The sequence below is a fragment of the Pseudooctadecabacter jejudonensis genome (assembly GCF_900172275.1).
Classification (GTDB): Bacteria; Pseudomonadota; Alphaproteobacteria; order Rhodobacterales; family Rhodobacteraceae; genus Octadecabacter; species Octadecabacter jejudonensis.
In genome coordinates this window covers 166,653-221,352 of the sequence record NZ_FWFT01000005.1, presented here as the reverse complement: position 1 = coordinate 221,352, position 54,700 = coordinate 166,653, and the positions used below count along the sequence as shown (strand labels likewise).

Sequence of the window (54,700 nt, the reverse complement as noted above, 5' to 3'; positions counted from 1 at the left end):
GGCGCAATCTTGATCGAACGGTCGAAGGACATCTTGTTAACCTCTTTGTGGTGTCATAGGCGCATTACCCCGTTGCACGCGGCTTGTCACACCAAAACCTGCGGCTTTTACGGTTCCGTGGCATCAAATGACCATGCTATGAACGGTCACATGGAGACAGTGCAGACCCTGACCGCCGCCCAAATCTTTGCCTCCGATGAGGCGTTCTTGCTGATCCGCGCGGATTTGGACACCCGCCGTCCCCGCGGGCTGCACACCCAGGACTTTCACGAAATGCTCTGGGTTCAAAACGGGACGGTGCGTCTGCATATGTCCGGGTTGAAAAGGGATTTGACCGAAGGTGATCTGGTGTTCATCGCGCCAGATCAGCCCCACGCCATTCAGGGCAAAGGGGATGCTGCAATCGTGGTGTCCCTTGCCATCCGTCCCGGCGTCATCCGGGCCATCGGCAACAGACATGAGGATTTGACGGGACTTGCCTTCTGGGCGGGCGGGGCGACGCCCGCCGTGACACACCGTGACATTCGGCAACTGGCGGACCTGAATACGGCAGCCCTGAAACTGGAACGCAGCCCCCGTGACAAGCTGTATCTTGAAGCGTTCTTACTTCCACTTTTGACGGCCCTTGATCGCGCGCCAGACGGCCTGCACCAAGGCGCGCCCGATTGGTTGATCCACGCGTTGTCCGCCGCCCGCGATCCGGCGGTCTTTCGTCAAGGGGCCGCCGGATTTGTGGCACTGTGCGGACGGGCCCACCCCCATGTGTCGCGCACCATGCGCCGTTACACGGGGCAGACACCTGTGGAATACATCAACGCGCAACGCATGGCCCATGCCGCGCGCTGTCTGACCGGAACCGCTGACAGCATCTCAGACATCGCAGACAGCTGCGGCCTGCCGAACCTGTCGCATTTTCACAAAACCTTTCTTGCGGCCTTCGGCGAAACGCCGCAAAAATATCGCACCGCGCGCCAGCGCGATCTGGTGCAACCCCGCGGCTGACCGCGGCGTCACCGCTTGCCAACCGTTTGGCCCCGTGACAGGTTGATGCCTTACCAAACCGGACGCCTATGATGCAGACGACAACCCCCACTCAAACCCACCTGCCGCAGGTCCAAGAACCGCGCAATGATGGCATGCCATTGGATCTGTCTTGGGTCCGGTCTGTGCAGGCCAACACTTCGGCCATTGAACGGCGCGCGGTGACCTTGCCCGGACGTCGGTCCGTCAAAAAAGACCACCAAGCCGCATGGCTGTGCAAGGCGATTAGCCTGATGGATCTGACAACGCTGAGCGGGGACGACACCGAGGGCCGCGTGCGCCGCCTGTGCGCCAAGGCGCGCCAACCGGTGCGCGCCGATTTGCTCCAAACCCTTGGGATGGAAGGCCTGACAACGGGGGCAATCTGCGTCTATCACGACATGGTGCCCACCGCTGTCGATGCGCTGCGCGGCACGTCCATCCCCGTCGCCGCTGTCTCCACCGGTTTTCCGGCGGGTCTGTCGCCCTTTCATTTGCGCATCGCAGAGATCGGCGAAAGTGTTGCCGCAGGCGCCGAAGAAATCGACATCGTCATCACGCGCCGCCACGTCCTGCAGGGCAACTGGCAGGCGCTGTATGACGAAATGGCCGAAATGCGCCGGACCTGTGGCACAGCCCACGTCAAGGCGATCCTCGCCACGGGGGAGCTTGGTTCGCTCCGGAATGTCGCCCGCGCATCGCTGGTGTGCATGATGGCAGGGGCGGACTTTATCAAAACCTCAACCGGCAAAGAAAGCGTCAACGCAACCTTGCCCGTGACCCTGACCATGATCAGGGCCATCCGCGACTATTACATGCGCACGGGCCTGCGCGTCGGCTATAAACCCGCAGGCGGCATCAGCAAAGCCAAGGACGCGCTGGTGTATCTAAGCATGATAAAGGATGAACTGGGCGACCGTTGGTTGCAGCCTGATCTGTTCCGGTTCGGCGCGTCTTCCCTGCTGGGCGATATCGAACGTCAGCTGGAACACCATGTCACCGGTGGCTATTCCGCCGGCTGGCGTCACGCGATTGGATAGCCTGTGGATTTGAGTTTTTTTGGTCAGATGAAGAAGGACCGCACCCCATGACCGTTAAGGACATTTTCGACACCATGGACTACGGCCCCGCCCCTGAGGATGCGTCGGATGCACGCGCGTGGATCGAGGCCCGCGGCGGCATCGCGGGCCATTTCATCGGTGGCACATGGGATGCGATGCGCGCGGATTTTGACACGACAAACCCTGCCACAGGCGAACGGCTGGCTGGTGTCACCAAAGGCACCGAAGCTGAGGTGGAAAAGGCCGTGACTGCTGCCCGCAAGGCCCAAACGAAATGGGCAAAGAACGGCAAAACGCGGGCCCGCGTTCTTTATGCCATCGCGCGTCTGATGCAAAAGAATGCGCGTCTTCTGGCGGTGATGGAAACCCTGGACACCGGAAAACCCATCCGCGAGGCGCGTGACATTGATGTGCCCTTGGCGATCCGTCACTTCTATCATCACGCGGGCTTTGCCCAACTGATGGACGACGAGATGCCCGACGTCGAACCCCTTGGCGTGTGTGGCCAGATCATTCCGTGGAACTTCCCCCTGCTGATGCTGGCATGGAAAATCGCGCCCGCCTTGGCCATGGGCAACACCGTCGTCCTGAAGCCCGCTGAATACACCCCCATGACCGCGATGATCTTTGCCGAGATCTGCACCCAAGCCGGCGTGCCCCCCGGTGTCGTCAACATCGTCACTGGCGACGGCGAAACCGGCGCCGCACTTGTGAACGCAAACGTGGACAAAATTGCCTTCACCGGATCCACTGCCGTGGGCCGCCTGATCCGCGAACAAACCGCAGGAACCGGCAAGGCCCTCAGCCTCGAATTGGGCGGAAAATCCCCCTACATCGTGTTTGAGGACGCGGACATCGATTCAGCCGTCGAAGGCCTTGTTGACGCCATCTGGTTCAACGGCGGCCAAGTGTGCTGTGCGGGATCACGTTTGTTGGTGCAAGAAGGCATCGCCGAGACGTTCTATGCAAAGCTCAAGGCGCACATGGACGCTCTGCGTATGGGCGACCCGCTGGACAAATGCATCGACGTGGGCGCCATCGTCGACCCGTCGCAACTGGACCGGATCAGCAGCATGGTCGCGCAGAACACCGCAGGCGACACCTATCAATGCGGCGCGCCTGACGGGTGCTTTTACCCGCCCACCCTCATTACCGGCCTCGCCCCGTCTGACACGTTGATGCAGGAGGAAATCTTCGGCCCCGTCTTGGTCGCCACTACCTTCCGTACCCCTGCAGAAGCAGTCGAGGTTGCCAACAACACCCGCTATGGCCTTGCCGCGTCCGTCTGGTCCGAAAACATCAATCTTGCATTGGACATCGCCCCGAAACTTGTCAGCGGAATTGTCTGGATCAACGGCACCAACATGATGGATGCCGCAGCGGGGTTCGGTGGCGTACGCGAAAGCGGCTTTGGCCGCGAAGGCGGCTGGGAAGGTCTGCAGGGCTACACCAAACCACGCGGCAAGCCGACGCCACTCAAGACACCCGTTACCTTCACCAGTGACGATGGCACGCCCGCCGATCCGCTTGATCGCACCGCAAAGCTTTATATCGGGGGCAAACAGGCCCGCCCAGATGGGGGCTACAGCCAGCCCGTTTTCAACAAATCCGGCCAATTGCTGGGCCATGCCAGCATCGCCAACCGCAAAGATCTGCGCAACGCCGCAGAGGCCATGGCCGCCGCAAAAGGCTGGTCCAAAACCAGCGGCCACCTGCGCGCCCAAATCCTCTACTACATCGGCGAAAACCTGAGCGCCCGCGCGGATGAATTCGCAACCCGCATCAACGCCCTCACCGGCGGCCGCAACGGCAAGGCAGAGGTTGAGACCGCAATCGACCACCTCTTCACCTGGGCCGCATGGGCCGACAAACACGACGGTGCCGCCAAAGGCGTGCCGATCCGTGGCGTGGCCTTGGCCATGAACGAACCCATCGGATCCATCGGCGTGCTGACCGATGACACACGCCCCCTCATGGGCCTGATTGAACCTTTGGCGCCAGCCTTGGCGATGGGCAACCGCCTCACTGCGGTCGCCTCTCACCCCTTTCCGTTGGCCGCCACTGACTTCTACCAAATTCTTGAAACGTCAGACGTTCCGCCAGGCGTCGTGAACATCCTCACCGGTGCCCACGGCGACCTCGCACCCCACATGGCGGCCCACGCCAATATCGACGCGGTGTGGTCGTTCTCCACCAGCGACGTCTCCAAGGTGATCGAGGCCAGGTCTGCCGTCACCCTCAAACGCACTTGGGTCAACAATGGCACACACCGAAGCTGGCCATCGGCCACCTGGAGGGCGCAGGCAACCGAAGTCAAAACAATCTGGATTCCCTACGGCGAGTAACGCGGCACACGCAAAGGATCAAACCACCCCCACCCGTTTCGCTGTTTCAAAAATATGCAAAAAAGGCGCCCCGCAGGGGCGCCCCTCCTGCCGTCCGCAGGACCCGATCGTCAGATCGTCACTTCGACTTCCACGTATCAAGCCAGCGACGAAAACGCCCGCGACGTTCCGCAAGATCGGCATTCACATGATCCAACCTATCCCCCGCACTGTCCGCAATCGGATCCAACGTGCGTTCCCGAAACTGCATCCACATCGCCCGGACAAAGACCAAACCAATGATCAGCACAACAAAGATGATCAGGTTCACCCAAGGAAACGGCCTGTAATCCAGGGGCGATTCCCCGTCCGCCACCAATATGGGCCGGATTGCCACGGCGTTGGGATAGATCGACGCCCAGCGAATGCGCCAGCCATAGTGGGTCACCACAACCCACTCTTGCGGCACCGCTGTTGAAATAGCAGCCGATGCCTCGGCCTGCAGATCGGAACTGTCGAATTTGAAATAGGGCGGATAAATCCAGCCGGTATCTTCGTTGCGATACACCATCGTCTCAGGCGACCCCCCGCGGATCAGACCGAACATATAGGTCGGCAACCTCTCGGTGTTGATCAGCCGTAAATCACGGGTGACATTGTCCACCTGCCCGCTGTCTGCTTGGGCGAAAAACAGACGTTGCCAGCCGCCAAAATCCGTCCGGATGATCTCGGTCGACGTCACGCGGGCCACATCCTGCTGCGGCATGACGTAATGCAAGAACAGCCCCACAATCAGCAACAAGGCAATGCGAATGAAACGTCTGATGTTGCGCATGGGTGGGACCTCTAGTTGATAAAATAAATGATCGTGCCGACCACAAGGGGCGGGATGACAAAGATCAGCCAGATCAGCTTGCGGCGCAAACCGACCTCATATTTCGCCATGCCTTCTGCGATATACGCCTCGCGGGTCATGCCGTCCACCGGCGCCTCATCCCACCAGTTCTCCAGCTTTTCGCGCCGCACCGATCGCGAATACAGCGACACACAGATATAGATCACCCCAAGGATGACAAAGCCGCCCAAAACCAATCTGACAAACTGCATCGCGTCCCCTCCTGCGTGTTCTACCGGCGTTTCACCGCGCCCCAAGGCCCGACGCGGTCAATGATATCACCCTGTGCGGGCGCTGCACCCCATGGGCTTTGCGCCGGACTTACGGGTTCTTCCATGGCGTCTTCATGCCCGAACAGAGCCTCCCGCGTGCCCGCCTTGTCGACCTGATATTCCTGCGCCAAAAACTCGGCGACGTAGGCCTGCTTGGCGGCAGGCCAACCCGCATAGGCTGCGTAAAACGCATCCTTATGACAGATAAACAACTGTCGGATGTCCAACGGTGTCAAATCCGCCAAAAGCATATTCACAAGGTCCGCATCGGCATGCCCCTTGGACCGCAACGTGTAGAAATAGGCGGGGTGTTCACTGTCGATGCGCGGCCACGGCCCGTCTTCTTCGGCCCAGCGCACAAGGGCCGCCAGCCCCTGCCACTCACGCGGCAACTGATCGTGATACCGCCGCCCCAAATTGCGCAGATCACGCCGTGTCGCGCGGGTCAAATCCTCGCCCAGCGAGGCCGCAACAGAGGCCACGATAAAATCCATTTTCTGCCGCAGGATCGCGGCACTGTCGATGCCGCGCGCATCCAAGATCGGCTCAACCAGATCATTGGCGTTCAGAAACTGCGCAATCTCCGAGCGCTGCGCACCGGTCATCACCGCCATGTCCAGCCCTTGCAAGCCTTCGTCAGCTGACATGGCAATGGCACCGGGCGCGTCCACTTCGCGGAACAGATAGACCCCGCCGAAATGCGCCGTCCAGAAATTGCGTTGCGCATAGGTTTGCGCGCTCAGGCTGACGGGGTTGCGGGTGATGTCGCCCGTGTCCTTGGCCAGCCCGATCATCTCGGCGATCAGCACATCATTATGCCATGCTCCGTCTTGGGACATGAATTGATCAATCATGTTGCCCAAACGGCCCGCCGCGGCCACGGCCCCTTCGGTGGTATCGGCCTCAACCGTGATGCTGCCCACATCCATCAAATGCGCGGGCGAGGCCAACGAATAGACGGAATTCACCAACTCACCCGCCACCGCATCGCGCGCCGTCAGGGCAAACAATTGCGCCTCATTGGCCTCAATAAACTGGCGCAAAATCCCGCGGCTGGTTGAAAATTTCGCATTCAGCAGCGGCGCCGTCTTCTGTTCCGTCGTCAGCAAAATGAACTGCCGGTTCACGCCTTGATGATTGAGGTAAAGATCATCCCCCAACTCATCCCCGATTTCAGGCGAATAGCCGGAGATGTCGATGTGAAAATCCGTCAGCTCAGTTTGCTTGCCGGTCAGGCGTTTGAGCGCCCGGTTATAACGCTCGACAAGCACAGGACTGACCACGGGGATCAGATTGCCAAACATCAGACCTTTTTGGATCAAAAGGTTCATGACAAGGTGCCCCTCCGTCGTTTCTGAAAGTGGGCCACGCAAATCCCCGCGCCATAACCCACTATGACAAAGCCAATGATCATCGCCAACAAGCCCCCTGCAAACAGCCCGACAAATGCGAATTCTATCAGGTCAACCATCACTTCAAACAGATCGTCCGCCCCACCCATTCCAGCGGTCAAAACAGACAACACCACGACCGTCACGAGACTGGCGAGCAGGGCAAGAATAAGTCCTGTCCAGATGGCCACCTTTGCCCCCTTGTACCAGGTGATCGCGTATCCCAGACCACCAAAGACCAAAACTTCAACCATCGCTCACCAAACTTCCTTCACCCAATTGCGTGGGATGTAGATGATCGACAGCACCATCAGCGGTGCCCACATCAGCGATGAAACCACGCTCAACCGTCCGAAATGCACGATCGTGCCGATGCCATTGGTGCGGTACAAATCCGCAAAGCTGTCGCCTTGCAGCATGTAAAGCAGCGCAAAAAAACCAGCGCCCAACAGGCCCATAATGACTGTTGCCACCAGCGCCAGCAGCAATAGCCATTTGACGCCCTCAGGCCAGAACAAGGCCAACACCCGCGGCACCGCAAAGCCCAAGCCTGCCAAACACATCGCAGGCACAAGCAGCGTCCAAAAGTTGCTGGCGTCAATCCCCATCAGTCGGCTTTGCCCCCCAGATACCGCTTCTTCGCCTCTTCCTGACGGCCAAAATCGCGGACCATGTTTTCAATCGCGACTTCGTCGGACTTGTCCGCATAGCGGAATTCGCTGTCGGCGTAGCGGTTGATTTCCTGGATCACCATATCCGTGGTTATGGGCTGGCGCATCTCCTCGATCATCGCCTTTTTGGTGTCGTAATCCTTGGCCAAGAACAACTCAGGGTTCTCCATCCACTCATCGGGCAGCTCAAAATCCATCGCCCGCACCTTAACGGCATCGGTGATGTTTTTAATCGCGCGGCCCGTGAAACGGTTATCCGCCTCCTGAATGCCCTTCAGGTAGGTTCCCAACTTGTTGATCGTGTCCAGCTCACCCACCTGGGACGACACACGGTCAAAGACATTCATCAATCCCGGCTCATGGGGGCGGCTGTGGCTCTCAAAACTGGCAGCGACGGCCTTCTTGATCTCTTGTGCGCTGAACACCTCATGATCACCCACAGGGATGTCATGGTTCTTACCCATCAACAGATAAAGGATATCGACATAATCTTCCCGCGTCTGCGGCCCGTCCACCAAAAACCGCGCCCCCGCCCGCTGGCGCAGCGCGTCGTCCACGTTCTCTGGGTAATTCGAGAACATCCCGAAGGTGCAGTTCCCACGCACCACCGTATTGGCGCCCGCGAAGCTTTCCATTAGCACCGCCGTAATCTCCAACTGACCGGCGGAAGACTGACGGTCTCCTCGTTTGCCCGCCAGCTGGTCGATATCGTCGATGGTGCCAAACCCGATCACGCCAGGGTCAATCACGTTGTTGATAAACGCCTTGGCGTTCTGGCCCGATTTGCCCTGATAGCTGTCGATGTTGTCCGTGCTCAGGTTCTGATACCGAAACGCGTAGCCCGCCACCTGACAGTAATCGTTGATCAATCCGGCCATCATCTGGATCAGCGTGGTCTTGCCAGTGCCCGGCGCACCGTCGCCCATGAACGTAAAAATAAATCCGCCCAATTCTGCAAACGGGTTCAACCGCCGGTCAAAATCATATGCCATCAGCATCTTGGCCAGCTTCATGGCCTGATATTTGGCGATATGGTTGCCCACGACCTCATTTGGCTTCTTGAACGTCATCGTCAGGGCGGAGGACTTGCCTTTGCGCGCGGGGCTGAACCCACGGATCGTCAGCCCGTCTTCCTCAACACCCCATGCGGCCGTCGTGAATGGCTCCAGCCGCCCAGCGGTGGACGCGCGGGCCTCAACCTTGCCCATCAACGCCTCGGCAAAGGCCAGAACGGTCGCAACCAGCTTGCCTTCCGTATCCGCAAACAGCCCGATATCCTGATCAAGCTCCCACAGCGCGCCATGCAAGGCCAGCGTGCCGTTGTCGGTCAGAACCTCCTCAACCTCACCCACCTCAACCGTGTCTTCCCCCGCATGGGGCGCGAGCAAAAACGCGGTCGCATTGCCGAAAACATACAGTGACACCAGCGCCTCAGCCGTCAGCAATTCGCTGAACTCAGCTTTCTTGCCACTGGGCAAAGTGCCCTCAAGATTGGACCGCTTCAACTCCGCCAGCCCCGTGCGATCCGCAAATTGCTCCGCCACCGCCAATGCAATCGCAATCGCCCGCCGCACCCCATGCAACACCGTGGCCTGCGCGGGTGAGATCAGCGCATCGCCCTCATCCGCGCCCTCAATCCGCGCCATCAACTGCACGCCCTCTGACCGCGCCGTGCGTCGCGTCACCAGCCCCGGTGTCGTCGACCGAAACCGCCTCCGCGTGCCGATCCCGCTCGACCGCTCCGGCGCAGCCGCTTCCTTGGCCTCAGCAATGCGCGGCATGTGATCAAACCCCTGCACCATGGCCGTCGCGGCCTCGTAATGCTTGACGATATCGTCTTCGCGCAACTCCATCGTGTCGCTTGTCTGACTCATAGTCTTAGCGCCTCCCCATCATCTTCATCTGACCAAAAAAACTCAAAACTCCGCCCTCACCGGTAACTCAACACGCGGCCCTTGGGTGACACGACGAATTTGCGCACATCCGAAAACCCGGGCGGTTTGCGTTCTTCAAGGGCCTGATAGGGCTGTTGCGGCAGGATGATCGACCGTTCCACCTTCGACGCCCCCGTCTCTGCCCCGCGCCCCTCAAACGGGTCGAGAGCAAAGACCTCCCGCTGCACAGACCCGAACCAGCCGGATTTTTGCTGCACCGTGTCCTCAGACCGCAGCTCTTCTTCCGTCCAGACCAACGCCCAGTCTTCACCGACGGGCGACCGCGCCAGCTCCAACACCTCCCGCAAGGGCCCCGACTGCCGGGTGAACGCGTGGGAATACATCGGGCCTACATGGAACCTGCGCAGGCGTTTGGGGTGCAGGTCGTCGAAATCCTCGTCAAAGCCCCGTGCAATCGTCAGCAGTTTCAGCCCCGCAACCGATTGCGCCATCAGATGGGCCTGCACCTCCGGCCAACGGCGGTCGTCTTTCGGCAGGCCCACGCGGCCTGTGTCCTCCAACTCCATCAAATAGATCGTGGGCAGGTTGATCTGGCTGTCATAAACTGCCCAATGGATCAGGAACCGACGCTGCATACGGGCAGGATTGCCCAGCCAAATCGCCTCCGGATCATTGCGCGCCCAGAACAATTCGCCCTTGGCCAATTCCTCATAATACAGCCGCTGGGACAGCGCGTATTGCAACTTTGTCGGCACCTGCTGTTCGCCCAAAATCACGCGAACCATATCCTGCTTGAGGTCCTCAACCGACCGCATCCCGCGCAAATGACGATCTGCTTGAGCCGCATCATTGGCCATGGTCAGTAACTCGGAATAAACCGGAAACCCGCTGTCCACACGGTCAAACGTCAGCTTGCCCGCATGGGCAAACCGCCCGCTGAAATGATATTTATGCGCCAGCGCACGGAAGGTGTAATTGAGGCCCACAATATAGCGGGTCATCACCTCAACATCCTGTTTCGACAGCCGGCTTTCAGCCTCCAACACACCCGCTACACGGGCCAGATGGCCGATAATCCGTTCAAACTTGCCAAAATACCGCCGCGTGACGCGGGTGTCTTCAAGTTGGAAATGGTCGTAGGCGGTGTCAGTCACTTCCGCCACCACAGCCTCCGCCATCAATTGGTCCGCCGGGCGCTCCGAACTCAGATCCTCCAGATGCTTTGCAGGCGATGTAAACCAACCCACCAACCCACAAACTGCCGCCAACCCAATACGGCCAAGTCAGCTCTGTCTGGGAAACGTAGCTACCATACATGACCAAACCACCAGAAATGAGGGCCACTACCGGCCACACAACAATCAACCCTGACTTAAGCGCTAGTAAGTATACTCGCATTTAATCGCCATACTGATTGCTGTCGTGCTTCTCCACGATCTTCTGGAACCGCCGTGCAAAGCGTTCATCCGCCTTGGCCTTTTGCTCCAAAACCTCACGGGCGAAGACCATGTGGTCCTCGTGGCTTTCCATCATCTCGGCCATGCGGGCGTTGGTGGCAGACCCGATTGCGGCCATCGCTGTCTGTGCCTCTTGGTCCGTTTTCACGCCGATCTCATTAATGCGATGGGCCACGTCCTGCTGCTGCGCCGTCTTCAAGGATTTCGTCAGCGCATCATAGAGAACAACACGCTGCTTGGTGTCTGTCTGCAGCTTGTTGATCAGCACCATCTGCGTCGCCGCCTGGTTCTGCAATGAATCGATCCAGGTTTTGCCCTTCTCGATGTAGCGTTCCAACGTCTGGGACTTCGCCAGCTTCACCTGTTCTTGCTGCACAGCTTCATTGTAGGCCGTGTTCATCGCGGCCAATTCGGTTTCCAACGCAGTGCGCGCAGCCGCGTCTTGCTCCACGGAGATTTTGTTTTCCAACGCGATAATCTTAGGGTCCATTGCGAGGATCTCATCGCGGACCGCTTCCAATTCACCGACCACAGCTTCGCGTTCTTCCAACGTGCCGCTCAGGTTGCCCTCAACCTTCACCTTCTGTTCTTCCAACGTGGCCAGCTGATCTTGCAGCAACTTGGTAATGACGTCGGATTTGGAAATCAGGTCTTGCAGCTTGTCATCGACAGTCGCTGTGCGGATCCGTTCCTGACGCATGCTGTCCGATTTGCCTTTGGAAAAGATGCCGACGAAACTTTCCCAACCCGTCTTGGACCGCATTTCATCAAAATCTTGCTGGAACCCAGCGGTGACATCGTCAAGCCCCATGATCAGTTCTGCAATGTTTGCGTTCATCAGCTCCGTATGGGCGTGAACATCTTCCAACGACGCGTTTTCGATATCGACAGCGATATCCGTCCCTTCGGCCATTTTCTGACGTGCGGTTTCAATCCGGCTGGTCAATTCGGAAATCTTGGATTGCGCGTCCTGCACCTGCGCTTGGCTCTCGCGGATTTGTGCATCAAAATCGGCCATGGGTGTCCCTCTCGTTACGTCTTGTTATTGTATACATATGTATGCCGTAGAGAATTTACATCCCCTACAGCTCTTATTCCGCACAACTTTGACCTGAAAAAGGCAGAAATTCCAGACCCGGCTAGGCGTCTGTGGCCTCTTCGGCCTCCGCCTCTGACGTCTCCTCCTCGTCAGTGCCGTAAATCAGATCGGGATCAACGATATTGGGCTCAAGATAGACGCCGCGATTGGCCAATTCTTCGCCCTCCAGATCTACCGACTGATCTTTCGTGCGCACTACAACGCGTGTTCCGTTTGGCACACGTTCGTACAGATCAATGATGTCGTGGTTGAACATCCGGATGCAGCCCGCAGACCCCGAATTGCCGATAGAGGCCAGATCATTCGTGCCATGAATCCGGAAATGCGTATCCCGCCCGTTTTGGAACAAATAAAGCGCCCGCGACCCAAGCGGATTTGCCAGACCGCCCTCAACGCCTGCAGCAAAGGGGCCGTACACTTCGGGCTCACGGCGCAACATGTTCTGGGTGGGGGTCCAAGCAGGCCATTCGCGTTTCAGCCGCACGACCGACGGACGCCGCATGCGCAGCCCTTGCGCGCCGACGGCAATCGCATACCGGCGGGCCATCCCGTCTTCTTCAACCAGATACAGCAGCTTGGCGTGTGGATCGACAACGATGGTTCCAGCACTTTCAGGCCCATTGTATTCAACAACCGTGCGTTGATTGATCTCGCTCAGATATTCAGACGGGATCGGCGGCAGGGTGTACTCCCCGTCTTCCAACACGCCGTAACCTTCGACAATCTGACTGACAGGCACCCCCCCGATCAGCTCCTCTTGGGTGGAACAGGCCGCCAGGACCAGAACGCAAACGGTGGCCGCAAAGCGTCGGAATGGAAGGGAGGGATACTGCATGTCAGGCCTTTCTGGTTCTTTTGGGGCAAAGTTTAACAATGGCGCCACCGCAAAAGCCAGTTCCAAAGTACTGCGGCCAAAAAATTGTAGAAATCTGGTGTCACCAGACCCATGGTAGACACATGAGACTTCAGGGAAAGACAGCCATCGTAACGGGCGCGGGCTCAGGCTTTGGGGCCGGCATTGCCGCCAAATTCGTGGCCGAAGGCGCGCAGGTTCTGGTGGCTGATATCAATGGCGATGCCGCGACGGCTGTGGCACTGGCCATCGGGGCGCGCCCTTGGGTCGTCGATGTGTCCGACAACACATCGGTGCGACGTATGGCGGGCAAAATGCCCCTGCCCGATATCATTGTGAACAACGCAGGCATCACCCACCTGCCGCAACCCATGGAAGACGTGGCTGAGGACGAATTTGACCGCGTCCTGAACGTCAACGCGAAATCGGTCTATCTTATGGCGCGCCATTTTGTGCCCAAAATGAAGGAGCGTGGCAGTGGCGCGATCCTGAATGTGGCGTCAACGGCAGGCGTCAGCCCGCGCCCCAACCTCAATTGGTATAACGCCTCTAAGGGCTGGATGATCACCGCGACCAAGGCCATGGCCGTCGAACTCGCCCCCCATGGCATTCGCGTCAACGCCCTCAACCCTGTGGCCGGTGAGACGCCTTTGCTCAAATCCTTCATGGGTGAAGACACGCCCGAGGTCCGCGCGAAATTCTTGTCCACCATCCCCCTGGGCCGTTTTTCCACGCCCGAGGATATGGGCAACGCGGCTGCATTCCTGTGCTCCGATGAGGCAAGCATGATCACCGGTGTCGCCCTGGAAGTGGACGGAGGACGCTGCATATGATCCGCAACCTGTTCAAGGTTCTGTTTTTTCCGCTGTTCGGACGGATCAAGTCGAAACCGGTGGCTCCGCCGCCTTTGGCCTCAAACCGGGTGCATGTGTTTTGCGGGGAATTTGCATCAGAGGCCGCCGCCACGGATTACGCCCTTGGCCTGACGGACCCCAATCTGGCCACTGACTTGGGGGGCGTCGGCATTGGCCCGGATGACGCTGAAATTATCTTCGGCCAAGACAGGATCATGGCCGCGCGGCCCATGTTTCATTTCACGGCACCCCAACCCGCCGCCATGGGCAACACCTACATCCTCCTGTCCGACCGAGGCTATAGGACGTCCGCCCTGACAGGGGACCGCGTGATTCATCTGGGGCTCTGCGATATCAGCTGAACAGCGCCGTCAGCAGGGGGGAGCGCGCATCCTCCAACCCTTCGATCACGTCGAAATGGTGCCTCTCGGGGTCGATGGTGATGTCGCACCCCCACGTCGCCGCAAGCCTCTGCGCCTGATCCAAAAACGCAGGCCGTTCGGCGCCGCCCACCCAAACATGAACGGGCACCTTGGGTGCGTCATGGCGAACGGGGCTTTCGGTCGTGACCTCATCTTCGTCAAGCTGCAAGTCCGCATTCATTGAGGTCTGCATCAAAGGCGCCAGATCCCCCAGCGGCGAAATCGGCATGATCCGCGCAACACGCCCGATCCAGTCTGCGCCAAACCGGTCCACCACATCCGCGCACCCCATGCGGGCCACCAAATGACCGCCCGCCGAATGCCCGACCAGATGGAGCGGGCCCGACGTGCGGGCCGCAATCGCCGTCAGACCCGCTGCAACCTCTTGCGTGATCGCCCCGATACGCGCGTCAGGGGCAAGGGAGTACCCCAACATCGCAACGCTATATCCCGCATCGACGGCCCCTTGCGCCACATGCGAAAACATCGCGGGTGATCCGGCCTTCCAATAGCCGCCATGCACAAAAACGACCGTGCCTTTCGCCAGACGGTCCGGGTGAAACACATCAAACGTCTGCCGCTTTTGCGCACCATACGGCACATCCAGTTCAGACAGCGGGTGGCGGACGCGAAAGGCGTCCGCCGCTGCCTCCCACCGCGCATAATAGCTCTCCCCATCGGGGATATGCGCGGAATTGGCATAGGCGTCGTCAAGCTGCATGATCTGTCCTCTCCCGTTGCACACTTTACCCTAGCGCCCACAGGATAAATGAACAGGCTTGTGCTGACGGGACCACTGGGGCAGAACGCAGCCCATGGCTTGGGTGAAAATCATACATATTTTGTGCGTGATGGGGTGGATGACCTCGATCTTCGCAGTGCCGCGTGCCTTGATCTACTGGAAACGCGAATATGCGGAAACGCAGAAATTCGGCCCCCTTGGAGATCTGACGCGCAGGCTCTATCGCTTCTCCGCGGGGCTGATGGTCATCGCGTTGATCACGGGGATCTGGCTCGGCACCCAATGGGCGTTTGACACTTGGGTCTGGGTGAAACTGGGCCTCGTGGGGCTGTTGGTGATCCACTACATGATGACCGGCGGCATGGTGGTGCGCGCCAAACGCGGTGAATTCCGCGAAAGCGACTTTTACTTGCGCGTGTTTAACGAAATCAGCGTCGTCGGTGTCATCGCGATCTTGTGGGTCGTTGTCGTCAAACCCTTCTAAAATTCCGGAATTTTAGACCCCCGCAAAACAAACTGAAGTCTTTTCCAAGGATTGACCCCGCGCGCCCGTCTAACGAACGTGATGCGGATGACAGTGACAGACGAAGACCTGGCCAAAGCGGCCCAAGGCGGCGATGCAGATGCCTTTGCCAGTCTTTTGGCGCGGCAATATGATCGGCTGTTTCGGCTGTGCTTTCGTCTGACCGGTACGCAGCATGACGCCGAAGACCTGACACAGGACATCTGCGCGGCCCTGCCCGCCAAATTACGCAGCTACGATGGCCGCGCCCGTGTCAGGACATGGCTCTACCGTGTGGCGGTGAACGCGGCCCACGACCGCCGCCGCAAACAGACCACCCATGCCCGCGCCGCAGACGGCTGGGGCACGTGGGAGGTCAACCGCCAGGCAGACCTGGCCGAGGATGCAAACCGCGCCGAATGGCTCATATCCGCAATGCGGGCCCTGCCCCCAGACCTGCGCGACACCCTTGCGTTGACATTGGATGATATGACCCACGCAGAGGCCGGCGCGATCCTTGGCGTCTCGGAAGGCACCATCAGCTGGCGTCTGTCCGAGGCCCGCAAATTCCTCAAATCCCTCAAGAAAACGGAGGGCGCGTAGCATGACCGACCACGATCAAGACCCATTGGATGATCTCTCCACCGCACTCATGGCCGCGACCCCGGCGCCCGATGCAGGCGCCAAAGCGCGTGCGTTGGCCCTCGCTGCGAAAAACTTCGAAACCCTCCAAGGATCGCAGCACCAGTCGCGTCCCATGTCCAAACCCACCCTTTGGACAAGGACCAAAACCATGCTGACCACTTTGACCTCCCGCGGGGGCCTGACGGCCACAACCGCCCTCATCGCCTGCGGCCTCATCATCACGACGCCCCTAGGCCAAAACCTGGTGCCGCGGCCGGGAATCGCGCCTGATATCGCCCAAACGGCGCCCCTTGAACCCGCCATGGCAGAGGACATCGCCCCCGTGCTGGCCGCCCCCACTTCAAACGGCGCCCACAGCCTGACGATTGCCGCAGATCGCGCGCCCGCGCCGCAGGCGGACGGGGACTCCCTGGCCCTGACACGCATCGCCCCCACCATGGACGAAGCTGTCACCCTGCAGCCCGAAAGATCGACCGAAACCTTCGCCAATGCGGATCCAAGCCCCGTGCACATCACCACGGAAACCCCCGTCTCGACATTCTCGATCGACACGGACACGGCCAGCTATGCCCTGCTCCGCCAATCGCTGACATCCGGCCGACTGCCGCCCGTCGATGCTGTGAGGGTTGAGGAAATGATCAACTACTTCCCCTATGACTATCCCGCCCCCGAGGGCCCGCACCCGTTTGCGCCCACAATTTCCGTGTTCGACACACCGTGGAACGCAGGCACGCAGATCGTCCATATCGGCATTCAAGGCGAACGCCCCGCCGTGCAGGATCGCCCGCCCCTCAATTTGGTGTTCCTGATCGATACCTCAGGCAGCATGGAGGCCGCGAACAAACTGCCGCTTCTGCGCCAGTCTTTCCGGCTCATGTTGTCTGAACTCCATGCTGACGATCAGGTGGCCATCGTCACCTATGCGGGATCAAGCACCGTGGCCCTGCCCCCCACCTCTGCAACCGATCGCACCACGATTAACGCAGCCCTTGGCGCGCTGACCGCAGGGGGGTCCACCAATGGCGCGGGCGGGCTGGAACAGGCCTATGCCTTGGCCGAACAGATGACCCAAGATGGGGAGGTCGCCCGCGTCATGCTGGCCACCGACGGGGACTTCAATGTGGGCCTTAGCGACCCGCGCGGGCTGGAACGGTTCATCGCCGACAAACGAGACACCGGCGTCTATCTGAGCGTTTTGGGCTTCGGACGCGGCAATCTGCAAGACGCCACGATGCAAACGTTGGCTCAAAACGGCAATGGCACCGCCGCCTATATCGACACCCTGTCCGAGGCTCAAAAAGCACTGGTTGATCAGCTCTCCGGTGCCCTTTTTCCCATCGCCAACGACGTCAAAATTCAGGTGGAATTCAACCCAGCAACCGTGGCCGAATATCGCCTGATCGGCTATGAAACCCGCGCCCTTGCCCGCGAAGATTTCAACAACGACGCGGTGGATGCAGGCGAACTGGGCGCGGGCCATACGGTCACGGCGATCTATGAAATTACGCCCGTCGGCTCTCCCTCACAGCTCAACGACGCGCTGCGCTATCAACCCTCTGAGCCGATCAACACCAGTGATGAACTGGGCTTTCTGCGTTTGCGCTACAAATCCCCCGGGGACACGGAAAGCCAGTTGATCGAACAGCCGTTCTCAACTGTTGGCACCGCAGGGACGGAAGCCGCCTTTGCCACAGCCATCGCAGGTTTTGGCCAGATAATGCGCGACCCAAGCTATCTTGGTAATTGGTCTTATGACGACGCCATTGCACTGGCCAACGCCAACCGCGGCGACGACCCCTACGGCTACCGTGCAGAGGCTGTGCGCCTGATGCGATTGGCCCAAACCCTGTCGAACTGACACCCCCGGCGGCGTGGCCCAATCGCCGCGCCGCCCAGCGGTTTTTTTAAGAACATCCCCTCCCATGGTCCCAAATCCCGGCCCCAAATTCCGGAATTTTGGCCTGCTCTAAAATTCCGGAATTTTAGAGCCCCCTCAATCGGCCTTGGGAAAGCCCAGCGCATAAAAATCGCGCAGGGTCTGGCCCTTCTCAGACTTGAACGGCCCGACCTCTTCCATGTCGCGGATCCGGTCAAGCCGAAACATCCGAAAATGCTGGCGCAATTCACACCACCCCACAACGGTCCAGGTTTGCCCCCAAAACCACAGCCCCAAAGGGCGAATGATGCGGGATGTCGCCTGACCTGTCTTGTCCGCGTACTCCAAATCAAGGCGGACCGACCGTTCAACCGCGGCCTCGATATCGTCAATCAGCTGCCGGACATCCGCCGACAAACCACCCGACTGAAAGGCATGGATCGGAACAGCGCCTGCGCGATCACGCGCCTCATCTGGCAAAACCGCCTCAATCTTCACTAGCGCTTCTTCCGCAGCGAGCGCCATTTGCGCCCCGCCCCATGCACGGATCATCCGTGCGCCCGCCACAAGGGCCACAATCTCATCTGAATTGAACATCAAAGGGGGAAGATCATACCCCGCCCGCATGACATAGCCGACACCGGCCTCCCCCTCGATCGGCACACCAGACCCGATCAAATCGGCCACATCGCGGTAAATGGTGCGTTTCGTGACCTCTAGCCGCTCCGCAAGTTGCGCGGCGGTGATCAAACGCCCGCCGCGCAAATATTGGACGATCTGAAACAGCCTGTCGGCCCGCCTCATGGAACGTGTCTCATGGGGAAGTGTTTCATACCGGCGTCCTTTCTAGTGAGGCCGCGTTTCGAACAGCGCGATGGAATTGCCATCAGGGTCGGTTGCATATTGAAACCGTCCTTGCGGAATGTCGATGACCGGCCCCATGACTTGGCCACCCGCCGCCACACACCGGCGTGCTGCGGCCTCTGCCGTATCGGGAACCGCGATGTGAATGGTCGACCCGGACGAGGCTGGCGTGCCTGGGTACAGATGCCCGCCCACGACCATCTCATCGTCATCCGTCACAGCATTGAACATCGCCACATCATTGGGGCCCATCTGGGTGATTTCCATGGTCCAGCCAAACACCGACCCATAAAAATCGCAGGACGATTTCAGATCGGTGACGGGGATTTCAGTCCAAACAACATAGGCTTGCATTTTCGTGTCTCCTTAAGGGATCAAAGTGTTGATGACCCTATGTGACACACCCCTGCTGACAGCATTATGTCAGCATCAAACACCAGCGCAAACAGACACGTTATTTTATCCAGTCCAGCCCGTCTTCGGTCCGCCCCTTGGGGCGATATTCCCCACTGACCCAGCCTTTGAATTTCCCTTTGTCCAAGGCCTGAAAGAACGCGGGATAGTCGAAATCGCCGCCAATCGGTTCATGTCGATCCGGCACACTGCCCACCTGCACATGGCGCACATGCCCCTTCACGGCCTCCCATGTCTGCATCACATCGAGCCCCATCCGCGCTGCGTGATAAACATCAAATTGCAGACCAAGGGTCTTGGCCCCAACGGCCTCCAAGACCTCCAGCGCAAGGGTGAAATCATTCAGGAAGTAACCCGGCATGTCGTGGCGGTTGATCGGTTCAATCGTCAACGACTGCTTGGGCGCAAACGCCGCCGCCCATGTCAGGTTCTGGATAAAGACGGCCTTCGCCGCATCCCCCTCGGCCACCCCCGCCATGATATGTATGTGCTCCGCGCCCAGCGCCCCCGCATAGCGCAGCGTCCGGCGAAAGGCCTGCTGAAACCGCTGTTCTTGCCCGGGCACAGCCGCAAAGCCCCGCGGGCCATCAGGGTCCGCGTAATTGGGCGGTGGGCAGTTGATCAAAGCCAGCGGCATCTTGGCCTTGGCCAATGCCGTGCCCAAATCAGCCGCGTTTTCATCATAAGGAAACAGAACCTCGACGCCCTCAAACCCTGCCCGTGCCGCAGCTGCAGGGCGCTCCAGCAACGGAACTTCCCCAAACAACATCGATAGATTGGCACAAAACCGCGGCATCAGAGGTCAAGCTCAAGCGCGGGGCAAATGCCGAAAAAAGCGCCCCCAGACCGCACCCCAAACCAGTCGTCGCCGTCCATCTTTTCGACCTCGCCCAACTCAACCAGCCGGTAGAACGATTTGCGATCAATCAGCGCCTCAAGATTGCGACGGATCAAAATATACGGCGACGGCTCCCCCGTTTGGGCGTCCCGCACTACGCGGATCGGATGATCAGGGCCCGCGACCACGGCATCGCCCACATTGGTCACAAACCGCAACCCGGCGCGGGCCGCATCAAAATCCACCGCCACAAACGGCGCATCATCCACCGTGATCCCGACCCTTTCGACCGGAGTGACAAGAAAATAATCATCCCCATCGCGGCGGATGATCGTCGAAAACAGCTTCACCAACTCAGGCCGCCCAATCGGCGTGCCCAGATAAAACCACGTCCCGTCCCGCGCGATCCGCATATCCAGATCACCACAAAACGGCGGGTTCCAGTCCTCAACCGGTGGCAACCCGCGGGTGCTGTGGGCCGCCCGCGCCGACGATGCGAGACTTTCCGCCGAGACGTTCAAGGTGCCATCACTTTGGTTTGTTTTTGCCATTGGGGTCCATCGCGATATCTGTTCAACTGTAGGCCGTACTATATGACCCTGAAGGAGACGTTGACCATGGCAACCGACGCAGAGCTTGTCACGCAAATCGAGACCCTCGGGGGCAAACTGGCTGAGGCCCGCGCCTCAATCGCGAAACGTTTTATTGGACAGGATCAGGTCGTTGACTTGACGTTGGCGTCGCTTTTGTGCGGCGGACATGCCTTGCTGATCGGCCTGCCGGGCTTGGGCAAAACCCGTTTGGTGGACACCCTGTCCACGGTCATGGGGCTGGACGGCAACCGCGTGCAGTTCACGCCTGACTTGATGCCTGCCGATATTCTGGGCTCCGAAGTCTTGGAAACAGCCGCCGACGGCACCCGTGATTTTCGGTTCATCGAAGGACCTATTTTCTGTCAGCTGCTGATGGCCGATGAAATCAACCGCGCTTCCCCACGCACGCAGTCGGCCCTGTTGCAGGCCATGCAGGAAAAAGAGGTCACGATCGCGGGCGAACATCGCCCCCTCGGACAGCCCTTCCACGTGCTGGCCACGCAAAACCCCATCGAACAAGAGGGGACATACCCCCTTCCCGAAGCCCAGCTTGACCGTTTCTTGGTTCAGATCGATGTGCCCTATCCCACCCGCGACACGGAACGCGACATCCTGCTGGCCACGACAGGCACCGCCGAAGACGCCGCCACGGCCGTCTTCACTGGCGCCGAACTGCTGGCGGCCCAGACATTGCTGCGCCGCATGCCTGTGGGCGACGCCATTGTGGAAATGATCCTCGATCTGGTGCGTGCCTGCCGTCCCGACGATGAAAGCGCGCCTGACATGGTGCGCAATTCCGTCAGTTGGGGCCCGGGCCCCCGTGCGGCACAGTCGCTGATGCTCACCGTGCGGGCCGAGGCCCTTTTGCGTGGCCGTCTTGTGCCCTCTGCCGAAGATGTGCGCGCCATGGCCGCCCCCGTGCTCACCCACCGCATGGCGCTCAGCTTTGCCGCGCGCGCCCGCGGCGAAAACTTGCATGCGCTCATTGATCAAGTGGCCTCCGACATCACCCGCGTGACCGCCGCGGCATGATCGACACACCCCTGTCCCTCAGAACGGCGTCCGAAGACCTCGCCGCGCCATTTCCGCCCCTTCTGGCCGAGGCGGAACATTTGGCCGCGACGGTTCTGGTGGGCGACCACGGGCGCAGACGTGCGGGTCTGGGTGACACCTTTTGGCAATACCGACCCGCGCAAAACCACGATGAAATGCGCAGCATCGACTGGCGCCGCTCCGCCCGCTCTGACGCGCAATTCGTGCAGGACAAGGAATGGCAAATCGCACAATCGGTCCTGATGTGGGTCGATCCAGGGGCCTCTATGGGTTTTACCACCCTCAAATCCGGCGTGACCAAAGCGCAGCGCGCCCGCAGCCTTGCCCTTGCCACCGCCATTCTGCTTCTGCGCGGGGGCGAACGTGTCGGGCTGACGGGCAATCAACTCCCCCCCAAGCGGGGTGAAGCGCAGATCGCCCAGATGGCGCACCTGCTCTGCGCGACTTCAGACGCCGACTTCGCGACCCCTGACACCCGTGGCATGTTGCGCCATTCGCGCGCATTGTTCGTCTCGGATTTCATGGGCGACATCACAGAGATTGAGGCCGCAATGACCAAAGCTGCCGATGCGGACGTGCGCGGCGCGCTGGTCCAGATCCTCGATCCCGCCGAGGAGGCCTTCCCCTTCGACGGCCGCACCATCTTCGAGAGCATGTCCGGAGAGATCACACACGAAACCCTCAAAGCCCGCGATCTGCGCGACCGGTACTTGGACAGACTGGCAGAGCGCAAAGACCGTCTGGCGGCCCTCGCCCGCACCTGCGGCTGGCAATTTCACACCCACCACACCGACCAAAGCGCTGCATCGGCGGTGTTGTGGGTCTATGCCGCATTGGAACGCCGGACATGATGCGCGACCGATCCCAAACAGCCTTCTGTCTTTGTTTTGAAAATATCCCGGGGGGCGGCCGCAGGCCGGGGGGCAGCGCCCCCACTGCACCGTCGCAACAGGCCCTCCAGCCAGCTGGGGGCACACCATGCTGACCCTCGGCTCTCTGGCCTTTACCGCGCCGTGGCTCTTGCTCGGCTTGATCATCTTGCCGATCCTCTGGGTGCTGCTGCGCGCCGTGCCGCCTGCTCCGATCCGCCGCCGCTTTCCCGGTGTGGCCCTGCTGTTGGGCCTTGCGGATGAAGACAGCCAATCGGACCGCACGCCATGGTGGCTGTTGCTGCTGCGCCTCGCCGCTGTCGCCGCCATCATCACGGCCTTCGCAGGCCCCGTGCTGAACCCGCAAGACCGCGCCCCCGGCAGCGGGCCGCTGCTGGTCCTTACCGACGGCAGCTGGGCGTCGGCACGTGATTGGCAACGGCGTCAAGACCGGATCGACGCCGCCCTGGATGAGGCCGCCCGCGATGGGCGCTCGGCCGCCCTGATCAGCCTCACTGACCTGCCCGCTGGCCCTCTGGTCTTTCGGGATGCACAAGCGGTGCAGCAAACGCTCCCCTCATTGCAACCGGCCCCCTTTGCCCCGACAGACAGCACGCTAGCCGACTGGATTGAGACGTTGGACGGCACATTTGATACGTTCTGGCTGTCCGACGGGCTGGCCCGCGACACACGCGACACGCTCCTGGCAGCCCTCGAAAACCGTGGCACTGTGACAGTCTTTGAAAGCCCCCGTGCGATCCTTGGGTTGCAACCCGCCACCATTGACGACACCACCGTGAACGTCACGCTTCAGCGCGCCACGCCCGGCACTGCGCGGGCCGTGCCCATTGCGGCGTTTGGCCTTGATCCTGCAGGCGTCGAACGTCGTCTTGCCACCGCCCCCGCAGACTTCACCGAGGATGCAACCGACGCGGTCGCAACCTTCGATCTGCCCCCAGAGCTGCGCAACCGCGTCACCCGATTTGAGGTGGAAGGCGTGCGGTCCGCCGGTGCAGTCACCCTCACCGATGACGCCCTCAAACGACGTGAGGTCGCCTTGCTGGCGGGCGCGTCTGACACCGAAACCCTCGATCTGTTGTCGCCGCTACATTACCTCGAACAGGCTCTGATCCCCACGGCAGACCTGATCGAAGGCACCCTTGAAGACGTGCTTTTGGCCAATCCCGATGTGATCATTCTGGCCGATGTCGCCAACCTGACCGCGATTGAGGCAGACGCGACCACCGAATGGGTGGAAAACGGCGGCCTTTTGGTGCGGTTCGCAGGCCCCCGCCTCGCGTCCTCCGACATTTCCCGCAGCGAAGAGGACCCTTTGATGCCGGTGCGTCTGCGCGCGGGCGGTCGCTCGATCGGGGGCGCCATGTCATGGGGTGAACCAAAGGCCCTGGCCCCCTTCCCCGAAGCGTCGCCTTTTTTCGGGCTAACCGTGCCTGACGATGTTGAGGTCACCGCACAGGTCATGGCGCAGCCCGACCCCACCTTATCTGACCGGGTGATCGCCGTGCTGGCCGATGGCACGCCCTTGGTCACCCGCAAATCTTTGGGCCAAGGCTCCGTCGTGCTGTTCCACGTCACCGCCAACGCCGAATGGTCCACATTGCCGCTGTCCGGCCTGTTCGTGCAGATGTTGGAACGCATGGCCATTTCAACGCGTCCCGCGGCCCCCACGGCAGAGGACCTCGCAGGTACGACATGGCTACCAGAAGACGTATTGAACGGATTCGGCGACCTTGAGCGCGCAGACACATTGCCCGGCGTCGCGGGCGAAGACCTCGCCACTGCGACACCCTCAGCCGATATGCTGCCCGGCCTTTATGCTGGGGACGACCGGCGGATCGCGGTGAATGTCATCGGTCCGGACACGCGCCTTGCGCCGACAGTATGGCCCGCTCGGATCACAGTGGAGGGCCTCGCCGTGGTGCGCGAAACGCTTTTGAAAGGCTGGCTGCTGGCTGCAGCCCTTGTGTTGCTCAGCTTTGATATTATCGCCTCACTCGCGCTGTCGGGCCGTCTGCGCGGCCCACGCGCCGCGGCCGCAGCGATGGTGGCGCTTGCCGTGGTCAGCGTGCCCGTGGATGTGCAGGCTCAGGACGACAGTTTTGCGATTGAGGCCACGTCGAACGTCCAGCTGGCCTATGTCATCACCGGTGAGCCGCGCGTGGATGAGATGTCGGATGCAGGGCTTTACGGGCTGTCCAACACGCTGTTCCAACGCACCTCGATTGAACCCACGTTGCCCGTTGGGATAGACATTGAGGTGGACGAGCTGGCGTTCTTTCCCTTCATCTACTGGCCCGTCACCGCCGATCAGCCCCTGCCCACGCGGGAGGCCTATGCCAAGCTGAACCGCTATCTGCGCAGTGGTGGCATGATCCTGTTTGACACCCGCGATGCCGATCTGGCGCGGTTTGGCTCCGCCAGCCCCGAGGGGCGTAAGCTGCAGGCGATTGCCCGGGGCCTCGATATTCCCGCACTTGAACCCATCCCGCAAGATCATGTCCTGACGCGGACCTTCTATTTGCTTCAAGACTTCCCCGGCCGCCACCCCAGCCGCGATGTCTGGGTTGAGGCCGCCCCCGCCAATGCGGCACAGGCCGATGGAATGCCGTTTCGCGATTTGAACGATGGCGTGACACCCGTGGTCGTGGGCGGCAATGACTGGGCCGCCGCCTGGGCGCAGGACCGATCTGGCAATGCGATGGTGCCCATCGGACGCGGCATGGCAGGAGAACGTCAACGGGAGATTGCGATGCGGTTCGGGGTCAACCTGATCATGCATGTGCTGACGGGCAATTATAAATCCGACCAAGTTCACGTGCCCGCCCTACTGGATAGGTTGGGACAATAATGGCTGCGTGGGATTTGCATATTTTTGAAACAGCGAAACGAGGGGACGGCCTATGACAGGCAGCGTTATTCTGGATCCGCTGGTCCCTTTGGTCGTTCTATATGTGCTGGCGGCGGTGGCTGTTTTGGGGTTGGGCGTTGCGGTTTGGCGCGGGCTGGTGGGCTGGATCTTGCGGGCCTTGGCCGCAGTTGTCCTGCTGGGGGCCATGGCCAACCCGTCGCTGCAAGAAGAGGACCGCGATAGCCTTTCCGATATTGTGATTGCGATCATCGACGAAAGCGCCAGTCAGAGGATCGCGGACCGGCCTGACCAAACCGCGGAAGCCTTGGCGCATCTGCAGGCCGAAATCGCCGACCGCCCCAACACCGAACTGCGCGTGTCCCGTTTGGGGGACGCGGAGGGCGATGGCGGCACCGAATTGATGATGGCCTTGTCAGAGGCCTTATCCGAAGAGCCGCAGGCCCGTGTGGCGGGCATGGTTTTGATCACGGACGGCCGGTTGCATGATCTGCCCGCCGCCCCGCCTGTTTTGCCCGCCCCTTTGCAGGTGTTGCTGACGGGCAAGGATGAGGATTGGGACCGCCGCCTGATCGTCCGCAACGCGCCCGCCTTTGCCATTTTGGGCGAACCCGTGACCCTGACCTTGCGTGTGGAAGACCAAGGTGCGGCCCCCCAGACCGAGGCCGTAGATCTGACCATCGCCATTGATGGCGGCGCGCCCTTGGCGTTTCAGATCCCCGTCAATGAAGACATCGAACTGCCGATTGATCTGCCCCATGGCGGCATGAACGTCATGCAGTTCGCCACCCCCGTGGCAGACGGCGAATTGACCGACCGCAACAACGAAGCGGTCGTGCAGATCAACGGGGTACGCGACCGCTTGCGCGTGCTTTTGGTCAGTGGGGAACCCCATGCAGGCGAACGCACGTGGCGCAACCTTCTGAAATCCGACAGCTCTGTCGATCTGGTGCATTTCACCATTCTGCGCCCCCCTGAAAAACAGGACGGCGTGCCCGTAAATGAGCTGAGCCTCATTGCTTTCCCAACGCGCGAATTGTTCCTGGAAAAGGTGGATGAATTCGATCTGATCATCTTTGACCGCTACAAGCGGCGGGGCATTTTGCCGTCCACGTACCTCGATAATATCGGGACATATGTGCAGAACGGCGGGGCTGTCCTGATCTCCGCCGGGCCGGATTATGCGACCGCTGACAGCATCTACCGCTCACCGCTTGGGGCTGTGCTGCCTGGTGCGCCAACGGCGCGGGTCTATGAGGAGGGCTTTACGCCTATGATCTCTGATCTGGGGGAGCGGCATCCCGTGACCGAAGGACTGGCCGAATTCGCCCCCGCCCCCACACAAGACGGCGTGCCCGGCTGGGGCCGCTGGTTCCGCCATGTTGAGGTCACGCCAAGCCCCACGGCGGATGTTGTGATGACAGGCATCAACGACCAACCGCTGCTGATGCTGGACCGTGTCGGCGAAGGGCGTGTGGCCCTGATGGCGTCAGATCATTCCTGGCTCTGGGATCGGGGGTATGAGGGCGGTGGCCCGCAGTTGGAACTTCTGCGCCGCTTGGCCCATTGGATGATGAAGGAACCGGAGTTGGAGGAGGAAGCCCTCTGGGTGGAACCGAACGGCCTGACCATGCGGATCATCCGGCGGTCCCTGGAAGAGGACACAGGCGACGTAACGATAGTTCATCCAGACGGCACCGAAACCATTGTCCAGCTTGAAGAGACCTCGCCCGGGCGGCGTGAACTGTTGTGGGACGCGCCGGAGGTGGGCCTTTACCGACTTACCGACAGTGCGACGGAAACGGTGATCGCCCTTGGCCCTGCTGCGCCGCGTGAATTCGAACAGACGATCGCGGGCGCCGATGTGATGGCCGATCTTGTCGCTGGAACGAATGGCGGTGTCAGCATCCTGGAAGACGGCCAACCGTCTGTCCGCGCCGTTCGCGCGGGTCGCCCTGCCATTGGCAATGGATGGATCGGGATCACCCCCCGTGATGCCTACCGGACCGCAGATATCAGCGTGTCACCGCTGTTGCCCGCATGGGCTGCGCTGGTGTTGGCCGCACTGTTGGTGATTGGTGCTTGGCTGCGCGAAGGGCGGCGCTAACCGCGCGCCCCGTCAGCGGATCGAAAACCGCTCTGTCCGGGTGGCCCAGCCGCCGACACTGTCTGAGGCCCGCACATAGACAACATCAACCCCAGCAGGCACCGCGATGTTGGACGACCGCGTGAAGGGCTGTTCGTCAACATGAGGGTGCGCCAGAGTGCGCGTGCCCAAAACTGTGCCATCTGCAAGTTCAACGCGCCAACCGTCGGCATAGTCATCCCACCCGGTATCGCCGTGGGACAAGGTGACGTTGAAGCGACCATTGGAATAGGTCACGTCCTCAATCACAGGGGCGTCGGCAAAGGCAGGTGTCGCCAAAAACAAGAGGGGCAATAAACGGTTCATTCCCTTTACATACGCCGAAACCTGCCAGTTCCAAGTCAGATCGCGTCATCCCCGATCACAATTTTGCGCGGTATGGATGCGAATTCGCGGCTCCAGACCAGCCAGGCCGTCAAACATGTGGCCACGGCCAATGCCCAAGGGCCGACCAGCCACGCCACAGCACCCAGTGCGAAATACATCGCCCGCAGGCCACGGTTGAAACTCATCGCGGCGCGGATGTTCAACTCAGCCGCCTTGGCCGCAAGGATGGGTGCGTTCGCATCCGAGGGGTCATTGGGCACCGCCCCCATCATCACCGAACAATACCCAAACACGCGGTTTGCCCAGACGAATTTCAAAAACGCATTCCCCAAAAGAAGAAACACCAACGCAAGTTTCAGCTGTAACACCACCGGAGGGCTGTCCGCTTGCCCAAGATCTGCCGCAAAGCCGCGGATCGGGTCTACGTTGCCAATCAACGCCAACAGCCCGCCCAAAGCCAAAAGGCATGTTGAGGCGAAAAAAGATGTGCCTTGGCGGAGGCTCATCATCACTTGCGCGTCGAAGATGCGCGGCTCACGCGTCAGCATCACCTGCATCCATTTGCGTCGGTACTCCGACATCAAAATCGTGACGGATGGACGTTTGGAGGACGGATGTTCGATCCACCAACTGAGGCCAAGCCACAGGATCAGGTGACCCGCCACGACAAGCAAATCGAGGGCGGTCAGACTTTCGAGGGCGCTGAGAATGTTCATATGCCGCACCCTAGGCCCAAAGGAGGGGATAGACACGGGGTCAAATTGGTTATATTTCCTTACCAATCAAAGGAGATGCCAATGGACATGCCAGCCCCCAGCCCCGCCGTTCTGGCCCGCAAGGCGCAGATTGTTGAACGTCTTCAAGGCGTTCTGCCCGCCACGGCCGTCATCCACAGCGAATCCGAAGTGCGCGCCTATGAATGTGACGCCTTGACCGCATACAAGTGCCCGCCTCTCTGTGCCGTGCTGCCCAGCACCACCGAAGAAGTCGCTGCAGCCCTGAAAATCTGCCACGACATGGGCGTGCCGGTGGTCCCGCGCGGATCCGGCACATCGCTGGCCGGGGGCGCGCTGCCCACCGCGGATTGCGTCATTCTGGGCACCGCCCGTTTGAATGCCGTGATCGAAACAAACTACGAGGACCGGTATATTCGCGTCGGCTCCGGCCGGACAAACCTGAGCGTCACAGGCGCTGTAGAGGCGATGGATTTCTTCTATGCCCCCGACCCATCCAGCCAGTTGGCCTGTGCCATTGCTGGCAACATCGCGATGAATTCCGGCGGCGCCCACTGCCTGAAATACGGTGTGACGACCAACAACCTGCTGGGCGTGAAGATGGTGTTGATGGACGGCACCGTCACCGAAATCGGCGGGGCGCATCTGGATGCGGCGGGCTTGGATCTTCTGGGTCTGATCTGCGGCTCCGAAGGGCAGCTGGGCGTCGTGACCGAAGCGACGTTGCGCATTTTGCGCAAGCCCGAAGGCGCGCGGCCTGTGTTGATGGCATTCAACGACAACGAAGTCGCAGGCGCCTGTGTGGCAGACATCATCAAAGCCGGTGTGCTGCCCGTGGCCATCGAATTCATGGACCGGCTGTGCATCGAAACAACCGAAAATTACGCGCAGGCGGGCTATCCTGACAGTGAGGCATTGCTGATTGTTGAGGTCGAAGGCTCAGACGCGGAGATTGACGAGCAGTTGGCCCTGATCTTGGACATCGCGCGCCGACATGATCCGGTTGAGTTGCGCGAGGCCAAGGACGCCGATGAGGCCGCCCGCATCTGGCTGGGCCGCAAATCCGCCTTTGGTGCAATCGGCCAGATCAGCGATTACATGTGTCTGGACGGAACGATCCCCGTGTCGTCTTTGCCCATGGTGCTGCGCCGGATCGGCGAGCTGTCCGAAGAGTATGGGCTGAAAGTCGGCAACGTCTTTCACGCAGGCGACGGCAATATGCACCCGTTGATTTGCTATGACGCCAACAAACCCGGTGATCTGGAATTGTGCGAAGCCATGGGCGCTGAGATCCTGAAATTATGCGTCGATGCGGGTGGGTGTTTGACCGGTGAACACGGTGTCGGCATCGAAAAGCGCGATTTGATGACCCATCAGTTCGCGCCCCAAGACCTGGAGGCGCAGATGGCCGTGAAGGATGTGTTTGATCCTTTGTGGCTGTTGAACCCCGCCAAGGTCTTCCCGCTTGATCACAGTGAACCGAGGCGCATTGCGGCCGAGTGAGGAACGATCTGACGATCGGCGCATGCTGCGGGCGGAGCAGGGGGACGCTGTCCCCCCGCCGCGCAAAGCGCGCCGTCCCCCTGAGGTATTTTTGACCCAAAGAAGCGACAAGATGACACTGACGACAGAACACGACGTGGCCGAGGCCGTGAAACACGCGACCGGCGCCTTACGGATCAAAGGGGGCGGTACGCGCGATATCGGGGCGCTTGTGACGGGCGAGACCTTGGATGTCTCCGGCTTGCGCGGGATCAGCCTTTATGAACCAGGGGCTTTGACCTTGGTGGCGCAAGCGGGCACCCCTGTGGCCGAGATTGAGGCCGCATTGGAGGCCGAAAACCAAAGGTTGGCGTTTGAGCCGATGGACCACAGGGTATTGCTGGGCACCGACGGCACGCCGACCATCGGGGGCGTGGTGGCTGCGAATGTCAGCGGGCCGCGCCGCATTGCTGTGGGCGCCTGTCGGGACCACATGTTGGGCGTGCGGTTTGTGGATGGTGCTGGCACGATCATCAAGAACGGCGGTCGCGTGATGAAGAACGTCACTGGCTATGATCTGGTGAAACTGCTGACAGGATCCTACGGCACGCTTGGTGTTTTGACCGAAGTGTCCTTGAAGGTGTTGCCCCGCCCTGAAACCGGCGCGACCTTGGTGGTGCATGGATTGGATGTGGCGGCAGCTGTGTCGGCTATGTCAGCGGCCTTAGGTTCCCCCTTTGAGGTGACGGGCGCGGCGCATGCGGATGCCACCTACATCCGTATCGAGGGGTTCGCGGCATCGGTGTCCTATCGCACCAAAGAGCTGTCGCAGCTTTTGACCAAGTTTGGAGAGGTCGAGGTGTTGGAAGGCGAGGCCGCAGGCACGCTATGGGACGATTTGAAAAACGTCACGGGCCTTGCCTCTTTGTCTGGGGACATCTGGCGGATTTCGGTGCAGCCCAGTGCAGCACCCGATATGATCGCGGCCTTGCCCGAAGGCGCTAACGTCCAACTGGATTGGGGCGGTGGGTTGATCTGGGCCTGCGTGCCTGAAGGATCAGACATCCGTCCACTGCCCGTTGCGGGCCACGCCACTTTGGTACGGGCCTCCGAACCCACACGACGCGCGGTACCGGTCTTTGAACCGCAAGATCAGGTTCTTACGACATTGACCCGTGGTCTGCGGGCGCGGTTCGATCCGCGTGGCATCCTGAACCCCGGGCTGATGGGATGATCAGCGGGATCGCTTTCACCTTCGTCGTCCTGCCCTGTCTGGGGGCCGTGGTTTTGGCAGCCATCGTGAGACACTGGGCGCTTGCGGCGGCTGCCATGTGCGGCGGTCTGGCATTTGCGTTTCTGGCGCCATCCTTGCCGGGGGCCGTGGGCTTGTTGGGCCTGCCGTTCTTCGTCGGTGTTGCCTTGGGCGGGTTGGCCATGGTGCTGGCCCTGCCGCGCCGCCCCGATATGGATCTGTGGGGGCGCATGTTGACCGCCCTTACGGTCGCCTTTGCGGCCACCTTTTTAAACCTGTTGCTGAACGCGAACGGACTATAATCATGCAAACCACTTTCACCGACGCGCAACTCAAAGATCGCGGCACGGCCCGCGCCAACCAGATCCTGCGGACCTGTGTGCACTGCGGCTTTTGCACCGCCACCTGCCCCACATATCAGGTCTTGGGCGATGAGTTGGACAGCCCGCGTGGGCGCATCTACCTGATCAAGGACATGCTTGAGAATGAGCGTGTCCCAGACGAGAAGACCGTCAAACACATTGATCGCTGCCTGTCCTGTCTGGCCTGCATGACGACCTGCCCGTCGGGTGTGCACTACATGCATCTGGTCGATCACGCCCGCGAATACATCGAAAAACACTACGACCGCCCATGGGCAGATCGCGCCCTGCGCTGGGTACTGGCCCGCATCCTGCCCTATCCCATGCGGTTTCGGGTGGCCTTGCTGGGGGCCAAGATCGGGCGGCCCTTTGCGCGACTGATGCCCGATGCGCGCCTGCGGGCCATGCTGGAAATGGCACCCAAAACCATCCCCCCCGTCAGCCGCAATGACGACCCGCAAACCTTCCCGGCCATACAAAAGAAGATGCGCGTGGCGCTGATGACAGGCTGCGCCCAGCGCGCGCTCAACACCGACATCAACGACGCCACGATCCGGCTGCTCACCCGTTTGGGGGCCGAGGTTGTGGTGGCCGAGGGCGCGGGCTGTTGCGGGGCCCTGACCCACCACATGGGCAAGACCTCCGAAAGCCACGGCACCGCCGCCAAAAACATCCGCGCCTGGATGGCTGAAATCGCCGGCGAGGGCCTGGATGCGATCGTCATCAACACGTCAGGTTGCGGCACCACGGTCAAGGATTACGGCCATATGTTTGCTGAAACCGATCTGGCTGAGGACGCCGCGACCATTGCAGGACTGGCCAAGGATGTCAGCGAAGTCCTGATTGATCTGCTGCCCGACGGCGCGCCGGAATTTTCGCCCAATATGGCCCAGATGAAGGTCGCAGGCACCGACGCGACCAGCCCCGATGCCACGGGCACAGGCCCCCTGACTGTCGCCTATCACGCCGCCTGTTCGCTGCAACACGGCCAGCAGATCAAGACCTATCCCAAGGACCTGTTGAAGCGCGCGGGCTTCCGCGTGGCCGAACCCGCCGACAGCCATCTGTGCTGTGGATCGGCAGGCACCTACAACCTGATGCAGCCAGAGATTTCCAAACAACTCAAGGCGCGTAAGGTCGACACGCTGGAGGCCGTGAACCCCGATATCATCGCCGCGGGCAACATCGGCTGTATGATGCAGATCGGCAGCGGAACAGATGTGCCCATCGTTCACACGGTAGAGCTGTTGGATTGGGCAACCGGCGGCCCGCAGCCCCCCGCCCTCACAGCCCCCGGAAAACGCGCGCCTGAGGTGCCGATCCTGCGTTAGCCTGCCACATTTGTGCCCAAGTTCGCGGCTACGACAGTGGAAACGAACGGGGCACCCATGCGCATCGCAGGCTTAACGTATATTCTGGCAGCAGCTTTGGCCGTGATCGGCGCGCCATCCAGCGCGCAGACGAACACTCAAACCACCAGCCTCCAAGAACTCACCACCGGCAACGATGCCCGCGGCTGGGAGGCCGTCGGCAGGCTCGATATCGACGGCAAAGGCTTTTGCACCGGCGCTTTGATTGCCCCTGATCTGGTCCTGACGGCCGCCCATTGCATGTTTGAAAAAACCGCGCCCGCGCCTGTTGATACAAACCGCGTCTCGTTTCTCGCCGGTCTGCGCGGTGGCCGGCCTGAGGCAACCCGCACCATCCGACGCGCCATCATCCATCCGTCCTACCGTCACACCGGCGAGGCAACCCATGATATCGTCCCCTTTGACGTCGCCCTCTTGCAGCTGAGCCAACCAATCCGAACCTCCCGCGTGACGCCGTTTGAAATTTCGACGCAAACCAGTCGCGGCACACAAATCGGCGTGGTGTCCTACGCCCAAGACCGGATCGAGGCCCCGTCCCTGCAAGAGATTTGCAATGTCCTTGGCCAACAAGACGGCGTCTTGATCATGGATTGCGATGTGGATTTCGGGGCCTCCGGCGCGCCCATTTTTCGCACGGAAAACGGCGTGCCCCGTCTGGTGTCTGTCGTGTCGGCCATGGCGGAACTGGACGGCGCCAAAGTGGCCCTTGGCATGGATCTGGCCGCCCCCATCGCCACGCTGCGCGCTGAACTGGACAGCGGTGGGACGGGCCTGAACTCCGCCCCGACCACCGCGCGCGTCCTCAATTCAGGCCAACGCAACGACACGGGTGCGCTGTTCGTCAGACCCTGAATCGCGCTGCTCAATCGCGGCCCGATAACTGTGCAACGCCCCTCTTGAAAGCGGCAACAGACCTCCCCACATCATGGTCACAAGGCGCCTAAACAGGGTCTTGTACAACCCCCGCCGTGCCCGATTGGGACGGCCTACATATCGCTACAATCGCTCAATGGAGGATACCCATGCGAACCTTTGATCTTGCTCCGCTGCACCGTGCCAGCGTTGGTTTTGACCAAGTTGCCCAAATGATGGACCGGATGCTCAGCACCGACCAAGGCAGCCAGAGCTACCCCCCCTACAACATCGAAAAAACCGCCGACGACAGCTGGCGCATTTCCATCGCCGTGGCCGGTTTTTCAGACGAAGACCTGCACGTTGAGGTGAAGGAAAACTCCCTTCACGTCACCGCGAAAAAGGCCGAGGAAACGACCGAACGGACGTATCTACATCGCGGCATCGCGACCCGTGCGTTCTCCCGCCGGTTCCATCTGGCGGACCATGTGCGCGTCACCGGTGCGTCCCACGAAAACGGCATGCTGCATGTCGATCTGACCCGCGAAGTGCCAGAAGCGCTGAAGCCCCGCCGGATTGAAATCACCAAAGCCACACCGGTTGAGCAGGACGTGATCGACGCCGAAAAGGTGAACTAATCCCTCCCCCGTGTTCTCCTCCCTGAACACGACAAAGGGGCGCCCGATGCGGCGCCCCTTTTTAGCATTCCTCATCTTGGTTAGAAGACGATCTTGCCCTTCCAGCCGTCGAGGTCCGGCTTGTCGTCCGTCACATTGGCCTTCGCCATCTCGTAAAAGAATTTCAGCGGATTGTCGTCCGTCAACGTCGCCTCTGCCGTCTTTGGGGTGAAGGACATCAAACGCACGTCCGGATCTTCCTTGCCGTCGTCAAACCAAGCGGCTGCAAAGGGGCTCCAAAATTCATCGATCAGGGCTTTGTCGTTCTCGACAGCCAGCTCTCCTTCGATATCGGCCCAAATGCCTTCGCCGCGGTCCGCGACCACAAACCGTGCAGGCTTGGGGCCTTCCGTTGCGGCCACATACAAAGAATTGCCGTCTGCGGTCAGAAAGTAAATCTTGCCGTCTTTGCCATCATCACGCACCTGTGGCGTCATGGGGATCAGCGGGCCGGTGGCCAAACCCAACATGCCGCCATCGACATCTTCCATTGCGTCCCAAAAACGGGCTGATTTATCGTGACTTACATCTTTCATGGCATCTCTCCTGTGATCAATTTCACAAAAGAAACGCGCCCCACGGCGTCACAGTTCCGCTAAGAAATATCCGGAAATTTCGCCGCATCGCTAAAATTCCGGAATTTTAGCCGCCCCTAATGCGCCTCGGCCCAAGTATCACCGATGCCCGCATCCACCACCAAAGGCACATCGAACTTCACCGCCGGATCCGCCGCGTTTTCCATCACATCCTTGGCCACGCCGATCAGATCATCGGCCGCGTTTTTGTCGACCTCGAACACCAATTCGTCATGGACCTGCAGCAGCATCTTGGCGGGCAGATGGGCAATCGCATCATCCATCCGCACCATCGCCCGCCGAATGACATCCGCCGCCGTCCCCTGAATAGGCGCGTTGATCGCTGCACGTTTGGCAAACCCCGCACCAGGGCCCTTGGCGCTGATCTCTGGCGTGTGGATCTGGCGGCCAAACAACGTCTCGACCCGTTTGTGTTCCTTCGCAAAGGCCACCGTGTCATCCATGTAAGTCCGAATGCCGGGGAAACGTTCGAAATAGCGGTCAATGAACCCCTGCGCCTCGGCCCTTGGGATACGCAGGTTGCGCGCCAGACCGAAACCGCTGATCCCGTAAATCACGCCAAAGTTAATCGCCTTGGCCTGTCGCCGGATCTCCGATGTCATCTCATCCAACGGCACATCAAACATCTCGGACGCGGTCATGGCGTGAATGTCGTGTCCTTCGGCAAAGGCCTGTTTCAGCGCGGGAATGTCGGCAATATGGGCCAAAATCCGCAGCTCAATCTGGCTGTAATCCAGCGCCACCAACACCTTGCCATCCTCCGCCACAAAGGCCTCACGGATACGGCGGCCTTCCTCGGTGCGGATCGGGATATTTTGCAAATTCGGGTCGGTCGAGGCCAATCGTCCCGTGTTCGCCCCCGTGATCGCATAAGACGTGTGCACACGCCCCGTCTCGGTGTTGATGTGGGTCTGTAGCGCGTCCGTATAGGTCGATTTCAGCTTGCTCAGCTGGCGCCAATCCAGCACGCGGGCAGGCAGTTCGTGCTCCGTCGCCAAATCCTCCAACACATCGGCACCCGTGGAATATTTCCCCGTCTTGCCCTTCTTGCCGCCCTCAAGCCCCATCTTGTCGAACAGGATGTCACCGACCTGCGCGGGCGAGCCGACGTTGAACTTCTCCCCCGCCAGCGCATAGAGCTCATCCTCCAGTGCGGCCATTTTCTGGCTGAACGCATTGGACATCCGGCTCAGCGTGTCGCGGTCCACCTTGATCCCCGACATCTCCATGCGCGCCAGCACCGGCACCAAGGGACGCTCCAACGTCTCATACACCGTCGTCACCCCCTTACGGTGCAACTGCGGCTTGAAAACCTGCCACAATCGCAAGGTAATATCCGCATCCTCCGCCGCGTATTTCACCGCATCCTCAACCGCCACACGGTCAAAGGTGATGGCCGATTTGCCCGTGCCCAACAGCGATTTGATCTCAATCGGGTTGTGCCCGAGATACCGTTCGCTCAGCCCGTCCATCCCGTGATTGTGCAGACCCGCATTCATCGCATAGGACATCAACATCGTGTCGTCGATGGGGGCTGCCATGATCCCGTTGCGGGCAAAAATCTTGGCATCGTATTTGGCGTTCTGAAAAATCTTCAGAATGCTGTCGTCTTCCAGCATCGGCTTCAAAATCGCCAGCGCCGCCTCAAAATCCATCTGCCCTTCGGCCAAGGCATCATCGCCAAACAGATCATCCGCCGCGCCCCCCTTGTGGGCCAGCGGCACGTAACAGGCCTCGCCAGCCTCAACACACAACGACACGCCCACCAGATCCGCGCGCATTTCATTCAACGCTGTGGTCTCCGTGTCCACCGCCACGTAGCCGCGGGCATAAATCTTGTCGATCCACGCCTTCAGCGCGTCCTCATCCTTCACCCACTCATAGCGCGCCTCGTCAAACGAAGGCTGCTCCGACGCATCCTCGCCCTCCTGAGACGCAGCAGGCGTGTCTTCAATGACCGGTGGCTCAACCTCCAGCTTTTCAGAAATCCGCCGCACGATGGTCCGGAATTCCATGCTTGCCAGAAACTCCAACAACACATCTGGGTCAGGATCACGGACCTCAAGATCATCCAGGCTAAACGCAAGCTCCATCTGGTCGTCCAACGTAACCAGCTTTTTGGACAGCTCAATCTGCTCACGCTTCTCAATCAACGTCTGCCGGCGTTTGGGCTGTTTGATCTCTTCGGCACGGTCCAGCAGGGTTTCCAGATCACCGTATTCGTTAATCAATAAAGCGGCGGTCTTGATCCCGATGCCGGGCGCGCCAGGCACGTTGTCCACACTGTCGCCCGCCAAGGCCTGCACATCCACAACCCGTTCGGGGCCAACGCCAAACTTTTCCTCAACCCCGTCGCGGTCAATCACCTTGTTGCCCTTCATGGCGTCCATCATCACCACGCCGTCGCCCACCAGCTGCATCAGATCCTTGTCTGAACTGATGATCGTGCAACGCCCACCGGCCTCACGCGCCTGACGGGCAAGGGTGGCGATAATATCATCGGCCTCGAACCCCTCCATCTCCTCACAGGCGATGTTGAAGGCGCGCGTGGCATCGCGGGTCAGCGGGATCTGCGGGCGCAAATCCTCGGGCATCGCGTCGCGGTTGGCCTTGTACTGGTCATACAGGTCATTGCGGAACGTGTGACTGCCCTTGTCGAAAATCACCGCCACATGGGTCACATCGCCCCCGGTGTTGCCCTCAACATAGCGTTGCAGCATGTTGCAAAACCCGCTTACGGCACCAACGGGCAACCCATCGGACTTGCGCGTCAGCGGTGGCAGGGCATGATAGGCGCGAAAAATGAACGCCGACCCGTCAATCAGATGAAGATGGTGACCCTTGCCAAATGCCATGATGGTATCCTCTCTTGAACGGACATGGTGTGCCATGTTCCGGGGTCTACTGCCAGCCGCCATTTTTCTGCTGGCCCCCGCCGCCGCCGCCCAAACGCTAGAGGTTCCGGGCCGGACAGACAGCCCACCATCGCCCTCCCGCTGCGAGAATGCCATCGGGTCAGAGGACAGCTGCGTGCGTGTTTTGGCCTGCGTGGGCAACGATGGCGTCTATTTCGACGGCGAAGCCATCGGATGGGACACAGGCACCCTGCGCGGCTTCATGTCAGACGGCCACGATTGCATCGGGACTTGGTCCAGCGGCGGCTTGGGTGGCACCGGATTTGCCCAATTGGCCTGTGACGACGGAACCACCGCAGACGTCATCTACTACAGTCAGGATCCCGACACAGGCACCGTCATCGGGCGCGGCCAAGACAGCGCAGGGCGCTTTATCAAGGCCTGGTCAGGCCTCAATGTGCTGGCCTATCTGACACAGGACAGCACGCCTGAACTGCCCTGCACCGCAGGCGCTATTCCGATCAGCTAACGGGCCGCCATCCGGCTGCCCAAAATCATCGCCGCACCCGCCACCAGAAAAACCGCCGCCAATCCAGCCACCCATCCGGCCACAGCGGCAGCCCCCAACTCAGGCACATTCAAGAAAAAATACGGATAGACGCCATCGGCGGCCCCACGGGCAATGGCATAAACGGAATACAGGATCGGATAGGCGCTCCACACCGCCAAATGCCGCCAACGCAGCCCCGTTTTCGGCAAGGCCCAAAGCCACAGCGCGATAAAGCCAAGCGGCACAACCGTGTGCACCATATGATCAATCACAAAATCCAACCCCGTCAGATTTCGCCCTGCTGCCAAAAGCGTGTGATAGACGGATCCCACCAACCCAATAGACACCGCAGCTCCCGCAGTCGCCCAATCAGGCAGGCGGCGCCCCATGGCAAACGCCGCCGTAACGCCGCCCACCAGCGTGTTGGTCCAGATCGTGAAAAACCGATAATCAATCCAGACAGCGCCCCAAAACGATGTCTCGTTCTGTTGTGCGGTCATGGTCAGCCGGACAGCCAAAGTCACCGCAACCGCCACTGCTATCGCACCAGCGGCCAGACGCGCCTTAGTCAACAGACGCGGCCTCGGCGTGCACATATTTCGCATCGCAATAGGGGCATTCGACAAAGCCCTGATCGCGCGGGATCTGCAGCCAGACACGCGGGTGGCCCAGCGCACCCTCGCCCCCATCACAGGCAATCCGCCACTCGTTGACAATCTTGGTTTCGGGGGCGGGTTGGGCCATTGGTTTGCCTCTGGGCTGCGGGCGCGCTAGGTGCCCTTGGAATAGGTTGGTCGCCGCGTATTCTAGCGATCCGCAGCGGGCCTACAAGACGGGAAAATCACGCCATGACCGACAATGCCATCGAAATTTCGGGCCTGAAGAAAACCTATGCCGCCACCAAACGCAGCCCCGCCAAGGACGCGCTGAAAGGCGTCGACCTGACAGTGCCGCGCGGCTCGATTTTCGGCCTGCTTGGCCCCAATGGCGCGGGCAAATCCACCCTAATCAATATCCTCGCAGGATTGGTGACCAAATCTGCAGGCAACGTCAGCATCTGGGGCTTTGACCAAGACAAAAACCCCCGCCAATCCCGTGCCGCCATCGGCATCATGCCGCAAGAACCCAACCTCGATCCGTTCTTTACCCCGCGCGGCTCCCTGGATGTGCAGGCAGGTCTCTACGGGGTGCCCAAATCTCAACGTCGCACGGAAGAGCTGCTTGAACTCACCGGCCTCACAGACAAAGCCGAAGCCTACGCGCGGTCGCTGTCGGGCGGCATGCGCCGCCGCCTCCTGCTGGGCAAAGCCCTCGTGCACAGCCCGCAAATCCTCGTCCTCGATGAACCCACCGCCGGCGTGGATATCGAACTGCGCAACCTGCTGTGGCAAAACGTGCGCAAACTCAACGACGATGGTATGACCATCATCCTGACGACCCACTACCTCGAAGAAGCCGAACAGATGTGCGACCAGATCGCCATCATCAACCACGGCACGGTCATCGCCAATGACACCACGGCCAATCTGCTCGGCCAACTCGACGCCAAAACGCTGGTCATTACACCCGACAGCGACACAGACCTTCCGTCCCTGCCCTCCGGGATCACGGCGACCAAGCGCGACAACGGCACCCTGGCCTTCACCTACAAAACAACCCGGACCCGCGCCGATGATGTCCTGGACTTGATCCGCACCGCGGGCATCGCGGTCAAAGACGTGCGCACCGAAGACCCCGACCTTGAAGACGTCTTTCTGGATCTCACACGCAACTAAACCCGCCGCCCCCCTTCATCTGACCCAACAAACTCGGGGGGTCTGGGGGCACAGCCCCCAGCCGGTCGGATTTGGCGCAGCCAAATTCGAAACTTAAGGCGCCAGCATCGGCCCCATGGGACGACCGGCCAAAAGATGCACATGCAGATGCGGCACTTCCTGCCCGCCCTGCGCGCGGGCATTCGCAATCGCGCGAAACCCGTCTTCCACGCCAATCATCTCACATGTCTTGGAAATCGCGCGCATGTATCCGGTAATCTCGGCGTCACTGGCGTCGCGGGTAAAATGATCCAGCGACATAAAGGGGCCCTTGGGGATCACCAAAACATGCACTGGCGCTTGCGGTGCAATGTCATGAAAGGCCAGCGCATAATCATCTTCGTAAACCGTCTTATTGGGGATCTCTCCGCGCAGGATCTTGGCAAAGATGTTTTGGTCGTCATAGGCAAAATCCATGCCAAATCTCCTCAGTCTGCAAACAAATAGGGGGTCTGCGCCAAATTACGGGCGACATCTTCCGGCACGCTCAGGAATTCCGCCAGAGGAGGCACATTCTCATCCGGGCTCGCCGCCTCGCGAATACGCAAATGATGTTCGAAACCCGCATCCCCGATCCGGTCGCTTTCGTAAACCACGTCATAGCGGATCGTGGGCAGCAACTGCTGCATCGTTTCATCCGCCGTCTGCTCGCCTGCAAGCCCCACACGTTTGGCGTGACCGATCAGGTACTCATCCGTGAATTCGCACTCAATCTCCAACAGCCGCGTGGTCGATCTGTCGGAAAAGAAATCCTGCATCAGATCAAGGCTCGCCGTGTCCAGACAAATGATCAAACGGTCCGTCTCATAATAATCAAACAGCATCCGCATCAACGCGCGTCTGTGACGTGTCCGTTTGCTCAGCGTGGTTTGAATGCCGCCCAAATCGGGCAGCGGCGTGTGGTCTTCGTTGAACAGATAATCAATGGTCGGAATGTTGGTATGATGCTGGATCGACCCCACCAACCGCTTGGCCACATGCCATTTCTTGCAGGCAATGATCAGCAATTCGCGTTCGCGGCCCAGCGACGCCTCCGTCTCCCAGAACCGTGGCGCAAACCTCCGCCCAATGCGCCCGCGTCCGGTCAGGAAGTGAAACAGCCGCGTGCCTTCGTTCGAAATCTTAAAGTCCGTCCGCCCCGACGCATAAAGCCGCCCCAGCCGTTCCTTTAGCGTCGTCGCCTCGGGTGAGATTTTTCGCGCGAACAGAAAATCCTGACTCAACAACAGGTCATAGTGATCGTCATAAAACGTCACCGGCATCCCATAGTCCGTGAACATCAAAAACGTCAGCGTCCGCGTGCGGATCTCTGGCTCCGGCACCAGATGGCGGACCAGCGTTTGAAAAAACGTCTCATCCGGGATCCACGTGGTGCGGAAAAAGCGCATCACATCGGGCCGGTTGCGCGTCATATCGAGGATCCATTCCACCGTACGGCGGCGCAGACACCACCATTGAGACCCGATCATGATCTGCAAATCGGCCGGAATTTCACGTTCCAACCTCAGCTTTCGCTGCGCCCACCACGAATTGTAAAACAACGTCTTGTGCGTGCGTTCATTGAAGAAATGGCGGTAGATCAGCCGCTCTTCCTTCATACCCGTCTTGATCCAGTCGGATTCGAAAAAGTCGAAACTTTCGATGTAGTCGCAATCGTCGCTGTCCAGCAGCGCCTTGGCATGGGTGGCCGATTTGATCGCCATGCAATCGCCCGACACCATGTAGAAATGCGTGGCCCGTGGAAAGGCATTCACCGCAGCCTCCACCGCATAGAGCGTCGCCTGCACCAGGCTCCACTCCCCCCAACCGCATTTGATGCGTTTGGTGGCATAGGTGACGTTGGGATTGTCCTTCAGCGCGCCTTGGATCATATCATAGGCCGCCTTCGGCGCACGGGCGTCAAAATGGATCGAGATATAGTCCCCCACCGCCGTCAACTGTTCCGCCTGACGCACGATCGCCTCAGGGTCTTTGTGGCACAGCAGGATGAAGGCAATTTTTGCCATATCGGAAACAATATTCCCCTTGGGTGATCAGTGTTTTAGATATGTAAACGTGAAGATCGATTGAATAAACACGATTTCTTTGCTTTTTTGCACAAAACCGCTGCGGGACAGAACCACGCGGACACAGTATGAGGACGAACAGATGGGTTTTCCCGGCACATGGATGACGGAAAGTGAAAGTGTGGTGTACCGCGTGGTGCCAAAATGCGCCTGTTCGACCATCGGACAGATCATGTATTATTCCGACCATGGTGAATTTTTTGATGGCGACATCCACGATGCCCAATCGGGCATGCACAAATGGGCCATGGACGACAGCCAACCGCTGATCACGGAAAACGTGCGCAACCACAAAAGTTTTGCCTTCACCTGCGTGCGCAACCCCTACACCCGCATCCTGTCGTCATTCTTTGACAAAATCTGCGGCATTCAACGCAACGGGCGGCGCTATCGCGGCAATTTGGTGCCGCTGTTGATCCAGAAATACGGGATCGAGGTTGGAAGCCCCGACGATGGGTTCGAATTTGACCAGATCAAAAGCTTTCGACGTTTTCTGCTGTTCGCCCGCGACACCATCCGCTGGCGCCGCCCCATGGACCCTGACATTCATTGGTCTGCCATGTCCGGCCATATCAGCACCTTCATCGTCAACGGCGGGCGCTACGATAAAATTTTCTGGACCGAGCAGTTCAACGACGGCATGCAACTGGTTCTGGACGGGATCGAGACGCCGAATCCCGTCGATCTGGCAGACATCCCGCGGTTCAACGAAAGCGAAGGCCACGGCCCCAAACGCGCCCATCCGGTCGAGGACTATTTCGACGACCTGTCGATGCATCTGGTCTATGAGATCTACAAACGGGATTTCAATCTGTTCAAATACGACTTTGAAAACCCCGCCAACAAGATGCCCGTCGCCGAGATTGACCTGGACGAGGTGCATGCAAAACTTGGGGAGTGATCTTCGATCAGCGCGTGCCGCGAGCGGGAGGCAAATTTTCTGACGAAAATTTGCGGTGCTTTTCCGGTGATATCGAATGGGCAATGGCCCGTGGATTTTGCATATTTTTGAAACAGCGAAACTAAGGCTGCGCGGGCGGTGTGTGGCCTCGCCCTTAAACGCGGGCGCGCTATCTTTGGGCGACGGTTGGCGCGGAGGGCGGTGATGAGGGTTTTGGTTTTGGGCAGTGGTCCGACGGTGACACAGGCGGCTGCTTGGGATCGCGGGCCTTTTGATGTGATCGTGGCCATCAACAATGCGTGGCGGGTGCGGCCTGATTGGGACTTTTTGATCCATCCGTCCGATTTTCCAGCCGATCGTCAGCCTGTCGATCTTGCGGCCTCACAAAAGATCATCACCTATGAAACCTATGTGCCTGCGCAGAATGCCTTGGGCGGGTTTGTTTATGCGGGCGGAACGATGGCGTTTACGGCTGGATACTGGGCCTTGCATGACCTGCAGCCCAGCGTGATGGCCTTTCTGGGCTGTGACATGACCTATGACGGGGCCCAGACCCATTTCTATGGCCAAGGAACTGCTGATCCCTTGCGGGCCGATGTGACCTTGCGTTCGCTTGAGGGGAAATCGGCCCGCTTGCAGGCCATGGCGGCTGCGCGCGGGTGCCGGACATTGAACCTCAGCCAAGAGGCCAGCCGTTTGGTGTTTCCCCGCGCCGCGCCCGATGATCTTTCCGCCATCCCAAAGATTGATCAGGCTGCCGTTGATCATGCTTTGGCGCTTGAGGCGCGGGCGGGTTACATGGTGCCCTCAGGCAAGTATTGGAAGGAAGAGGACAGGTTTGATCCGGCGGTCATTGACGCCATCGACGCGGCCTGGCTGAACACCTGCCGCGCCTAAAGGTCAAACGAGGCCAGCGGACCGGAACGCTGCCATCATGTTGGCCTCTGGCCGTGGGCCCATATGGCCGATGACCTCAGCCGCGCACATCACCCCCATGGCCGCGGCCACATCCAACGCCGCCCCCGTGCAGATACCATACAGGAAACCGGCCGCGAACTGATCGCCTGCGCCTGTCGCATCCACGGGTGTCACCGGTGTGACGTCTGCGGTGAAGCGTTCGAACCCGCGCTGCACCCACACGGCCTCCCCCGACCGGGTGCAAGCCACGATGTCGCAGACCTCGGCGGCTTGGCGCAGGGCTGCGTCCAGATCATCGGTTTCATACAGCGTCCTCCATTCCGCCGCATTGCCAATGGCCACATCCATGTCCTCGGCAATCAGGCGTTTGAAGTCGGCGCGGTGACGTTCGGCGCAAAACGGATCCGAGATCGTGATGGCAGACCTGCCGCCTGCGGCCTTCATCTTGCCTGCGGCCTCGGAAAAGGCGGTTTTGCCGTCGTCCTTGTCGAACAGATAGCCTTCGAGGAACAACAACCCCGTGCCAAAGACGTCCGGCACATCGGCGGATGAAATATCCGCGCCGGCACCAAGATATGTGTTCATCGACCGTTCGCCATCGGGCGACACAAAGATCATCGACCGCGACGTTGGCAACTCAACCTGCTGCGGCGCCAGCGGAAACGCCGTGCCTGCCTTATCCAGGGCATCCGCATAAAACCGGCCCAAGGCGTCGTCTTTGACCTTGCCGATAAAGGCCGTTTGCAGGCCCAATTCACCGATGCCCGCAATGGTGTTTGCGACGGACCCGCCCGGGGCCTCGACGCGCTCCGACATGGAGGCATAAAGCAACTCCGCGCGGTCCCGTTCAATCAGCTGCATGATGCCCTTGGTGATGCCCATCTGATCAAGGAACGTGTCAGGGGCGGGGGAAATCACATCGACCATTGCGTTGCCAATGCCAATCACATCAAAATTCATTCGGTTTTTTCCTTGTAAAGACACAGGTCGCTGATGTGACAGGCCTGACATTTGGGTTTTCGCGCGACGCAGATATACCGACCATGCAGGATCATCCAGTGGTGAGCGTGCAGTTGGAAATCGGCAGGGATATTATCCTCAATCGCGCGTTCCACGGCATCCACATCCTTGCCAGGTGCGATGCCGCTGCGATTGCCCAGCCGGAAGATATGGGTGTCGACAGCCTGCGCCGGTTGCTGCCACCACATGTTCAGCACCACATTGGCCGTTTTGCGCCCCACGCCGGGCAGCGATTGCAGGGCTGCGCGGCTGTTGGGGACGACGCCGCTATAGTCGTCGACCAGGATCCGGCTCAGCTTGATGACGTTCTTGGCCTTGTTGCGATAAAGCCCAATGGTCTTGATATGCTGGATCACGCCCTCTTCGCCCAAATCCAGCATCTTTTGCGGGGTATCGGCGATCTTGAACAACTCTGCCGTGGCTTTGTTCACGCCCTTGTCCGTGGCCTGCGCAGACAGGGCCACAGCGACAACCAACGTGTAGGCGTTCACATGGTCCAATTCCCCTTTGGGTTCGGGATCAGCCGCATGAAACCGTGTGAAAATCTCACGTATGGTTTGATAGTCGAGTTGTTTTTGAAGTCGGGCCATGGGGGTTTATGGCCCGCGTTCGGGCAAAGGTTCAAGCAAGGATGCCGCTTCGCGCAACATTCGGGTCGCGTGACGATGTTTCGCTGCATAGGGTGCACGCATGGAACACTCAGACCACTATCATTACCACGTCATTCGCCGTGCATTGGATCATATAGATGCCGCACGTGCCCCCCTCTCGCTTGAGGCCTTGGCCGATAAGATGGACATGTCCCCCGCCCATTTTCAGCGTGTCTTCAGCCGCTGGGCCGGTGTGTCCCCCAAACGCTATCAACAATATCTGGCTTTGGGGCATGCCAAGACACTTCTGGCTGAGAATTTCACAACCCTTGCCACGGCAGATGCGGTTGGCCTGTCGGGATCAGGGCGCCTGCATGACCTTTTCCTGACGTGGGAGGCCATGAGCCCGGGGGACTTCGCCAAAGGTGGCGCAGATCTGACGATCCATTGGGGCAAATTCGACAGCCCCTTCGGTCCGGTGATCGCCATGGGCACAGACCGCGGCATCTGCGGTTTGGGCTTCACGTCCGAAATGGGCGACGATTGGGCCTACGACGATCTGGCCCGCCGCTGGCCCAATGCCACGTTTTCGCATGACCCGCACACGATCGCACCATGGGTTGAGGCCGCGATGTCCCTGCGGGGCGACGCGAAACTGGTGATGATCGGCGCGCCATTTCAGCTCAAAGTGTGGGAGGCGCTGATGACAATCCCGTCCGGTCAGGTCACCACCTATTCCGAAATCGCCGGTGCCATTGACCACCCGCGCGCTGTCCGCGCTGTGGGCACAGCCGTCGGTCGCAATCCGATCAGCTGGCTGATCCCGTGCCACCGTGCCATGCGAAAATCCGGAGGTCTTGGGGGGTATCACTGGGGGCTTCCGGTCAAACGCGCCCTCCTCGCATGGGAAAGCGCGCGACAAGAAGCGGGCTAACAGCCCATAAAATATGTTGGTTTTCAGATATCATCGGCGGAACCCCGCCCGTCGCAACGGCGTTATTGGATAGCATCGGGGTTTGTCCGATATAAACCGCATCAAGCGCACCATGTCCGGTGCCCAAATAGGAACGATTAAAATGACCCTGTCCAAAACCTCCCTCGCAGTGGCCGTGTCCGGCCTTTTGGCCGTGACCGCCTGCGAACAGATTCAGGACCCGAACAACCCGAACCGCAACACCCAGCAAGGTGCCTTGGTCGGTGCAGCCGCAGGCGCGCTGATCGGTGCGGCGCGCGGCGATACCGTCGGTGAACGCAACCGTGGCATCGTCACCGGCGCGCTGATCGGTGCAGGTCTGGGTGCCGGCGCCGGCGCTTTGCTGGACCGTCAGGAGGCGCAGCTGCGCGCGGAGCTTGGGTCCAACGCCCGCATCGTTAACACTGGCGACCAACTCATCGTCACACTGCCACAGGACATTCTGTTCGCGACGAACAGTGACCAGCTGTCTGGCGCTTTGCGCACGGATCTAAATGCTCTGGCCCGGTCGATGAACGACTTCCCGAACACAACGGTGAATGTCATCGGCCATGCGGACAACACCGGCTCTGCCGCCTTTAACCAAAGCTTGTCCGAACGCCGTGCGCAATCAGTCGCCTCTGCTCTCATTTCCAGTGGCGTTGCGCCAAACCGCGTCCGCTCCATCGGCCGTGGCGAATCTTCCCCAATTGCGTCCAACCTGACGCCAGAAGGCCGCGCCCAGAACCGTCGCGTGGAAATCACGATCACCCCGAACTGATCACCCGCGATTGATCATGACCAGGGCCACTCCGTCACAGGGTGGCCCTTTTCGTTTGCGGCCCCCCGTGCGTTGGTCATATAAACTGACCAATTCGCATGAGGGCCCGAAATGCCATTTGAACCTGTCCAGCCTGAAAAGATCTCAAACGCAGTTGTCCGCCAAATCGAACAACTGATCCTGCGGGGCATCCTCAAACCCGGCGAGAGGCTCCCCTCGGAACGCGAACTCAGCGAACGCCTCAGCGTCTCGCGCCCCTCCCTGCGCGAAGCGCTGGCCGAGCTACAGGAAACCGGCCTGCTGACCAGCCGTGCCGGCGCGGGCGTGTTTGTCGGCGACGTTCTGGGCTCCGCGTTCTCGGACACACTGGTGCGGCTTTTCGCAAATCACGACGAAGCGGTGTTCGACTACATCGCCTTTCGGCGCGATATGGAAGGGCTGGCCGCCGAACGGGCCGCCACCAACGGCACCGACACCGACCTTGCTGTGATCGACACCATTTTCAAGAAAATGGAAACCGCCCACACCAAACGCAACCCGACGGAAGAGGCGGGCCTGGATGCCGATTTTCACCTTAGCATCATCGAGGCGAGCCATAATGTCATCATGTTGCACATGATGCGCTCCATGTATCAGCTGTTGCGCGAAGGCGTGTTCTATAACCGCCAGATCATGTTCAAACAGCGGACCACCCGCGACCAGTTGCTGGACCAACACCGCCGGATCAATGACGCCCTTCAGGCCCGCGATGCCACAGGCGCCCGCAAAGCGGTCGAGGGCCATCTGGGATTTGTCGAGGCCGCCTTGTTCGAACAAGACAAGACAGAACGCAACGATGCCATCGCCCGCAAACGGCTGGATCATGAACTGCGCCGATGACCCCACGACCTGAGGCTGCGCCTCAACCCGAGGGGGATTGCAGCACGACAAAAGCGGGTCGAGGCACAGCCTCGGGTCGCTTTGCGCACAAAAAAGCCCAGCACATTGGCTGGGCTTTTTAAATCATTTTGGTCGGATCAGTGCAGCTTCGCACCGACCTCCGCGATGGCGTCGTCAATCAACGCATTCGCATCCGCAGCGGTGGTCTGCTTGGCAATCACATCCCGTGCGGCGGCAACAGCGACGGTCACAGCCTGATTGCGCACTTCACGCACAGCCGCATCTTTGGCGCTGACCAACTGGTCCTCAGCGGCGGCCAAACGGCGGGCCACAGACGTCTTGATGTCGGCTTTGGCCTGCTCCGCCGCGCGCGACGCTTCGTCCTTTGCATTGGCGACAATACGGTCGGCCTGTTCCTGCACTTCGCGCTGTTTGCGCTCGTAGCTGGCCAGCAAGGTCTGTGCTTCTTCGCGCAACGCCTTGGCCTCATCGAGGTCAGATTTAATGCCTTCGGCGCGGCCATCCAGCATGCCGGAAATCATGCCCGGCACGTTGAACTTGATCAGCACACCAATGAAGATGATGAACGCGATCAGAACGATCAGGTCCGTGTTGCTCAGCGACCAGAAGTCCGGCGAAAACGGGTTCTTCGATGCGGCCAACGCGGGCGATGCAGCAAGGGCGAACAGAGCGGTCAATGTATATTTCATATCCTTACCCCTTCATCCGCGCGTTGATGGCCGCGGTGATCGTGCGGGCATCGGCCTTACCACCCATGGCGGCGACGATCTCTTTGGCGGCGTCCTTGGCGACTGTTTTCACAGCCTCGGTCGCACCGTCCTGAATTTCAGCAATCGCCTTCTCGCTTTCAGCTGTTTTCGCAGCAATCTCAGCGTCGGCTTTCTGCATCTCGACGTCCAACTCGGCCTGAATTTCAGCCTTGGTGTCCGCGACGATCTTGGCCGCCTCTGCACGGGCATCAATAAGCGCTTTGTCGTAGGCGGCCTCAGCCTCCTGCGCGCGCATCTTCAGCTCTTCGGCGGCGGCGATGTCGTTGGTGATCGTGCCCTGACGTTCCGCCAATACGGACGCGATCCGTGGCAGGGCCACGCGGGACAAGATCAGATAGATCACGACAAGCGTGACCAGAAGCCAGAAAATCTGGTTGGGGAATGTCGAAAAGTCCAGCTGCGGCATGCCTGCGCCGCTGGCCTCTGCCCCTGCTTCGACTGGTGTATCAGCCATTGTGTTCGCTTCCTTTAAGGTCTGGCCTTTAGGCGTGTCGTATGTAGCGTCAGGCGGGTGCCGCCTGTCGCCGATGTTGTTGCCTCACGTTCGGATGGATCACAGGTGCGACCCACCCGATGCGTAAGGATAAGCGGTCTTAAATCTTAGACAGCGAACATCAGCAGCAGAGCGACGAGGAACGAGAAGATCCCCAAAGCTTCAGCAAATGCGATGCCGATGAACAAGGTTGCTGTCTGACCGGCAGCAGCAGATGGGTTGCGCAGTGCGCCAGCCAAGAAGTTGCCAGCCACGTGACCAACACCGATCGCGGCAGCGCCGGAACCAATTGCAGCCAGACCAGCGCCGATGTGTGCGAGTTCGCCTTCCATAATGTATCTCCTTACGATTGGAAGTTAGTGCTTTTGCGGAGCTCTTCCGCTTTGCCTCATTTGCAGATTTCTCTGCGGTTGTTTCGGTTGGTGTTCATGTTGAACACCCGGATTGGAAGTTTAGCAGCCCGGGGATGCCCCCCGGGCGACATTCTTAGTGATGGGGGTGCAGCGCGTCTTTCAGGTAGACGCAGGTCAGGATGGTGAAGACGTAGGCCTGAATGGCAGACACCAGCACCTCCAGTGCATAGATTGCGACGACGCCCAGAATGGCGACAGGCGCGATGATCAGGCCCACTTGCGCAAAGCCCGCAAACACCTTGAGAACGGCGTGACCGGCCATCAGGTTACCAGCCAAACGAATGGAGTGGCTGACGGGGCGGACAAAGTAGGAAATCACTTCAATCACGGCCAGAATGGGGCGCAGGGCCAATGGCGCGCTGGACACCCAGAACAGGCTCAGGAAGCTGGCGCCATTCTTGACGAAGCCCAGAACCGTGACGGTGATAAAGACGGCAAAGGCCAGGATCGCGGTAACCGCGATGTGCGATGTCGTTGTGAACGACATGGGCAGCAGGCCAAGGAAGTTCGAGAACAGGATGAAGATGAACAGTGTGAAAATGTACGGGAAATACTTGATCCCGTCCTTGCCCGTCACGTCCTCAACCATTGTGTAGACAAAACCGTACAGCGTTTCGGCAATCGACTGCGTCCGGCCCGGAACCACAGCGCGTTTGCGCGTGCCCATCACCAACAGCAAAACGATCGACAGGACCGCAAGCGCCATCCACATGGTGACGTTGGTGATCGTGTACCACTCAATCGGACCTTCGCCAAACAGACGCTTGACCTCAAACTGATCAAGGGGTTTGAAGCTCAGCCCGCCGCCTTCAACTGGATCTGCCACGTTACTCTTCCTTATCCTGACCGGCCTGTTTGGCCAGTTGGTCTCTCTGTATTTCTTGGGCCGATCGCATCATGGTCTGAACACCAGCCGCGAGGCCGAAGAAGATAAAAATGATCATCAACCAAGGGGACGTGCCAAAAAATGCGTCCAACCCGTAGCCAATGCCGAACCCGATCCCAAGACCGGCCACCAGTTCGATCACCATCCGCCACGCCATCTGCGCCTGAGAGTAATGTTCGTCCTGATGAGGGCGCCGTTCTTCCGTTCCTTTCAATGCTGCGATCTTGCCCTCAAGCGCCTTCATGCGCGCTGCGTGATCGCCCGTATTGTTCGGATCGGACACCTGCTGTCCCCTTCGAATAGTTGCGCTGGGTGTAGGATTGGGAAGGGACGGAGTCAAGCGGGCTGATGTGACGGTTATGGATCTGTTTTTATTGCATATTTTTGAAACAGCGAAACCCAGGCGGTGCGGCAAAACGGCCAATCGGGGTGCATTCGATATTCAACCATTTGGTTGACGTTTCACGGCGGGTGCGTTTGATGGCCCTATGACGCCGAGCCTTGATATCGTCTTTGCCGCCCTTGCCGACCCCACCCGCCGCACGATCCTTGCGATGCTGCTGGAGGATGACATGGCCGTCACGGACGTGGCCCACCCGTTTGAGATGTCGTTGGCCGCCGTGTCCAAACACTTGGGCGTGCTGACGGCGGCGGGGCTGATCAGTCAGGAGAAACGCGGGCGGGTGAAGTGGTGCAAACTGGAACCGGACGCCCTGCGGGAGGCTTCTGTCTGGATGCAGGGATTTGGCCAGTTCGAACCTGTGAACCTCGATGCGTTCGAGAGGTTTCTGCAAAGCGAGATTGAGGGCGGCACAGAAAGGTCTTGATCTCAACCGCGGTTGAGGATGCACAGTGGCGGGTGAAAGGGCCCACCATGCATATCCTCACCGTTATTGATCACCCGAACCCTGCGTCGTTCAGCCATGCCATTGCCGCGCGGTTCATGGATGGCGGCAGGGCCGCGGGCCACACCGTTGAGGCCGCCGATCTGCATGCGGAAGGGTTCAACCCGTTGTGGACGCAGGCCGATATAGAGGCGGAGGGGGCCGCAGCCCTGCCCGCAGACATCCGCGCAGAGCAAGACAGGATCGCGCGGGCCGATGCCATCTCATTGGTGTTTCCCCTCTTCTGGTGGGGCATGCCATCGATGATGAAGGGCTGGGTGGACCGTGTTTGGTCCTGGGGGTGGGCCTATGACCAACTCAGCGATCCTGATGTGTCGTTGCAGCGGCCGCGGTCGGGGATCTTGCTGATCCCTGCCGGTACGCGGTCCGATGAGATGGAGGCCGAAGGCTATACCGACGCCCTCAGCACCCTTTGGATGAACGGCACGTTTGGCTACTTCGGCCTGGCCCCTCGTCGGATTGAACTGCTATGCGGATCGACCGGATCAGACAGCCGTCGCGCGACACTTTTGGATCGTGCCTATCACGCGGGCCTGACCCTTCCCCCTGCGAAAGCTATAACTCCCAGCCCGCCGCCTGTTCCTTGAGGAATTTCAAAAACGCCTGCACTTTCGTCGTGCGATGCAAATCCACATGGGTGACCAGCCACAACTGGGCTGACCATTCAGGCCGCGAGGGGATCACCTCGACCAGTTCAGGGTGGCGGTCCACCTCCCATTTTGACACGAATCCGATCCCCGCCCCCGCCAGCACCGCATCCACCATGGCGCGGTTGTCCGTGGTGCGAAACACGATGCGATTTGTGGGCACATGGGTGTTCAACCACTGAATGAACGGCGCTCGGCTTTCGGCGTCGTCATGTCCGATGAACCAGTGATTTTGCAGATCGCCCTCCCCCTCGGGCAGGCCGTAGGCGTCAATATAGTCGGGCGAGGCGACCAGATGCAGCGGCTGGAACGTAAACGGCTGCACCACATTGTCCGGCTGATCAGGGGCCTTGCCCGCACGGATTGCCACGTGCGCCTCCCCGTATTCCAGACGAAACAGGCGATCCCCGGTCAAATACCGCACCGTCAGCTCGGGGTTTTCACGTCGAAACTGCGCCATCACCGGCGTCAACATGGGCGACAGCATCACCAAGGATGTCACCACCAGATCGCCAGAGACCCCCTCTCCCTGCCCGCGAATGCGCCCCGCAAGCTGGGTGAACTGGTCGTCCGTGGCTGTTGCCACCTGCATCAGGTCCTGGCCTGCCTCCGTGGGGGTGTAGCCGCGCGCATGGCGCTGGAACAGCTTTACCCCCAGCCGCTGTTCCAGCGCATCAATATGGCGAATGACCGTCGCATGGTGCACGCCCAGCGCATCGGCGGCCCCGCTGACAGTGCCAATCCGTGCCACCTGAAACGCGGTGCGAATTTCATCCCAATTGTCCATCGTGTGCCCCATCTTGGTTGTTTCACCAAAACCAATGACGTGTCTGACCATCCCCAAGGGCGGCCACACACTCCAATGATCGTACACTCAAGCATAATATCTGCATTTTTGCACATTGGCTAGACAAATGCAGTAGTCGTGTTCACTTGCGCAAATCCCATATCAGGGGTCAATCGCAAACAAGAGGACCCGACATGACCCATACACTCCACATCGACGCCTCCGCCAACCTTACGACCAGCCTGTCCCGCGCTGCGTCGGCCAAAGTGGTGGCAGATCAAGGCGGCACCGTCACCTACCGCGACCTCGCGCGTGACCCCCTTCCCCAAATTGATGGCGCATGGGCCGACGCCCGCCTGACCGATCCCGCGACCCGCAGCGCCGAGGATGCGGCGCGCCTGGCCCTCTCGGACACCCTGATCCGAGAGCTACAACAGGCCGACACCATCGTCATCGGCGCCCCGATCTATAACTTCGCAGCCCCTGCGTCCCTGAAGGCGTGGATGGATCTGGTCGCGCGCCCGCGCGTCACCTTTCGCTATACGCAAGACGGGCCCGAAGGCCTGCTGACCGGCAAAAAGGCCATCGTCACCGTGGCCTCAGGCGGCGTGCCTGTGGGGTCTGACATCGACTTTCTGTCGTCACACCTGCGGTTCTTCCTTGGCTTTATCGGCATCTCGGACGTCGAAATCATCGCAGCCAAAGACATTGCCACCCCCGTTGCCGCGTAAGCGTTGACACCCTGCATGGGGCGCGTTTGACTGCGCCCCATGCGGATCACCCAGACAACGGACAGGTCTTTCGTTCTGAACTCAGTCGAATGGGGGACAGTGTGGCTGTGGCTGCCGCTTTTCCTGTTCACAATCTGGATCATGTTCCAGTTATCTGGTGGGCAAGACCCTGCACCATTCTGGGTCTACCTGATCTTCAGCATGATCCCTTTGACATTGGGCGGGCTGACGGTTTTGTCGCCACGGCGCAGCCAACTTGTGCTGGACCGCACGAAAAACACCGCTGAATTGCGCCGCAGTTCCATGATCGGATATGACAAGCTGCGGTTTGATCTGCCAAACGTGGATTGCGTCTACATCAGCCAAAAACTGAACACCGAAGCCGCGCTGCCGGACGCCGCGACGGGCCTGATCACCCTGCGGGTC

Annotated in this window: 60 protein-coding genes (2 of these 60 only partly in view); 29 read left to right on the top strand and 31 right to left on the bottom strand. The window is 59.9% G+C overall.

The annotated features are described in order from the left end of the window. Window positions 1–32, bottom strand: partial view of a ribulose-phosphate 3-epimerase gene (gene rpe, locus PSJ8397_RS14680; protein ID WP_085865370.1) — the 5' portion only. It extends 658 nt beyond the left edge of the window; the window shows 32 of its 690 coding nt (coding positions 1–32); the start codon lies at window positions 30–32; its stop codon lies off the left edge, out of view. Window positions 33–138: 106 nt separating this feature from the next. Between rpe and PSJ8397_RS14675 the strand changes: the two genes are divergently transcribed. From PSJ8397_RS14675 to PSJ8397_RS14665, 3 genes are all read left to right on the top strand, one after another. Continuing rightward, window positions 139–1,002 carry an AraC family transcriptional regulator gene (locus PSJ8397_RS14675; protein WP_235000779.1) on the top strand — a complete coding sequence of 288 codons (864 nt, stop codon included), beginning with the start codon at window positions 139–141 and terminating at the stop codon, window positions 1,000–1,002. A gap of 71 nt (window positions 1,003–1,073) precedes the next feature. Beyond that, entirely contained in the window at window positions 1,074–2,060 is a 987-nt protein-coding gene (gene deoC, locus PSJ8397_RS14670; RefSeq protein ID WP_085865418.1) for a deoxyribose-phosphate aldolase, read from the top strand. Window positions 2,061–2,107: 47 nt separating this feature from the next. Next, window positions 2,108–4,426, top strand: coding sequence for an aldehyde dehydrogenase family protein (locus tag PSJ8397_RS14665; protein WP_085865369.1), 2,319 nt, complete (start codon window positions 2,108–2,110; stop codon window positions 4,424–4,426). Between the two features lie 118 nt (window positions 4,427–4,544). On the opposite strand, the gene PSJ8397_RS14660 is transcribed toward PSJ8397_RS14665, so the two are convergent. From PSJ8397_RS14660 to PSJ8397_RS14620, 9 genes are all read right to left on the bottom strand, one after another. After that, window positions 4,545–5,240 carry a DUF1523 family protein gene (locus tag PSJ8397_RS14660; RefSeq protein WP_085865368.1) on the bottom strand — a complete coding sequence of 232 codons (696 nt, stop codon included), beginning with the start codon at window positions 5,238–5,240 and terminating at the stop codon, window positions 4,545–4,547. Window positions 5,241–5,251: 11 nt separating this feature from the next. Continuing rightward, window positions 5,252–5,512 (bottom strand): hypothetical protein, encoded by a 261-nt coding sequence (locus PSJ8397_RS14655; RefSeq protein WP_085865367.1) that lies wholly within the window; start codon window positions 5,510–5,512, stop codon window positions 5,252–5,254. A 20-nt stretch (window positions 5,513–5,532) separates the two neighbouring features. Further along, window positions 5,533–6,903: a DUF6638 family protein gene (locus tag PSJ8397_RS14650; protein ID WP_085865366.1), complete on the bottom strand. Its 1,371-nt coding sequence runs from the start codon at window positions 6,901–6,903 to the stop codon at window positions 5,533–5,535. Then, window positions 6,900–7,217, bottom strand: a complete 318-nt coding sequence (locus tag PSJ8397_RS14645) for a hypothetical protein (protein ID WP_085865365.1) — start codon at window positions 7,215–7,217, stop codon at window positions 6,900–6,902. The genes PSJ8397_RS14650 and PSJ8397_RS14645 overlap by 4 nt, the downstream gene beginning before the upstream one ends. A 3-nt stretch (window positions 7,218–7,220) precedes the next feature. Then, on the bottom strand, window positions 7,221–7,571 hold the full coding sequence (locus PSJ8397_RS14640; protein WP_085865364.1) for a hypothetical protein: 351 nt from the start codon (window positions 7,569–7,571) through the stop codon (window positions 7,221–7,223). Beyond that, entirely contained in the window at window positions 7,571–9,508 is a 1,938-nt protein-coding gene (locus PSJ8397_RS14635) for an AAA family ATPase (protein ID WP_085865363.1), read from the bottom strand. Before PSJ8397_RS14635 ends, PSJ8397_RS14640 begins: the two co-directional genes overlap by 1 nt. 56 nt (window positions 9,509–9,564) lie before the next feature. Next, window positions 9,565–10,683, bottom strand: coding sequence for a hypothetical protein (locus tag PSJ8397_RS14630; RefSeq protein ID WP_085865417.1), 1,119 nt, complete (start codon window positions 10,681–10,683; stop codon window positions 9,565–9,567). A gap of 244 nt (window positions 10,684–10,927) precedes the next feature. Further along, complete coding sequence (locus tag PSJ8397_RS14625) at window positions 10,928–12,004, bottom strand: coiled-coil domain-containing protein (protein ID WP_085865362.1); 1,077 nt, start codon at window positions 12,002–12,004, stop codon at window positions 10,928–10,930. 121 nt (window positions 12,005–12,125) lie between these two features. After that, window positions 12,126–12,920 carry a L,D-transpeptidase gene (locus PSJ8397_RS14620; protein ID WP_085865361.1) on the bottom strand — a complete coding sequence of 265 codons (795 nt, stop codon included), beginning with the start codon at window positions 12,918–12,920 and terminating at the stop codon, window positions 12,126–12,128. Window positions 12,921–13,042: 122 nt separating this feature from the next. Here PSJ8397_RS14620 and PSJ8397_RS14615 point away from each other — a divergent pair, with 122 nt between their 5' ends. Then, window positions 13,043–13,771 carry an SDR family oxidoreductase gene (locus PSJ8397_RS14615; protein WP_085865360.1) on the top strand — a complete coding sequence of 243 codons (729 nt, stop codon included), beginning with the start codon at window positions 13,043–13,045 and terminating at the stop codon, window positions 13,769–13,771. Further along, window positions 13,768–14,154: a hypothetical protein gene (locus PSJ8397_RS14610; RefSeq protein WP_085865359.1), complete on the top strand. Its 387-nt coding sequence runs from the start codon at window positions 13,768–13,770 to the stop codon at window positions 14,152–14,154. Before PSJ8397_RS14615 ends, PSJ8397_RS14610 begins: the two co-directional genes overlap by 4 nt. Here PSJ8397_RS14610 and PSJ8397_RS14605 read toward each other — a convergent pair. Further along, on the bottom strand, window positions 14,147–14,935 hold the full coding sequence (locus tag PSJ8397_RS14605; protein ID WP_085865358.1) for an alpha/beta hydrolase: 789 nt from the start codon (window positions 14,933–14,935) through the stop codon (window positions 14,147–14,149). The genes PSJ8397_RS14610 and PSJ8397_RS14605 overlap by 8 nt on opposite strands. Before the next feature lie 94 nt (window positions 14,936–15,029). Here PSJ8397_RS14605 and PSJ8397_RS14600 point away from each other — a divergent pair, with 94 nt between their 5' ends. The 3 genes from PSJ8397_RS14600 (at window position 15,030) to PSJ8397_RS14590 (ending at window position 17,961) form a co-directional block, all read left to right on the top strand. Continuing rightward, window positions 15,030–15,440, top strand: a complete 411-nt coding sequence (locus tag PSJ8397_RS14600; protein ID WP_085865357.1) for a CopD family protein — start codon at window positions 15,030–15,032, stop codon at window positions 15,438–15,440. An 87-nt stretch (window positions 15,441–15,527) separates the two neighbouring features. Then, window positions 15,528–16,061, top strand: a complete 534-nt coding sequence (locus PSJ8397_RS14595; protein WP_085865416.1) for an RNA polymerase sigma factor — start codon at window positions 15,528–15,530, stop codon at window positions 16,059–16,061. 1 nt (window position 16,062) lies between these two features. After that, window positions 16,063–17,961, top strand: coding sequence for a vWA domain-containing protein (locus PSJ8397_RS14590; protein WP_085865356.1), 1,899 nt, complete (start codon window positions 16,063–16,065; stop codon window positions 17,959–17,961). A 135-nt stretch (window positions 17,962–18,096) separates the two neighbouring features. Here PSJ8397_RS14590 and PSJ8397_RS14585 read toward each other — a convergent pair whose 3' ends face one another. The 4 genes from PSJ8397_RS14585 to PSJ8397_RS14570 all read right to left on the bottom strand — a co-directional run bounded on the left by PSJ8397_RS14585 (window position 18,097) and on the right by PSJ8397_RS14570 (window position 20,646). Continuing rightward, a complete protein-coding gene (locus tag PSJ8397_RS14585) occupies window positions 18,097–18,783 on the bottom strand; it encodes a helix-turn-helix transcriptional regulator (RefSeq protein ID WP_085865355.1) in 687 nt (228 codons plus the stop codon). Between the two features lie 42 nt (window positions 18,784–18,825). After that, window positions 18,826–19,197 carry a VOC family protein gene (locus tag PSJ8397_RS14580; protein ID WP_085865354.1) on the bottom strand — a complete coding sequence of 124 codons (372 nt, stop codon included), beginning with the start codon at window positions 19,195–19,197 and terminating at the stop codon, window positions 18,826–18,828. Window positions 19,198–19,297: 100 nt separating this feature from the next. Then, on the bottom strand, window positions 19,298–20,053 hold the full coding sequence (locus PSJ8397_RS14575; protein ID WP_085865353.1) for a hydroxypyruvate isomerase family protein: 756 nt from the start codon (window positions 20,051–20,053) through the stop codon (window positions 19,298–19,300). Next, window positions 20,053–20,646, bottom strand: coding sequence for a DUF1285 domain-containing protein (locus PSJ8397_RS14570; protein ID WP_085865352.1), 594 nt, complete (start codon window positions 20,644–20,646; stop codon window positions 20,053–20,055). Before PSJ8397_RS14570 ends, PSJ8397_RS14575 begins: the two co-directional genes overlap by 1 nt. Before the next feature lie 66 nt (window positions 20,647–20,712). Between PSJ8397_RS14570 and PSJ8397_RS14565 the strand changes: the two genes are divergently transcribed. The 4 genes from PSJ8397_RS14565 to PSJ8397_RS14550 all read left to right on the top strand — a co-directional run bounded on the left by PSJ8397_RS14565 (window position 20,713) and on the right by PSJ8397_RS14550 (window position 27,604). Further along, entirely contained in the window at window positions 20,713–21,720 is a 1,008-nt protein-coding gene (locus PSJ8397_RS14565; protein WP_085865415.1) for an AAA family ATPase, read from the top strand. Continuing rightward, on the top strand, window positions 21,717–22,592 hold the full coding sequence (locus PSJ8397_RS14560; protein ID WP_200811325.1) for a DUF58 domain-containing protein: 876 nt from the start codon (window positions 21,717–21,719) through the stop codon (window positions 22,590–22,592). The genes PSJ8397_RS14565 and PSJ8397_RS14560 overlap by 4 nt, the downstream gene beginning before the upstream one ends. A 127-nt stretch (window positions 22,593–22,719) precedes the next feature. After that, complete coding sequence (locus PSJ8397_RS14555) at window positions 22,720–25,479, top strand: DUF4159 domain-containing protein (protein WP_085865351.1); 2,760 nt, start codon at window positions 22,720–22,722, stop codon at window positions 25,477–25,479. Window positions 25,480–25,531: 52 nt separating this feature from the next. Further along, window positions 25,532–27,604, top strand: coding sequence for a hypothetical protein (locus PSJ8397_RS14550; RefSeq protein WP_085865350.1), 2,073 nt, complete (start codon window positions 25,532–25,534; stop codon window positions 27,602–27,604). A 12-nt stretch (window positions 27,605–27,616) separates the two neighbouring features. On the opposite strand, the gene PSJ8397_RS14545 is transcribed toward PSJ8397_RS14550, so the two are convergent. Both PSJ8397_RS14545 and PSJ8397_RS14540 read right to left on the bottom strand, forming a co-directional pair. After that, window positions 27,617–27,949, bottom strand: a complete 333-nt coding sequence (locus PSJ8397_RS14545) for a hypothetical protein (protein WP_085865349.1) — start codon at window positions 27,947–27,949, stop codon at window positions 27,617–27,619. 35 nt (window positions 27,950–27,984) lie between these two features. Then, window positions 27,985–28,686 (bottom strand): DUF599 domain-containing protein, encoded by a 702-nt coding sequence (locus tag PSJ8397_RS14540; protein WP_085865348.1) that lies wholly within the window; start codon window positions 28,684–28,686, stop codon window positions 27,985–27,987. Between the two features lie 81 nt (window positions 28,687–28,767). On the opposite strand from PSJ8397_RS14540, the gene PSJ8397_RS14535 reads away from it, so the two are divergent. From PSJ8397_RS14535 to PSJ8397_RS14510, 6 genes are all read left to right on the top strand, one after another. Further along, on the top strand, window positions 28,768–30,207 hold the full coding sequence (locus PSJ8397_RS14535; protein ID WP_085865347.1) for an FAD-linked oxidase C-terminal domain-containing protein: 1,440 nt from the start codon (window positions 28,768–28,770) through the stop codon (window positions 30,205–30,207). A gap of 112 nt (window positions 30,208–30,319) precedes the next feature. Continuing rightward, the gene (locus PSJ8397_RS14530) at window positions 30,320–31,420 is read left to right on the top strand and encodes an FAD-binding protein (RefSeq protein WP_085865413.1); all 1,101 of its coding nucleotides are present in this window, start codon (window positions 30,320–30,322) and stop codon (window positions 31,418–31,420) included. Then, a complete protein-coding gene (locus PSJ8397_RS14525) occupies window positions 31,417–31,740 on the top strand; it encodes a hypothetical protein (RefSeq protein WP_085865346.1) in 324 nt (107 codons plus the stop codon). Before PSJ8397_RS14530 ends, PSJ8397_RS14525 begins: the two co-directional genes overlap by 4 nt. A gap of 2 nt (window positions 31,741–31,742) precedes the next feature. Next, window positions 31,743–33,131 carry a glycolate oxidase subunit GlcF gene (glcF, locus tag PSJ8397_RS14520; protein ID WP_085865345.1) on the top strand — a complete coding sequence of 463 codons (1,389 nt, stop codon included), beginning with the start codon at window positions 31,743–31,745 and terminating at the stop codon, window positions 33,129–33,131. A gap of 57 nt (window positions 33,132–33,188) precedes the next feature. After that, window positions 33,189–34,022: a trypsin-like serine peptidase gene (locus PSJ8397_RS14515; protein WP_085865344.1), complete on the top strand. Its 834-nt coding sequence runs from the start codon at window positions 33,189–33,191 to the stop codon at window positions 34,020–34,022. 170 nt (window positions 34,023–34,192) lie between these two features. Continuing rightward, complete coding sequence (locus tag PSJ8397_RS14510) at window positions 34,193–34,660, top strand: Hsp20 family protein (protein ID WP_085865343.1); 468 nt, start codon at window positions 34,193–34,195, stop codon at window positions 34,658–34,660. Between the two features lie 80 nt (window positions 34,661–34,740). Here the strand turns inward: PSJ8397_RS14510 and PSJ8397_RS14505 are convergent, their stop codons facing one another. After that, on the bottom strand, window positions 34,741–35,235 hold the full coding sequence (locus PSJ8397_RS14505) for a pyridoxamine 5'-phosphate oxidase family protein (RefSeq protein ID WP_085865342.1): 495 nt from the start codon (window positions 35,233–35,235) through the stop codon (window positions 34,741–34,743). A gap of 116 nt (window positions 35,236–35,351) precedes the next feature. After that, complete coding sequence (polA, locus tag PSJ8397_RS14500; protein WP_085865341.1) at window positions 35,352–38,150, bottom strand: DNA polymerase I; 2,799 nt, start codon at window positions 38,148–38,150, stop codon at window positions 35,352–35,354. Here polA and PSJ8397_RS14495 point away from each other — a divergent pair. After that, window positions 38,149–38,679, top strand: coding sequence for a hypothetical protein (locus tag PSJ8397_RS14495; RefSeq protein WP_143515489.1), 531 nt, complete (start codon window positions 38,149–38,151; stop codon window positions 38,677–38,679). The two genes, polA and PSJ8397_RS14495, sit on opposite strands and share 2 nt — an antisense overlap. On the opposite strand, the gene PSJ8397_RS14490 is transcribed toward PSJ8397_RS14495, so the two are convergent. Together PSJ8397_RS14490 and PSJ8397_RS14485 are read right to left on the bottom strand one after the other, a co-directional pair. Next, window positions 38,676–39,272 carry a Pr6Pr family membrane protein gene (locus tag PSJ8397_RS14490; protein ID WP_143515488.1) on the bottom strand — a complete coding sequence of 199 codons (597 nt, stop codon included), beginning with the start codon at window positions 39,270–39,272 and terminating at the stop codon, window positions 38,676–38,678. The genes PSJ8397_RS14495 and PSJ8397_RS14490 overlap by 4 nt on opposite strands. Continuing rightward, window positions 39,265–39,444: a zinc-finger domain-containing protein gene (locus PSJ8397_RS14485; RefSeq protein WP_085865338.1), complete on the bottom strand. Its 180-nt coding sequence runs from the start codon at window positions 39,442–39,444 to the stop codon at window positions 39,265–39,267. Before PSJ8397_RS14485 ends, PSJ8397_RS14490 begins: the two co-directional genes overlap by 8 nt. A 104-nt stretch (window positions 39,445–39,548) precedes the next feature. On the opposite strand from PSJ8397_RS14485, the gene PSJ8397_RS14480 reads away from it, so the two are divergent. After that, the gene (locus PSJ8397_RS14480) at window positions 39,549–40,475 is read left to right on the top strand and encodes an ABC transporter ATP-binding protein (protein WP_085865337.1); all 927 of its coding nucleotides are present in this window, start codon (window positions 39,549–39,551) and stop codon (window positions 40,473–40,475) included. Window positions 40,476–40,568: 93 nt separating this feature from the next. Here the strand turns inward: PSJ8397_RS14480 and PSJ8397_RS14475 are convergent, their stop codons facing one another. Together PSJ8397_RS14475 and PSJ8397_RS14470 are read right to left on the bottom strand one after the other, a co-directional pair. Beyond that, window positions 40,569–40,931, bottom strand: coding sequence for a histidine triad nucleotide-binding protein (locus PSJ8397_RS14475; protein WP_085865336.1), 363 nt, complete (start codon window positions 40,929–40,931; stop codon window positions 40,569–40,571). 11 nt (window positions 40,932–40,942) lie between these two features. Further along, a complete protein-coding gene (locus PSJ8397_RS14470; RefSeq protein WP_085865335.1) occupies window positions 40,943–42,520 on the bottom strand; it encodes a DUF5928 domain-containing protein in 1,578 nt (525 codons plus the stop codon). Window positions 42,521–42,662: 142 nt separating this feature from the next. Here PSJ8397_RS14470 and PSJ8397_RS14465 point away from each other — a divergent pair, with 142 nt between their 5' ends. Both PSJ8397_RS14465 and PSJ8397_RS14460 read left to right on the top strand, forming a co-directional pair. Further along, window positions 42,663–43,481: a sulfotransferase family protein gene (locus PSJ8397_RS14465; protein WP_085865334.1), complete on the top strand. Its 819-nt coding sequence runs from the start codon at window positions 42,663–42,665 to the stop codon at window positions 43,479–43,481. A 204-nt stretch (window positions 43,482–43,685) separates the two neighbouring features. Beyond that, window positions 43,686–44,378 carry a hypothetical protein gene (locus tag PSJ8397_RS14460; protein ID WP_085865333.1) on the top strand — a complete coding sequence of 231 codons (693 nt, stop codon included), beginning with the start codon at window positions 43,686–43,688 and terminating at the stop codon, window positions 44,376–44,378. 3 nt (window positions 44,379–44,381) lie between these two features. On the opposite strand, the gene PSJ8397_RS14455 is transcribed toward PSJ8397_RS14460, so the two are convergent. Both PSJ8397_RS14455 and nth read right to left on the bottom strand, forming a co-directional pair. Continuing rightward, a complete protein-coding gene (locus PSJ8397_RS14455) occupies window positions 44,382–45,359 on the bottom strand; it encodes an adenosine kinase (protein ID WP_085865332.1) in 978 nt (325 codons plus the stop codon). Further along, entirely contained in the window at window positions 45,356–46,009 is a 654-nt protein-coding gene (gene nth, locus PSJ8397_RS14450; RefSeq protein WP_085865331.1) for an endonuclease III, read from the bottom strand. Before nth ends, PSJ8397_RS14455 begins: the two co-directional genes overlap by 4 nt. Window positions 46,010–46,109: 100 nt before the next feature. Between nth and PSJ8397_RS14445 the strand changes: the two genes are divergently transcribed. The 3 genes from PSJ8397_RS14445 to PSJ8397_RS14435 all read left to right on the top strand — a co-directional run bounded on the left by PSJ8397_RS14445 (window position 46,110) and on the right by PSJ8397_RS14435 (window position 48,621). Continuing rightward, a complete protein-coding gene (locus tag PSJ8397_RS14445; protein WP_085865330.1) occupies window positions 46,110–46,943 on the top strand; it encodes a methylated-DNA--[protein]-cysteine S-methyltransferase in 834 nt (277 codons plus the stop codon). 142 nt (window positions 46,944–47,085) lie between these two features. After that, window positions 47,086–47,742, top strand: coding sequence for an OmpA family protein (locus tag PSJ8397_RS14440; RefSeq protein ID WP_085865329.1), 657 nt, complete (start codon window positions 47,086–47,088; stop codon window positions 47,740–47,742). Window positions 47,743–47,853: 111 nt separating this feature from the next. After that, window positions 47,854–48,621 carry a FadR/GntR family transcriptional regulator gene (locus PSJ8397_RS14435; protein ID WP_085865328.1) on the top strand — a complete coding sequence of 256 codons (768 nt, stop codon included), beginning with the start codon at window positions 47,854–47,856 and terminating at the stop codon, window positions 48,619–48,621. Between the two features lie 137 nt (window positions 48,622–48,758). On the opposite strand, the gene PSJ8397_RS14430 is transcribed toward PSJ8397_RS14435, so the two are convergent. The 5 genes from PSJ8397_RS14430 to PSJ8397_RS14410 form a co-directional block, all read right to left on the bottom strand. Further along, complete coding sequence (locus PSJ8397_RS14430; protein ID WP_085865327.1) at window positions 48,759–49,331, bottom strand: F0F1 ATP synthase subunit B; 573 nt, start codon at window positions 49,329–49,331, stop codon at window positions 48,759–48,761. A gap of 4 nt (window positions 49,332–49,335) precedes the next feature. Further along, the gene (locus PSJ8397_RS14425; protein ID WP_085865326.1) at window positions 49,336–49,866 is read right to left on the bottom strand and encodes a F0F1 ATP synthase subunit B'; all 531 of its coding nucleotides are present in this window, start codon (window positions 49,864–49,866) and stop codon (window positions 49,336–49,338) included. A 146-nt stretch (window positions 49,867–50,012) separates the two neighbouring features. Continuing rightward, complete coding sequence (locus PSJ8397_RS14420; RefSeq protein ID WP_015496525.1) at window positions 50,013–50,237, bottom strand: F0F1 ATP synthase subunit C; 225 nt, start codon at window positions 50,235–50,237, stop codon at window positions 50,013–50,015. 154 nt (window positions 50,238–50,391) lie between these two features. Continuing rightward, the gene (locus tag PSJ8397_RS14415) at window positions 50,392–51,144 is read right to left on the bottom strand and encodes a F0F1 ATP synthase subunit A (RefSeq protein WP_085865325.1); all 753 of its coding nucleotides are present in this window, start codon (window positions 51,142–51,144) and stop codon (window positions 50,392–50,394) included. 1 nt (window position 51,145) lies between these two features. After that, window positions 51,146–51,487, bottom strand: coding sequence for an AtpZ/AtpI family protein (locus PSJ8397_RS14410; RefSeq protein WP_085865324.1), 342 nt, complete (start codon window positions 51,485–51,487; stop codon window positions 51,146–51,148). 205 nt (window positions 51,488–51,692) lie between these two features. On the opposite strand from PSJ8397_RS14410, the gene PSJ8397_RS14405 reads away from it, so the two are divergent. Both PSJ8397_RS14405 and PSJ8397_RS14400 read left to right on the top strand, forming a co-directional pair. Continuing rightward, window positions 51,693–52,031 (top strand): ArsR/SmtB family transcription factor, encoded by a 339-nt coding sequence (locus PSJ8397_RS14405; RefSeq protein WP_085865323.1) that lies wholly within the window; start codon window positions 51,693–51,695, stop codon window positions 52,029–52,031. A 47-nt stretch (window positions 52,032–52,078) separates the two neighbouring features. Next, window positions 52,079–52,696, top strand: a complete 618-nt coding sequence (locus PSJ8397_RS14400) for an NAD(P)H-dependent oxidoreductase (protein WP_085865322.1) — start codon at window positions 52,079–52,081, stop codon at window positions 52,694–52,696. Here the strand turns inward: PSJ8397_RS14400 and PSJ8397_RS14395 are convergent. Then, on the bottom strand, window positions 52,665–53,543 hold the full coding sequence (locus tag PSJ8397_RS14395; protein ID WP_085865412.1) for a LysR family transcriptional regulator: 879 nt from the start codon (window positions 53,541–53,543) through the stop codon (window positions 52,665–52,667). The genes PSJ8397_RS14400 and PSJ8397_RS14395 overlap by 32 nt on opposite strands. 194 nt (window positions 53,544–53,737) lie before the next feature. Here PSJ8397_RS14395 and PSJ8397_RS14390 point away from each other — a divergent pair, with 194 nt between their 5' ends. Both PSJ8397_RS14390 and PSJ8397_RS14385 read left to right on the top strand, forming a co-directional pair. Next, window positions 53,738–54,274 carry an FMN-dependent NADH-azoreductase gene (locus tag PSJ8397_RS14390; RefSeq protein ID WP_085865321.1) on the top strand — a complete coding sequence of 179 codons (537 nt, stop codon included), beginning with the start codon at window positions 53,738–53,740 and terminating at the stop codon, window positions 54,272–54,274. Between the two features lie 39 nt (window positions 54,275–54,313). Further along, window positions 54,314–54,700, top strand: partial view of a hypothetical protein gene (locus PSJ8397_RS14385; protein ID WP_143515487.1) — the 5' portion only. Its footprint extends 111 nt past the window's final position; 387 of the gene's 498 nt are visible here — the first part of the coding sequence; its start codon is at window positions 54,314–54,316; its stop codon lies beyond the right edge, outside the window.

Excerpts from the sequence above, each read along its gene's own strand:
- PSJ8397_RS14510 (WP_085865343.1), top strand. The coding sequence starts at position 34,193 with ATGCGAACCTTTGATCTTGCTCCGCTGCACCGTGCCAGCGTTGGTTTT.
- PSJ8397_RS14525 (WP_085865346.1), top strand. The coding sequence starts at position 31,417 with ATGATCAGCGGGATCGCTTTCACCTTCGTCGTCCTGCCCTGTCTGGGG.
- PSJ8397_RS14390 (WP_085865321.1), top strand. The coding sequence starts at position 53,738 with ATGACCCATACACTCCACATCGACGCCTCCGCCAACCTTACGACCAGC.
- PSJ8397_RS14545 (WP_085865349.1), bottom strand. The coding sequence starts at position 27,949 with ATGAACCGTTTATTGCCCCTCTTGTTTTTGGCGACACCTGCCTTTGCC.
- PSJ8397_RS14455 (WP_085865332.1), bottom strand. The coding sequence starts at position 45,359 with ATGAATTTTGATGTGATTGGCATTGGCAACGCAATGGTCGATGTGATT.
- PSJ8397_RS14445 (WP_085865330.1), top strand. The coding sequence starts at position 46,110 with ATGGAACACTCAGACCACTATCATTACCACGTCATTCGCCGTGCATTG.
- PSJ8397_RS14475 (WP_085865336.1), bottom strand. The coding sequence starts at position 40,931 with ATGGATTTTGCCTATGACGACCAAAACATCTTTGCCAAGATCCTGCGC.
- PSJ8397_RS14405 (WP_085865323.1), top strand. The coding sequence starts at position 51,693 with ATGACGCCGAGCCTTGATATCGTCTTTGCCGCCCTTGCCGACCCCACC.
- PSJ8397_RS14430 (WP_085865327.1), bottom strand. The coding sequence starts at position 49,331 with ATGAAATATACATTGACCGCTCTGTTCGCCCTTGCTGCATCGCCCGCG.
- PSJ8397_RS14585 (WP_085865355.1), bottom strand. The coding sequence starts at position 18,783 with ATGAGGCGGGCCGACAGGCTGTTTCAGATCGTCCAATATTTGCGCGGC.
- PSJ8397_RS14640 (WP_085865364.1), bottom strand. The coding sequence starts at position 7,571 with ATGGGGATTGACGCCAGCAACTTTTGGACGCTGCTTGTGCCTGCGATG.
- PSJ8397_RS14480 (WP_085865337.1), top strand. The coding sequence starts at position 39,549 with ATGACCGACAATGCCATCGAAATTTCGGGCCTGAAGAAAACCTATGCC.
- PSJ8397_RS14570 (WP_085865352.1), bottom strand. The coding sequence starts at position 20,646 with ATGGCAAAAACAAACCAAAGTGATGGCACCTTGAACGTCTCGGCGGAA.
- PSJ8397_RS14485 (WP_085865338.1), bottom strand. The coding sequence starts at position 39,444 with ATGGCCCAACCCGCCCCCGAAACCAAGATTGTCAACGAGTGGCGGATT.
- PSJ8397_RS14625 (WP_085865362.1), bottom strand. The coding sequence starts at position 12,004 with ATGGCCGATTTTGATGCACAAATCCGCGAGAGCCAAGCGCAGGTGCAG.
- PSJ8397_RS14635 (WP_085865363.1), bottom strand. The coding sequence starts at position 9,508 with ATGAGTCAGACAAGCGACACGATGGAGTTGCGCGAAGACGATATCGTC.
- PSJ8397_RS14605 (WP_085865358.1), bottom strand. The coding sequence starts at position 14,935 with ATGCAGCTTGACGACGCCTATGCCAATTCCGCGCATATCCCCGATGGG.
- nth (WP_085865331.1), bottom strand. The coding sequence starts at position 46,009 with ATGGCCCGACTTCAAAAACAACTCGACTATCAAACCATACGTGAGATT.
- PSJ8397_RS14565 (WP_085865415.1), top strand. The coding sequence starts at position 20,713 with ATGGCAACCGACGCAGAGCTTGTCACGCAAATCGAGACCCTCGGGGGC.
- PSJ8397_RS14555 (WP_085865351.1), top strand. The coding sequence starts at position 22,720 with ATGCTGACCCTCGGCTCTCTGGCCTTTACCGCGCCGTGGCTCTTGCTC.
- PSJ8397_RS14580 (WP_085865354.1), bottom strand. The coding sequence starts at position 19,197 with ATGCAAGCCTATGTTGTTTGGACTGAAATCCCCGTCACCGATCTGAAA.
- PSJ8397_RS14645 (WP_085865365.1), bottom strand. The coding sequence starts at position 7,217 with ATGGTTGAAGTTTTGGTCTTTGGTGGTCTGGGATACGCGATCACCTGG.
- PSJ8397_RS14595 (WP_085865416.1), top strand. The coding sequence starts at position 15,528 with ATGACAGTGACAGACGAAGACCTGGCCAAAGCGGCCCAAGGCGGCGAT.
- deoC (WP_085865418.1), top strand. The coding sequence starts at position 1,074 with ATGCAGACGACAACCCCCACTCAAACCCACCTGCCGCAGGTCCAAGAA.
- PSJ8397_RS14425 (WP_085865326.1), bottom strand. The coding sequence starts at position 49,866 with ATGGCTGATACACCAGTCGAAGCAGGGGCAGAGGCCAGCGGCGCAGGC.
- PSJ8397_RS14665 (WP_085865369.1), top strand. The coding sequence starts at position 2,108 with ATGACCGTTAAGGACATTTTCGACACCATGGACTACGGCCCCGCCCCT.
- polA (WP_085865341.1), bottom strand. The coding sequence starts at position 38,150 with ATGGCATTTGGCAAGGGTCACCATCTTCATCTGATTGACGGGTCGGCG.
- PSJ8397_RS14575 (WP_085865353.1), bottom strand. The coding sequence starts at position 20,053 with ATGCCGCGGTTTTGTGCCAATCTATCGATGTTGTTTGGGGAAGTTCCG.
- PSJ8397_RS14435 (WP_085865328.1), top strand. The coding sequence starts at position 47,854 with ATGCCATTTGAACCTGTCCAGCCTGAAAAGATCTCAAACGCAGTTGTC.
- PSJ8397_RS14420 (WP_015496525.1), bottom strand. The coding sequence starts at position 50,237 with ATGGAAGGCGAACTCGCACACATCGGCGCTGGTCTGGCTGCAATTGGT.
- PSJ8397_RS14495 (WP_143515489.1), top strand. The coding sequence starts at position 38,149 with ATGATGGTATCCTCTCTTGAACGGACATGGTGTGCCATGTTCCGGGGT.
- PSJ8397_RS14395 (WP_085865412.1), bottom strand. The coding sequence starts at position 53,543 with ATGGACAATTGGGATGAAATTCGCACCGCGTTTCAGGTGGCACGGATT.
- PSJ8397_RS14550 (WP_085865350.1), top strand. The coding sequence starts at position 25,532 with ATGACAGGCAGCGTTATTCTGGATCCGCTGGTCCCTTTGGTCGTTCTA.
- PSJ8397_RS14465 (WP_085865334.1), top strand. The coding sequence starts at position 42,663 with ATGGGTTTTCCCGGCACATGGATGACGGAAAGTGAAAGTGTGGTGTAC.
- PSJ8397_RS14675 (WP_235000779.1), top strand. The coding sequence starts at position 139 with ATGAACGGTCACATGGAGACAGTGCAGACCCTGACCGCCGCCCAAATC.
- PSJ8397_RS14535 (WP_085865347.1), top strand. The coding sequence starts at position 28,768 with ATGGACATGCCAGCCCCCAGCCCCGCCGTTCTGGCCCGCAAGGCGCAG.
- PSJ8397_RS14560 (WP_200811325.1), top strand. The coding sequence starts at position 21,717 with ATGATCGACACACCCCTGTCCCTCAGAACGGCGTCCGAAGACCTCGCC.
- PSJ8397_RS14400 (WP_085865322.1), top strand. The coding sequence starts at position 52,079 with ATGCATATCCTCACCGTTATTGATCACCCGAACCCTGCGTCGTTCAGC.
- PSJ8397_RS14460 (WP_085865333.1), top strand. The coding sequence starts at position 43,686 with ATGAGGGTTTTGGTTTTGGGCAGTGGTCCGACGGTGACACAGGCGGCT.
- PSJ8397_RS14620 (WP_085865361.1), bottom strand. The coding sequence starts at position 12,920 with ATGCAGTATCCCTCCCTTCCATTCCGACGCTTTGCGGCCACCGTTTGC.
- glcF (WP_085865345.1), top strand. The coding sequence starts at position 31,743 with ATGCAAACCACTTTCACCGACGCGCAACTCAAAGATCGCGGCACGGCC.
- PSJ8397_RS14650 (WP_085865366.1), bottom strand. The coding sequence starts at position 6,903 with ATGAACCTTTTGATCCAAAAAGGTCTGATGTTTGGCAATCTGATCCCC.
- PSJ8397_RS14600 (WP_085865357.1), top strand. The coding sequence starts at position 15,030 with ATGGCTTGGGTGAAAATCATACATATTTTGTGCGTGATGGGGTGGATG.
- PSJ8397_RS14615 (WP_085865360.1), top strand. The coding sequence starts at position 13,043 with ATGAGACTTCAGGGAAAGACAGCCATCGTAACGGGCGCGGGCTCAGGC.
- PSJ8397_RS14470 (WP_085865335.1), bottom strand. The coding sequence starts at position 42,520 with ATGGCAAAAATTGCCTTCATCCTGCTGTGCCACAAAGACCCTGAGGCG.
- PSJ8397_RS14515 (WP_085865344.1), top strand. The coding sequence starts at position 33,189 with ATGCGCATCGCAGGCTTAACGTATATTCTGGCAGCAGCTTTGGCCGTG.
- PSJ8397_RS14530 (WP_085865413.1), top strand. The coding sequence starts at position 30,320 with ATGACACTGACGACAGAACACGACGTGGCCGAGGCCGTGAAACACGCG.
- PSJ8397_RS14440 (WP_085865329.1), top strand. The coding sequence starts at position 47,086 with ATGACCCTGTCCAAAACCTCCCTCGCAGTGGCCGTGTCCGGCCTTTTG.
- PSJ8397_RS14660 (WP_085865368.1), bottom strand. The coding sequence starts at position 5,240 with ATGCGCAACATCAGACGTTTCATTCGCATTGCCTTGTTGCTGATTGTG.
- PSJ8397_RS14610 (WP_085865359.1), top strand. The coding sequence starts at position 13,768 with ATGATCCGCAACCTGTTCAAGGTTCTGTTTTTTCCGCTGTTCGGACGG.
- PSJ8397_RS14540 (WP_085865348.1), bottom strand. The coding sequence starts at position 28,686 with ATGAACATTCTCAGCGCCCTCGAAAGTCTGACCGCCCTCGATTTGCTT.
- PSJ8397_RS14655 (WP_085865367.1), bottom strand. The coding sequence starts at position 5,512 with ATGCAGTTTGTCAGATTGGTTTTGGGCGGCTTTGTCATCCTTGGGGTG.
- PSJ8397_RS14590 (WP_085865356.1), top strand. The coding sequence starts at position 16,063 with ATGACCGACCACGATCAAGACCCATTGGATGATCTCTCCACCGCACTC.
- PSJ8397_RS14505 (WP_085865342.1), bottom strand. The coding sequence starts at position 35,235 with ATGAAAGATGTAAGTCACGATAAATCAGCCCGTTTTTGGGACGCAATG.